The sequence below is a fragment of the Streptomyces sp. WAC00040 genome (assembly GCF_056835925.1).
Genome location: NZ_JAKQZE010000001.1, coordinates 168,065 through 223,674, shown reverse-complemented (window position 1 = coordinate 223,674; position 55,610 = coordinate 168,065). Strand labels below are relative to the sequence as shown.

Here is a 55,610-nt window from a genome sequence, read left to right as displayed (position 1 = left end):
TCGCCCACGACGTCGATGTCGCTCTGCGCAGCGAGCAGGGCGGCGAAGCCGGCGCGCACCATGGCCTGGTCGTCGACGATGATCACGCGAATGGTCAACTGGCGTCCTCGGTCCGCTGGGTATGCGTGCTGTTCCGGGTCCTGCCCGCGTTCGCGGCGGAAGTCCCGGTGGTGTCGTCGGCGGTCAGGGGCAGACGTGCCGCGACACGGAAACCGCCGTCCGGCAGCGGACCGGTGTCGAGACTGCCGCCGGTCAACCGTACGCGCTCCCGCATCCCGACGAGCCCGTGCCCCGTCCCCGTCGTCTCCAGGGGCGAAGTGGGCGTCGGCGCGGGGCCGTTGACGACCAGCACGGTCAGGTCGGACCCGTCGGACGTCACCGACACCCGCGTCGGCGCGCCGGGCGCGTGCCGTACGACGTTGGCCAGCGCCTCCTGCACGATCCGGTACCCCGACAGGTCCACGGCCTGCGGTACGGAGCCGAGGTCCGCGGCGAGCGCCAACTCGGCCGGCACCCCGGCCCGTACCGTCGCCTCCACCAACTGCTGCACCCTGTCCAGACCGGGCTGCGGGGCCCGTTCGCCCTGCGCGTCCTCGCTGCGCAGCACGGACAGCAGCCGCCGCATCTCGGTCAGCGACTCGCGCGCGCTCGCCGCGATGGACGTGAACTCCTCCCGCGCGGCGTCGGGAAGGGACTCGATCCGGTACGGCGCCGAGTCCGCCTGAACGGTGATCACCGACATGTGGTGCGCCACGACGTCGTGCAGTTCACGGGCGATACGGGCGCGTTCCTCCAGCAGCGTGCGCCGGGCCCGCTCCGCCTCGCTGATGGTCTCCTGCACGATCAGTCTGCGCTGGGCGTCACCCCGTTCGCGCAGCGCGCCGGTGACGACGAGGACCACGCCGCTGAGCACGAACAGCAGCACATGCACGCCGTCGCTGAGTTCCTGCGAGACCAGTTCGAGCGCGAAGCCCGCCGCGCCGGTCGCGAGCCACACGGCAAGGAGCGTGCGGCGCGGTTCGCGCAACCCCAGGAAGGCCATCAGCAGCAGATGGCCGACGACGGCCATCGGGGTCCACGGCCAGGTCCGCCCGCCGGTGCCGTCCGCGCCGAGCAGCGCCAGCGCGCCGACCACGTCTGCGGCGAGGACGATCCACCACGCCTGCAACGGGCGGGTCACGGCGAGCAGCAGCGGCGCGGTCTGCGCGGTGGCGAGCGCGCCGGCGACGGCGCCGCCGAGCCTGTAGTCCTGGGTCAGCACGGTGGTGGTGACGGGCAGCAGCGTGGCGACGAAGGCGAGGGTGACGCCGTACGGGAGCAGCCGGAGCCAGCGGCTCCCGGCGCTCCCGAGGAGGGGAGCGGTGGAGGCGGACGGCGTACCGAGATCGGCGGCGAGCCGTCGCCCGGCACGCCGCGCGACGGCGCCGGCCCGGGCGCGGATACGTGTGCCGGCGCTGGGGCGGGTGGTTTCCGGCATGACGGGGTCAGCGTAGGCGGGGCGGGGTGGCCGGGGCGCCGTACTCCGGTCGCGGGCGCGGGTCATACCGTGGTCCGATTCCCGTGAAGCCCGGTCACAGCTCCGCCAGGAGCTCCGCCTTCTTGCGGCTGAATTCCTCGTCCGTCACGAGCCCCGCCAGATGGAGGTCACCGAGGTGACGTATGCGGTCCGCGATGTCCGCCGGGTCACGGCGGGCGGCGGGGACGGTCAGGGCCGGGGTCTGGTTCTGGCGGCGGACGGATTCGAGGACCGCCGCGGCGAACGGCAGCGACTCGTGCACCGGCCCGTAGCCGAGCCCGAAGACGACTGCCGCCGGGTCCTGGTCCGCCGGCCCCGCGTCCTGCGTGCCGTCCGCGCCGCGGCGCAGCAGCCGCAGGTAGCCGTCGAAGACCTCCGGTGAGCGCCATTCGACGCCGCACAGTTCGGAGACGGTGAAACTCTGGTCGCCGGCCTTCCACTTCGCGGAAGAAGCCCCCGTCCAGAACCACCGGAACGCCACGTGCGAGCCGTCGAAGGACGCCTTCCCGTCGTAGGCCTTGAAGCCGAGCGGAGCCTCGGGCGCGGAGACGAGGTACTGCTCCGCGGGTCGGCCGGCGTCGGGGCCGAGGACGGCGCGCAGTTCGTCGGCGTAGTACTCGGCCAGCGTCTCCCGCTCGGCCGGCAGCACCAGGCGGTAGGGGTCGCACACGTCCTTGAGCTGCCCGGCGGCCGCCTCCATCAGCGGATCCGCGCCCGGTCTGGGCACAGCGTGCAGCACCACCGTGCCGCGCTTGCCCGGGGTGAGCGTCACCGATGCCAACGCCTCGTGCGGGATGCGGCGTTCGCGCAGCGAGGAGAGGAGCTTCGGTGTGCGGATCCCCCGTTCGAAGCGGATGAGCACGGAGTCGGTCTCGAACTCCCAGGTGGCTTGAATTCCGGCCAGCACATCACCCATGTGCCTCATCGTATGCGGCTCACGCCTGCACGTCTTCCCTCGGCGGCCATCCCTTTTGGGCGGGCTCTACGCGCGTCAGCCCGCTCAGGCACCGGAAATACCACTGCGGCATGTGTCGGTGCCCGATGCGCAGCTCAGGTCGGCGTAGGCGCCGACACCAAGGCCGGCGAAATTGCGGACACTCTCGGTTCCAGGCTCGAAATAGCCGGTATGGCCGATGGCGCCCTCCGCGGAGAGCACCCGGGCCCCGAACTCAGGGAGGACCGGGTCCTCACCGTGGCCGAGCCCGCCGACCTCCAGGTGCGGTACGCCCTCGATCCAGTCGTCGGCGTCGCGCATCGCCCAGATCCGGGCCTTCGTGTGCAGGCCCGCGACGTTCTCCGCCCGCATGCCGGGGCTGCCGGCGACGGCCACGTCGCCGACCCGGGCGGGCAGTTGCCGTGCGGCGACCCCGCAGACCACGGAGCCGTAGCTGTGGCAGAACAGTGAGATGGGGGAGTGTCCCGGAAGCGCTTCGGTGAGCGCGACGAGCCGGACGGCGCCGTTCTCGGCGAGCCGTCCGATGGCCGACTCCATGCCGACCCCGACCGGGCTCGTGTAGTCGCCCCATGCGATGACGGCCGTACGCATGCCGGGTGCGGCCGCCCGCTGGGCGGCGTACAGGGACCGGGCCATGCCGACCGGCGCACTGTACTTGCGGGCGGTCCGCTGGAAGGTGAGCAGGTTGGTGTCGACACCGGGCACGACCACCGAGATGCGCTGGGCCCTGTCCAGGTCCCCGAAGACCTCGGCCACCCGTCCGGCGCCGGACGGGTCGAAGGAGAGGATCTGCCGGTCGGGGTTCATCAGCGCCTGGAACCGGTGCATCCGCCGTACGGCCTGCTGGTGTCCGGCGGCCGTGAGCCCGGGATCGCCCACCCGCTTGAGCTCGCGGGCGAGGGAGTCCGACAGGGCCCTGCGGTTGGCCAGGTACCGGAGGGTGACCGGCGCCCCGTTCAGATTGCCCACGATGCGGGGGTAGTCCTTGGCGAGTTGCCTGCTCCGCTCGCCGCCGAGCGACATGAAGAAGGCGGCGAACCGCTGCGGCCCGCTGTCCAGACCGGGCAGTTCACGGGCGCCTATACGTTCCTTGCTCCAGCCCGCCAGTTCGGCCTCGAGTGCGTCACGGGCGCCCGGCTGGTGCCGGACAGCGGTCCAGCCGGTGGTCGCCAGCATCACGAACACCACCGCGAGGGCGAGCAGGGTCCGCCACGCGGTCAGGGAGGGGGAGGCATCGAAGGAAGTCACTGCGGGACACCCTAGGAGAAGGGTGCGGGCCTGCGCGAAGAGCGTGAGGTACATCACGTGTCGGAAGGGGGATTGATGGGGAGGAGCGTGACGTTCCGTGTGGCGCGGCGCTCCGTCGGGCGCATTTCCCCTGCGCACGGCGGTCGTTGGGCACGAGGAGGCGCCCTGCGCCTCAAGGGCCGGACAGCTGGTGCCGCTCGCCGGTGCGCCAGTTCTCGGCGAGTGCGGGGCCGAAGTGGTCGAGGAACGTTTCCGTGAGCGAACGGATCGCCTCGACGCTGGGATCCGCGCCCTGCCCCCACAGTCGCCCTGTGGCCCGCATCACGCCGCTGAACGCGGCCACGGCCACCCGGGGTCTGGGGTCGGCGTTCACATCGAGCCCCTCCCGTTCGGCGATGAGTCCGGCCAGCGCCTCCTCCGTCTCGGCGGAGCGGCGCATGTGCGCGGCGAGCAACGCCGGGGTCGACTCGATCATCTGGAAGCTGCGCATGTACAGATCGAGCGGAACGATCTCCTCGACCGCTTCCCCGAGGGCGTCCCAGGAGGCGAACACGGCGTTGCGCAGGGCCTCGAAGGGCCCTTCCTCCGCGGGGCGTCCGCGCAGCGCCACGGCGTAGTGGGCCTCCAGGATCTCCTGGACGGCGAAGGCGACCTCTTCCTTGGACGCGAAGTAGCGGAAGAAGGTGCGCTGGGACACCTCGACGGCCTCCGCGATCTCGTCGACGGTCGTCCGCTCGTATCCCTGGGTGGTGAACAGCTCGAGGGCGACACGTACCAGTGCGTCTCGGGTGCGCTGTTTCTTGCGGGCGCGCAGCCCGGTCGGCTCGGCCGTGGTCACTTCATGGTCCTCATTTCGCTGCTTCCACCTGCGTCCATTGTCCGCTGAGTCACGTGACAGCTACCGACTAGTGAACTTGTTTGTCAACTGTCAGTCGCTGTCATTAGTCTCATCGCATGACTAGTCAGACCACCGTCGAAAAGGCGCCGAGGGATCCCCAGGACTCCGCTCCGGCACCGGTCAAGGGGCTTCGCGGCCACCCCTGGCTGACCCTGTTCTCCGTGGCCATCGGCGTGATGATGGTCGCGCTGGACGGCACGATCGTCGCGATTGCCAATCCCGCGATCCAGAAGGACCTCGGCGCTTCGCTCGCCGACGTCCAATGGATCACCAACGGCTATCTCCTCGCACTTGCCGTGGCACTGATCACAGCGGGCAAGCTCGGAGACCGCTTCGGCCACCGGCAGACCTTCCTCATAGGCATCGCAGGCTTCGCCGCCGCCTCGGCGGCCATCGGCCTGTCCGACTCCATCCTCCTCGTCATCGCCTTCCGGGTGCTGCAGGGCCTCTTCGGCGCCCTGCTGATGCCGGCGGCGCTAGGGCTGCTGCGCGCCACGTTCCCCGCCGAGAAGCTGAACATGGCGATCGGCATCTGGGGCATGGTCATCGGCGCCTCGACGGCCGGCGGTCCGATCGTCGGCGGCCTGCTCGTCGAGCACGTCAGCTGGCAGTCGGTGTTCTTCATCAACGTGCCCGTCGGCATCGTCGCCGTGGTCCTCGGCCTGGTCATCCTGAAGGACCACCGCGCGGAGAACGCCCCGAAGTCGTTCGACATCCTCGGCATCCTGCTGCTGTCGGGTGCGATGTTCAGCCTCATCTGGCCGCTGATCAAGGCCGGTGAGTGGGGATGGGGCTCCGCCGCCACCCTCGGCTGGCTGGTCGGCGCCGTGGTGCTGTTCGGCCTGTTCGCCTTCTGGGAGAGCAAGGTCGACGAGCCGCTCGTGCCGCTGGCCATGTTCCGGTCCGTCCCGCTCAGCGCCGGCGTGGTGCTGATGGTGCTGATGGCGTTCGCCTTCATGGGCGGCCTCTTCTTCGTGACGTTCTTCCTCCAGGGCGTCCAGGAGATGAGCCCGGTCGACAGCGGCCTGCGGCTGCTGCCGCTCACAGGAATGATGATCGTCTCCTCGCCGCTGGCGGGGGCGCTGATCACCAAGTTCGGCCCGCGTGTGCCGCTGGTCGGCGGCATGGTCTGCACCGCCGCCGCCATGTTCGGCATGACCACCCTCTCCGAGGGGACGGGCACGTTCGCGATGTCCCTGTGGTTCGCGCTCCTCGGCCTCGGCCTCGCGCCGGTGATGGTCGGTGCCACCGAGGTCATCGTCGGCAACGCACCGATGGAGCTCTCCGGCGTCGCCGGCGGTCTCCAGCAGGCGGCCATGCAGGTCGGCGGCGCGCTCGGCACGGCCGTCCTCGGCGCCGTGATGTCCGCCAAGGTCAGCGCCGAGTTCGCGGCGAACTGGGAGGACGCGGGCATCCCCGCCCCGGCGGACCCGCGGCTGGAGCAGGCCGCCGAGTTCGGCACCGTCCCCGGCGAACTGGCCCAGGCCCCCGGGATGACGCCGGACCTCGTCACCAAGATCGGTGACGTCATCCACGACACGTTCATGTCAGGCATGGGCCTGGCGTTCACGGTCGCCGGCGTCGTCGCGGTCGTCGCGGCCCTGGTGGCCGTGCTCACCAAGCGTGGCGAGAACGCGGAGGCGGGTGCGGGCGCCGCCCACATCTGACGTCAACCGCGTACATCGACAGCCCCGCCGGGCACCCCCGGCGGGGCTGTCGCCTATCCGGATGATTTCCCCCGCGGCCCCTTCCGCGCCCACGTCACCGCAGGTCAGGGTCGGCCCACTGATTCGTCCGACCACACGGGGGTTCCTCATGCCAAAGACCGTCACCGCCGCCGCCCTGGCCGCCGCCGCACTCCTGCCGCTGCTGCTCCAGCCGCCGCAGACCGCGTCCGCCGCACCACCGCGTCTCGGCGCGTGCGCGGCCGGCGAGCTGTGCCTGTGGGCCGAGAACGACTTCCGCGGCGCTCGCAGCACCCATGAGCTCGCCGGCACCGACATCGAGAGCTGCGTACCGCTGCCGCCGGGTACGTCCGCCAAGGCCCTCGCAAACCTGACCGGCCGGCCCGTCACTGCGTACCAGTCCGAGGAGTGCGCGGAGACCGGCGAGTTCGAGACCTACCCCGGCGGCGGCACCTGGCTCCCCAGGTCGCCGTACCGGGTCAGGGCGTTCAAGATCTGGGAGAACTAGGCCCGGGCACCTCGGGCGCGCCGGAGTCCGGGGCGCCCGAGAGCCGCGCCACCTCGGCCCGCAGACCTCGGACCTCCGCGGTCAGCGCCTCCAGCAGCGCCGTCTGCCGCCGCTCCTCGGCGTCGTCCCGCTCGAAGCGGGAGATGAACCAGGCGGCGATGTTGGCCGTCACCACACCGAGCAGGGCGATACCGGAGATCATCAGCCCGACCGCCAGCAGCCGCCCGAGGCCCGTCGTCGGCGAGTGGTCGCCGTAGCCGACGGTGGTCATCGTCGTGAACGACCACCAGACCGCGTCGCCCAGCGTCTTGATGTTGCCGCCGGGCGCGTCCCGCTCGACCTGGAGCACCGCCAGGGAGCCGAACATCATCAGCCCCACGACCGCGCCGCCGACGTACGTGGTGAGCGTGATCTGCGGGGCCATCCTGGCCCGCCGGCCCACCAGCAGCAGCGTGGAGACCAGCCGCAACAGCCGCAGCGGCTGCACCAGGGGCAGCAGCACCGCCAGCAGGTCCAGCGGATGGCTGCGCAGGAACAGCCACTTGCCCCGCGCCAGCGCCAGCCGCACGAGGTAGTCCACCGCGAACGTGCCCCACACCACCCACTCGGCCACCTGACAGGACCGGTGGACCCAGGCCGGGGCTCCGGGGGCGACGATCGGGACCGTGTAGGCGACCGCGAAGACGAGGGCGAGCGCCAGCAGGGGCGTCTGCGTGCGCTTTTCCCAGCGGATCTGGGCGGTCTGCTGCTTCATGAGACGAATCGTAAGGACACGCCAGGGGCGGCGGACCACCGGTCCGCCGCCCTGACGTGCTGATCTTCGCTACGCGTCGCCGCCCGCGGCGCCCGGGTCGGCCGCCGCCACGTCCAGCAGTTGGTAGCGGTCCACCGCCTGCTTGAGCGCGCCGCGGTCGACCTTGCCCTCGCGGGCCAGCTCGGTCAGCACCGCCAGCACGATCGACTGCGCGTCGATGTGGAAGAAGCGGCGGGCCGCGCCACGGGTGTCCGCGAAGCCGAAACCGTCCGCGCCGAGCGACTGGTACGTGCCCGGCACCCAGCGGGAGATCTGGTCGGGGACCGAGCGCATCCAGTCGGAGACCGCGACGAACGGGCCCTCCGAGCCGGACAGCTTCCGCGTCACGTACGGCACGCGCTGCTCCTCCTCGGGGTGCAGCAGGTTGTGCCGCTCCACGTCGACCGCCTCACGGCGCAGCTCGTTCCAGGAGGTCGCCGACCACACGTCGGCGCGTACGTTCCACTCCTCCGCGAGGATCCGCTGGGCCTCGAGCGCCCAAGGGACGGCCACACCGGAGGCCATGATCTGGGCCGGGATGGCGCCCTGCTCGCCCTGCTTGAAGCGGTGGATGCCCTTCAGGATGCCTTCGACGTCCACATCGGCCGGCTCCGCGGGGTGCTGGATCGGCTCGTTGTAGACGGTGAGGTAGTAGAAGACATCCTCGTTCTCCTCGGGGGTCCCGCCGTACATCCTGCGCAGACCGTCCTGGACGATGTGCGCCATCTCGAAGCCGAACGCCGGGTCGTAGGCGACGCAGGCCGGGTTGGTCGAGGCGAGCAGCTGCGAGTGGCCGTCCGCGTGCTGGAGTCCCTCGCCCGTCAGCGTCGTACGGCCTGCGGTGGCGCCCAGGACGAAGCCGCGCGCCAGCTGGTCGGCCATCTGCCAGAACTGGTCACCGGTGCGCTGGAAGCCGAACATCGAGTAGAAGACGTACACCGGGATCAGCGGCTCGCCATGGGTCGCGTACGCGGAACCCGCGGCGATCAGGGACGCGGTGCAGCCGGCCTCCGAGATGCCGTCGTGCAGCATCTGCCCGGTCGGCGACTCCTTGTACGCGAGCAGCAGCTCGCGGTCCACGGCCTCGTACTGCTGACCGAGCGGGTTGTAGATCTTCGCACTCGGGAAGAACGAGTCCATACCGAAAGTGCGGTACTCGTCGGGCGCGATCAGCACGAACCGCTTGCCGATCTCCTTGTCCCGCATGAGGTCCTTCAGCAGTCGGACGAACGCCATGGTGGTGGCGATCGACTGCTGACCGGAGCCCTTCTTCACAGCCGCGTACGTCTCGTCCTCGGGCAGCCGGAGGGGCTTCGCCCGTACGACCCGGGTCGGCACATAGCCACCGCAGGCCTTGCGGTGGTCGTGCATGTACTGGATCTCCTCCGAGTCGCGACCCGGGTGGTAGTACGGCGGGGGCCCGCTCTCGAGCTGCTGGTCCGTGATCGGGAGGTGCAGCCGGTCACGGAAGCGCTTCAGGTCGTCGACCGTCAGCTTCTTCATCTGGTGCGTGGCGTTGCGGCCCTCGAAGTTGGGTCCCAGCGTCCAGCCCTTGATGGTCTGCGCCAGGATCACCGTCGGCTGGCCCTTGTGGGCCTTGGCCGCCGTGTAGGCGGCGAAGACCTTGCGGTGGTCGTGACCGCCGCGGCCGAGGTGCAGGATCTGCTCGTCGGTCATGTTCTCGACCATGGCGCGCAGCCGCTGGTCGCCGCCGAAGAAGTGCTCGCGGATGTAGGCGCCCGTCTCGGTCGCGTACGTCTGGAACTGGCCGTCCGGCGTGGTGTTCAGCTTGTTGACGAGGATGCCGTCGCGGTCCTGGGCGAGCAGCGGGTCCCAGGAGCGGTCCCAGACCAGCTTGATGACGTTCCAGCCGGCGCCGCGGAACTGCGACTCCAGCTCCTGGATGATCTTGCCGTTGCCGCGGACCGGGCCGTCGAGGCGCTGGAGGTTGCAGTTGACCACGAAGGTCAGGTTGTCCAGGCCCTCACGGGCGGCGATGGACAGCTGACCGAGCGACTCCGGCTCGTCCATCTCGCCGTCGCCGAGGAACGCCCACACGTGCGAGTCGGAGGTGTCCGCGATGCCGCGGGCCTCCATGTAGCGGTTCATGCGCGCCTGGTAGATGGCGCCGAGGGGGCCGAGGCCCATGGAGACCGTGGGGAACTCCCAGAAGTCCGGCATCAGCCGCGGGTGCGGATAGCTGGACAGCCCGTAGGGCTCCTTGGACTTCTCCTGCCGGAAGGCGTCCAGCTGCTGCTCGCTGAGCCGGTCCAGCAGGAAGGCGCGGGCGTAGATGCCCGGGGACGCGTGCCCCTGGAAGAAGATCTGGTCGCCGCCCTTGCCGTCGTCCTTGCCCCGGAAGAAGTGGTTGAAGCCCACGTCGTACAGGGAGGCGGAGGAGGCGAAGGTGGCGATGTGGCCGCCGACGCCGATACCGGGGCGCTGCGCGCGGGAGACCATCACCGCGGCGTTCCACCGGGTCGCGTTGAGGATCTTGCGCTCGATCTCCTCGTTGCCGGGGAAGAACGGCTCGTCCTTGGTCGCGATGGTGTTGACGTAGTCCGTGCTGCGCATCTCGGGCACGGCGACGCGCTTCTCGCGCGCCCGCTCGATCAGGCGGAGCATCAGATAGCGGGCCCGCTCACGGCCCCGCTCGTCGACGGCGGCGTCGAGGGAGTCCAGCCACTCCTGGGTCTCTTCAGGATCGAAGTCCGGGACCTGGCTGGGAAGGCCGCCAATGATGATCGGGTTGCGATCTGATCCGGAAGCCACGCTGTTCCTTCGCTGTTCGGAGGTACTGGGTCGGCAAAGCTGTCGCACCGCCTCCCATCGTGTACCGCGGAAAGCCTCGCGTCATCTCTACCGGGAGGTAACCCGCGATCCTGGCGACATCCGGCCCCGGAGCGGCGGGCGGGCCGGATCATACCTTTACGCCCGACCCGTCCATGCCTTTCGTTCGGTCGTTCGGTTCCTATTGAGATGTGAAAGGGTAGGAATGCCGCGTACGCGGCCGAAGGGTGTGGTCACGATCGTGGCGGGGACCCGTCGCTTGCCTGGAGTTGCGCCGAGACGGCCGCAAACGTCACCGTTTCGGCGGTCTGGACGGCCGGGTACTTGCGCGATCCGCCCCGCCCGTGTGGACTACGGCCAATGCTGCGCGTACGCGCGTGGCCGAAGCATTTGTCGAAAACGATCAGGAGGCAAGCCGTGAGCGCGACCGCGGACCACGCGGAGGAGCGGACCAACCCGGCAGCAAGGCTGGGGTTCGAGCCCGGACAAGTGGTCCAGGAGATCGGCTACGACGACGACGTCGAGCAGGAGCTCCGTGAGGGCATCGAGGCCGCTACCGGCCAGGAACTCGTCGACGAGGACTACGACGACGTCGCTGACGTCGTCGTGCTGTGGTTCCGCGACGAGGACGGGGACCTCACCGACGCACTGGTGGACGCCATCGGTCTGATCGACGAGGGCGGGGTCGTCTGGCTGATGACCCCCAAGACCGGCCGTGACGGCTATGTCGAGCCCAGCGACATCAACGAGGCCGCACAGACGGCGGGTCTCTCCCAGACGAAGAGCATCAACGCCGGTAAGGACTGGAGTGGCAGCCGGCTGGTCACCCCCAAGGGGGCGAAGTCGGGGAAGCGCTGAGCCGCCGAGCGGCGAAGGACAGACAACAGGCCCCCACCGGCACCGCCGGTGGGGGCCTTCTGCGTAGGCTGGCCCCCTACCGGACGGGCACACAGAAGGGAAGCGTTCTCCATGGCGATCGAGGTCGGCGACAAGGCACCGGAGTTCGAGCTCAAGGACAACCACGGCCGCACCGTCGCGCTCTCGGACTTCCGGGGCGAGAAGAACGTCGTACTGCTCTTCTATCCCTTCGCCTTCACCGGCGTGTGCACCGGCGAGCTGTGCGCCCTGCGCGACGAGCTGCCGAAGTTCGTCAACGAGGACACCCAGCTGCTGGCCGTCTCCAGCGACTCCATCCACACCCTGCGCGTCTTCGGCGAGCAGGAGGGCCTCGAGTACCCGCTGCTCTCCGACTTCTGGCCGCACGGCGAGGTCTCCCGCGCCTACGGCGTCTTCGACGAGGAGAAGGGCTGCGCGGTGCGCGGCACCTTCATCATCGACAAGGAGGGCGTGGTGCGCTGGACGGTCGTCAACGGCCTGCCGGACGCCCGCGACCTGAACGACTACGTCACGGCGCTGGGCGCCCTCTGAGCCGCGGCGTTCGCCGCACGTGCGTCGTCCCGGTCCCGTCCGGGCACGTTCGCGCGAACCGGTGCGCGAAAGCCTGTTTTGCGCGGGAACCGGTCACTAGGATCCTTTCGTTGATCCGATAGCCATGCACGACGGGGGCGCTGCCCCTGAAACAACAATGGAGGGACTCGTGGGAGTCAGCCTCAGCAAGGGCGGCAACGTCTCGCTGACCAAGGCCGCGCCGAACCTGACCGCGGTCACCGTGGGCCTGGGCTGGGATGTCCGGACCACCACCGGCACCGACTTCGACCTCGACGCCAGCGCCCTGCTGACCAACGCCGAGGGCAAGGTCACCAACGACGGCAACTTCGTCTTCTTCAACAACCTCAAGAGCTCCGACGGCTCCGTCGAGCACACCGGTGACAACCTCACCGGTGAGGGCGAGGGCGACGACGAGCAGATCAAGGTCAACCTGGCCTCGGTCCCCGCCGACGTCGACAAGATCGTCTTCCCGGTCTCGATCTACGAGGCCGAGAGCCGCCAGCAGTCCTTCGGCCAGGTGCGCAACGCGTTCATCCGCGTCGTCAACCAGGCCGACAACAACGAGCTCGCGCGCTACGACCTGAGCGAGGACGCCTCGACCGAGACCGCGATGGTCTTCGGCGAGCTGTACCGCAACGGTCCCGAGTGGAAGTTCCGTGCCATCGGCCAGGGTTACGCCTCGGGTCTGCGCGGCATCGCGCAGGACTTCGGTGTGAACGTCTGAGTCAGGCACAGCAGTCTCCACGTCCGGCGCCGCACACAGTGCGGCGCCGGACGCGCCTGGGGCCGAACAGGCCCCGCAGCAAAGCCATCCAGGGGAGGACTCACCAACATGGGCGTCACGCTCGCCAAGGGAGGCAATGTCTCCCTCTCCAAGGCCGCACCCAATCTCACCCAGGTGCTCGTAGGGCTCGGCTGGGACGCGCGCTCCACCACCGGCGCACCCTTCGACCTCGACGCCAGCGCGCTGCTCTGCCAGAGCGGACGGGTCCTCGGCGACGAGTGGTTCGTCTTCTACAACCAGCTCAAGAGCCCGGACGGCTCCGTCGAGCACACCGGTGACAACCTCACCGGTGAGGGAGACGGCGACGACGAGTCCCTCCTGGTGGACCTCGCCAAGGTGCCGGCCAACGTGGACAAGATCATCTTCCCGGTCTCCATCCATGACGCCGACAACCGCGGCCAGACCTTCGGCCAGGTCAGCAATGCCTTCATCCGGGTCGTCAACCAGGCCGACGGGCAGGAGCTGGCCCGCTACGACCTCAGTGAGGACGCCTCCACCGAGACCGCGATGATCTTCGGTGAGCTCTACCGTTACGGCGGCGAGTGGAAGTTCCGGGCCGTGGGCCAGGGGTACGCGTCGGGGCTGCGGGGCATCGCTCTAGACTTCGGGGTCAACGTTTCGTAAAGCCGCGTGCGGCGCGGGGGAGAACCTCCCCCAGGCTTCACCCGGGGGACAATTACACGATTGGGTAGCCAGTGGTTCTGAAAACCTTCGGCTGGTCGTTCGCCGTCACGGCGCTCGGCCTCGCATTCGCCGCCTGGCAGTGGGGCTGGGAGGCGTTCGGGATCGTACTGATCCTGTCGATCCTCGAGATCTCGCTGTCGTTCGACAACGCGGTTGTCAACGCCGGAATCCTCAAGAAGATGAACGCCTTCTGGCAGAAGATCTTCCTGACGATCGGCATTCTGATCGCGGTCTTCGGCATGCGGCTGGTCTTCCCCGTCGTGATCGTCGCCATCAGTGCCAAGGTCGGGCCGATCGAAGCGGTCCAGCTGGCCATGGACGAGCCCGAACGGTACGAGGACCTGGTCACCGACGCACACCCGGCGATCGCCGCGTTCGGTGGCATGTTCCTGCTGATGATCTTCCTCGACTTCATCTTCGAGGAGCGCGAGCACAAGTGGCTGGCCTGGCTCGAGCGGCCGCTGGCCAAGCTCGGCAAGGTCGACATGCTGTCGGTCTGCATCGCGCTGATCGTCCTGCTGGTCACCGCCATCACCTTCGCCACCAATGCGCACACCAGCACCGGTCACGCCGACAAGTCGGCCACCGTGCTCCTCTCCGGCGTCGCCGGTCTGATCACGTACCTCGTCGTCGGCGGTCTCTCCGGCTACTTCGAGGACAAGCTCGAGGAAGAGGAGGAACGCGAGCACGAGGAGGAGGAGAAGGCCAAGCGGGAGGGCAAGCAGGTCTCCGCGGTCGGCCTCGCAGGCAAGGCGGCGTTCTTCCTCTTCCTGTACCTCGAGGTCCTCGACGCGTCGTTCTCCTTCGACGGCGTGATCGGCGCGTTCGCCATCACCAACCACATCTTCTGGATGGCGCTCGGCCTCGGTATCGGCGCGATGTACGTCCGGTCCCTCACGGTCTACCTGGTCCGCCAGGGCACCCTCGACGACTACGTCTACCTGGAGCACGGCGCCCACTACGCGATCGGCGCGCTGGCGGTCATCCTGCTCATCACCATCCAGCACGAGATCAGCGAGATCATCACCGGCCTCATCGGCGTGGTGCTGATCGCGGCCTCCTTCTGGTCCTCGCTGCGCCGGAACAAGGCGCTGGAGAACGCCGAGGGAAAGACCGGCGGTCCGGAGGAGAAGGCTGAGGTCTCCTCCGGGGTGTGACGCCCACACCAGTGAGGAACGCTTCCTTGCGGGGCGGCCGGGTGCTCCCGGCCGCCCCGTCGCGTTATCCGCGGAACACCGGACGACCAGTGACGACTAGGGGTGGGGCATGGCCATCTGGGACAACCTGTGGCGGGGCAGGGCTGCGCAGTTCGACTCGGGCAGCGCCGCCTCCAACTCCATCGAGCTGACCAGGCGGAATCCGTCCGTATCGCTCAGCAAGCAGGGCGCGGCGAGCGGCAACCTGCGCGTCAACCTCTCCTGGCGGATGCGTTCCTCCGACATCGAGGGCCGCTCCCGGCAGAGCGGCAGATTGCTGCGCAACCCCCTGAAGCTCTTCCAGCCGGACGTCGTCCAGGCGCACACCCAAGGTGTGGTCAACGTCGACCTGGACCTGGGCTGCCTGTACGAACTGGCCGACGGCAGCAAGGGCGTGGTCCAGCCGCTCGGCAGCTTCTTCGGCGACCTGAACGGCCCGCCGTTCGTGAAGCTCAGCGGCGACGACCGGTTCGGGGCGCCCTCGGGAGAGACGATCTTCGTCAATCTCGACCACAGGGAATCGATCAAGCGGCTGCTGTTCTTCGTCTACATCTACGACCAGACCCCGGCCTTCGACCGCACACACGCCCACGTCACGCTGTATCCGAGCAACGGCCCGCGCGTCGAGATAGAACTCGACGAGCGCGCCCCGCAGGCGCGTTCCTGCGCGGTGTTCTCCGTGGAGAACACGAAGGGCGACCTGACCGTGCGCCGCGAGGTGAAGTTCGTCTACGGCTTCCAGGCGGAACTGGACCGCCTGTACGGCTGGGGCCTCCAATGGGGCCGCGGCTACAAGTCCCAGTCCCGCGCGTAGCCCTCACCGGGCGGGGCTGACTCTCGCTCTGTGGGCCTCGCGAAAGTCATTCTCGGCCTCGGCGGCGATCGAGGCGCGGGGTCCGGCGCGGAGCCCCGCAACCGGGCCGCGGTGCGGGGTCGGTCGGCCGGGCGGGCTCGCTGTCCGCGCAGGACCTGCCCTCGCCGGGCGGGCTTGCTGTCCGCAATGGACCTGCCCTCGCCGGGCGGGCCTCGCCCTCGGCAGGCGAGCCCGGTTTTGCGTGGGGGTTGGGCAACTCGGCCGGCCCTCGGAGGGGTGCGTCCCTGGGACGACGGCACTTTTCGGCCTCGGCGGCGATCGAGGCGCGGGGTCCGGGGCGGAGCCCCGCAACCGGGCCCGGCCGCGAGGGCTCGGGGCGGACCCGGGCTACGCGCGTGGGAACTGCGGCGGCCCCGCCAACGGGGCTACGGGCGCTGGAACTGCGGCCCCATCGGCGGCAGCCGGAAGCTCGGGTCGGGGGCGTACGCCGCCGCCGCGGCCGGCTGCGGATAGCCGTATGCGGGCTGCGGCGGCGCCGGCACGTACGCGGGCGCGGGCTGCGTCGCGTCCGACGGCGGACAGCCGTACGACGGCTCGGCCTGGGCAGCAGGCGTAGAAGGCTCAGCAGGTGCCACAGGCGTCTCCGGGGCCTCCCCCTCCTCCACTGAGATCCCGAACGCCGTCGCGAGCCCCACCAGCCCCGTCGGGTAGCCCTGCGCCACCGCGCGGAACTTCCAGCCGTCGCCGCGCCGGTACAGCTCACCGCAGATGATCGCCGTCTCCTCGCCGGTCTCCGGCTTCACGTCGAAGACGGCCAGCGGCTCCCCGCCGGTCGGCGCGGCGGCGTCGTGGAGAAGTATCCGCAGGTCACGTACGTGCTCGAAGGTGCCGCCGTCCGACGACGCCGCGATCACCACTTGGTCCACCGACGGGTCCAGCGCGGCCAGGTCGGCCTCGACCGTGTCGGTCAGGTGGTCGCCGACGTGCTTCTTCGGCAGCCGCCGCACCAGCCCGGACGGATGCCGTGGCTGGTTGTAGAAGACGAAGTCCTCGTCGGAGCGCACGCGGCCGTCACCGCCGAGCAGCAGGGCCGAAGCGTCGACGTCGGGGACTGCCGTTCCCGGCGTCCAGCGCAGCACGGCCCGTACGGCCGTGGCATCAAGAGGGACGTTCGAGCCCTTCAGCATCGCGTGCGTCATACCGGTCATCCTGCCTGGCCGAGGGGCCCCGGGACAACGCGGGGCCCAGTTCCCGCACGCGCCGCACCCGCCGTGGCCACGTGCCCGGCAGGGGCGAGAAGCGGACGAGTTACCCGGAGTTCATGCACTTGGGGAACTCTGGACACCTGTGCTTACGTACTATTACCGGCCACATGTTGTCAGGCCCGAAGCGGCAGTACGGGGGATCTCTTATGCGTCATTTCGGGCACATCCCGCCCGCGGAGAGGGCGCGGCTGTTCCACCAGGAGCCGTGCGACTTCGACCGGGACTCGCCGACCCGGACGCTGGCGGCAGCGTTGGGCGCGACTCTCTACAGCCCGGCCACGCGGCCGAAGCTGGCCGACGACGTGCTCAAGCAGGCCGCGCGCGGGGTCGTCTCCATGGTGCTGTGCCTGGAGGATTCCATCGGCGACGCCGACGTCGTCGACGGCGAGGCGAACCTCGTCCGACAGTTCGCCGACCTCGACGCGCGGGGCGTCGAAGTGCCGCTGCTGTTCATCCGGGTGCGCACCCCCGACCAGATCCCGGACCTCGTAAGACGCCTGGGGCCGTCTGGACGGCTGCTGTCCGGATTCGTGCTGCCGAAGTTCACCGACGAACGCGGCGCCCCGTTCCTCGAGGCCCTCGTCACCGCCGAGACCGCCGGCGGTCGGCGGCTCTTCGCGATGCCCGTCCTGGAATCGCCCGAGCTGCTGCACCTGGAGACCAGGACCGAGGCGCTCACCGGCATCGCGCGCACCGTCGACAAGTACCGCGACCGGGTGCTCGCCCTGCGGCTCGGCGTCACCGACTTCTGCTCCGCGTACGGGCTGCGCCGCTCGCCGGACATGACCGCCTACGACGTGCGGATCGTGACGTCCGTGATCGCCGACGTGGTCAACGTGCTCGGCCGCTCCGACGGCACGGGCTTCACCATCACCGGGCCGGTCTGGGAGTACTTCAGGTCCCAGGAGCGCATGTTCAAGCCGCAGCTGCGCCGCAGCCCCTTCCTCGAAGGGCGGGCGGAGGAGCTGCGCAACGCGCTCATCGAGCACGACCTCGACGGGCTGCTCCGCGAGATCGAGCTGGACCGGGCCAACGGCCTGATGGGCAAGACCTGCATCCATCCCTCCCACGTCCTGCCCGTGCACGCGCTGTCCGTGGTCAGCCACGAGGAGTTCAGCGACGCGCAGGACATCCTGCGCCCGGAGCGCGGCGGCGGCGGGGTGCTGCGCTCGGCGTACACGAACAAGATGAACGAGGTGAAGCCGCACCGCGCCTGGGCCGAGCGGACCCGCCTGCGCGCCGAGGTCTTCGGTGTCGCCAAGGAGGACATCGGCTTCGTGGAACTGCTCGCGGCCGGGCTCACCGACTGATGACGCCGAAGGGAGTGATGACGACGAGGGGCGAAGAGAACGTGGTGTGGTCGGGAAGCTGGGTCGCGGAGCGGCTGGGAGTCTCCCTCGTCGGCGACGAGGGACTCCAGGAGCTGCTGGGCCTCGCCCTGCGCCGCAACCCGAAGCGGGCGCACCTGCTCGTGTCGAACGTGCTGGGCAAGCATGTGCCCCAGCAGCCGCTGGTGGTCTGGCGCGCGGGCCACGACCTCGGCGTGCGGGTCCGCGACCTGCTCGGCACGGACGAGTGTCGGCGCGCGGTCGTCCTCGGATACGCGGAGACCGCGACCGGGCTTGGCCACGCCGTCGCGGACGGCATCGGCCTCGCGCCCTATCTGCACTCCACACGCCGCCCCGTCGAGGGCGTGGCGACCGCGGGCGGCTTCGAGGAGTCCCACTCGCACGCCACCTCCCACCTGCTGCTGCCCGAGGACCCGGGGTTGCTGGGCCGGCCGGGCCCGCTGGTCCTCGTCGACGACGAGTTCTCCACGGGCAACACCGTCCTCAACACCATCCGCGACCTGCACGCCCGCTACCCGCGTGAGCGGTACGTGGTCGTGGCCCTGGTCGACATGCGTTCCGCGTCCGACCTGGGCCGGCTGGACGCCTTCGCCGAGGAGATCGGCGCCCGCGTCGACCTGGTGGCCATGGCCTCCGGCACGGTCCGCCTTCCGGACGGCGTCCTGGAGAAGGGCCAGGCCCTGGTCGCGGCGCACGAACGGGCACCGGCGGACGCCCCTGCCACGCCCCAGGCGGCGGGCGCCGACGCGGCCCGGCACACGCGGGTCGAGCTCGAGTGGCCCGCCGGCGTCCCCGACGGCGGCCGGCACGGCTTCACGCCCGAGCACCGCACCGCGCTGGAGGCCGCCCTGCCAGGCATGGCGGCCCGGATAGCGGACGCCCTCGGCACCGTGCCTGCCGCCCGGGACACGGGCGGAACCCGCCGGGTCCTGGTCCTCGGCAACGAGGAGCTCATGTACGCGCCGCTGCGGCTGGCCGTGGCCCTCCAGCAGAACGGCCGTGCCGGGACGGCCCCGGAGACCGTGGCGCGGACCGCTTCGGCGCAGGCGGCCCGTACCGAGGTGTACTACTCCACCACCACCCGCTCGCCCGTCCTCGCCGTCGACGACCCCGGCTACGCGATACGCACACGGCTCGTCTTCCCCGCCCACGACGACCCCGCCGACGGCCCCGGCGAGCGCTACGCGTACAACGTGGCCGGTGCCGGCTTCGACGCCGTGGTCGCCGTCGTCGACTCGACGGCCGACACCGACCGGCTGCACGCCCCCGACGGCCTGCTGGCCCAGCTCGCCGCCCACACCGGGCACGTCGTGCTCGCCGTCGTCCCCAGCTACGTACCGGGAGTCCCCGGCCACGTACCGGACCATCACGCGCCCGAAGGACCTGAAAGGCCCTCCATGCTGCCCCAGCCGCTCCGCGGACCCGCCTTCTCCTCCTACGCGCCGGAGGAGGTCGGCTGGCTGCTCCAGGATCTCTCGGAGGTGGAGCTCGAGGCACCCACGGAGGAGCGCGAGGAAGCCATCCAGAGCGGCGGCGCGCACTACGCCGAGTCGCTGCCCGTCGAGTACCAGCCCGACGAGCAGTACCAGCGACTGTTCGAGACAGCGCTCACCGCCTCCGCCGCACGCATCGCCCGCGCCGTCGGAACCGTCACCGACACCGTCCTCGCAGAGCGGACGCCGCGCCCCGTGCTCGTCTCGCTGGCCCGCGCCGGCACACCCGTCGGCGTGCTGATGCGCCGCTGGGCCCAGCATCGGCACGGCCTGGACGTGCCGCACTACGCCGTGTCCATCGTGCGCGGCCGCGGCATAGACGCCAACGCTCTGCGCTGGCTCGCCGAGCACCACGACCCTGCCGACGTCGTCTTCGTCGACGGCTGGACCGGCAAGGGAGCGATCACCCGTGAACTGGCCGAGGCCCTGCGGGACTTCCCCGGCTTCGACCCCGAGATCGCGGTCCTGGCCGACCCCGGCGGCTGCGTGCGCACCTACGGCACCCGCGAGGACTTCCTCATCCCCTCCGCCTGCCTGAACTCCACGGTCTCCGGCCTGATATCGCGCACGGTCCTGCGGGCCGACCTGGTCGGTCCCGACGACTTCCACGGTGCGAAGTTCTACCGCGAACTGGCCGGTTCCGACGTCTCCGGCCACTTCCTCGACACCGTCGCCGCCCGCTTCGACGAGGTCATGTCCGCCGTCGACGCCGACGTGAAGGAACTCCTTTCCGCGGACCGCACCCCCACCTGGGAGGGCTGGGGAGCCGTGGAGCGGATCAGCGAGGAGTACGGCATCCACGACGTCAACCTCGTCAAGCCGGGCGTCGGTGAGACCACCCGCGTCCTGCTGCGCCGCGTCCCCTGGAAGATCATCGCGAGCCGCGGCGCCGGCGCCGACCTCGACCACGTACGGCTGCTGGCGGAGCAGCGCGGCGTACCGGTCGAGGAGGTCGACGAACTTCCCTACAGCTGCGTCGGGTTGATCCACCCCAAATACACCCGCGGCGCCACGGGCGCCGACGGCAGGGCGGTGGCGAAGTGACCGTCCTCGTCGCCAGCGACCTCGACCGCACCCTCATCTACTCCAACGCGGCGCTCGGCCTCGGCATGCCCGACGCGGTCGCACCCCGGCTGCTCTGCGTCGAGGTGCACGAGCACAAGCCCCTGTCGTACATGACGGAGCGGGCGGCGGGGCTGCTCACCAAGCTCGCGCAGGACACCGTCTTCGTCCCGACGACGACCCGCACCCGCAAGCAGTACCAGCGCATCAGCCTGCCCGGCCTGCCGCCCAAGTACGCGATCTGCGCCAACGGCGGGCATCTGCTGGTCGACGGCATCAGCGACCGCGACTGGCGCGAGGCGGTCGCCGCCCGGCTCGCCGCGGAGTGCGCGCCCCTCGACGAGATCCGGGCCCATCTGAACAGGACCGCCGACCCGGCCTGGCTGCGCAAGGAACGCGTCGCGGAGGACCTGTTCGCGTATCTCGTCGTCGAGCGGCAACTGCTGCCGGACGAGTGGGTCAGGGAACTCGGCGTGTGGGCGGAGGCCCGCGGCTGGACCGTCTCCCTCCAGGGCCGCAAGATCTACGCCGTCCCCAAGCCGCTCACCAAGAGCGCCGCCGTGCGCGAGGTCGCCCGCCGAACCGGGGCCGGGCTGACGCTCGCCGCGGGTGACTCCCTCCTCGATGCCGACCTGCTGCTCGCCGCCGACCTGGCCTGGCGGCCCGGGCACGGTGAACTCGCCGAGGCCGGCTGGGGGGCAGAACACGTCGTCGCGCTGCCGCAGATGGGCGTCGCGGCGGGCGAGGAGATCCTGCGGCTGCTGCGGCAGGAGGCACGCCGGTTCCGCCGCGAACGGCAGGGCATCGACTCGGTCGTCATCCCGCCTCCGGTGGGAGGCGTGGGCTCCGCGCCGGCGTGATCCCCCGCGGGGCGGGGGCGTCGGATCGGCCGGGGCGCGACCCGCTCCCCGGTCGGCGGTGTCGGATGGACGCCGTCGTGGTCCCGCGCCCGCGGGGCGGGCGGCTCAGCCCCGGCGTGATCCCGCGCCTGGTCGAAGCAGCCGCACGGCCGCGAACAGCAGGACGGCCACCAGGGCGGCAGCGAGCACCGCCTTCGAGTAGACGGAGACGTAACCGGTCACGTCCTCCCACCTCTCGCCGAGCGTGTGACCGGCGAGGACGAAGACCGTGTTCCAGATCGCGCTGCCGAGCGCCGTGAGCGTCAGGAACAGCGGCAGCGACATCCGCTCCACCCCGGCCGGCACGGAGATGAGAGAGCGGAAGATCGGGACCATCCGCCCGAGGAACACCGCCTTCGCCCCGTGCCGGGCGAACCACGCCTCCGTACGCTCGATGTCCGCGACCTTCAGCAGCGGCAGCCGGGCCGCGACAGCCACCGTACGGTCCCGCCCCAGCAGCGCCCCGATCCCGTACAGCGCCAGAGCGCCGGTCACGGACCCGGCCGTCGTCGTCAGCAGTACGGCGACGAGCCCCATCTGCCCGCTGCTCGCGGCGAAACCCGCCAGCGGCAGGATCACCTCGCTGGGCAGTGGAGGGAACAGGTTCTCCAGGGCGATGGCGATCCCCGCCCCCGGTGCGCCGAGGGTTTCCATGAGGCTGTTGATCCAGCCCGGTGCGCTGCTTTCGATGCCGCTGCTCATGCCCCGAACGCTAGGCAGGCGAAGCTGAAGAGACGCTGAAGGCGACCGCACACCTTCCTGCGGTTTTCCGCAGTGTGCCCGGCCGCCCCACCGGTTAGCGTGACGGATCATGAAGGCACTGGCGGTGCAGGGCACCCGGTACGCGAGGGCCACGAGGTGCTGGCCGCCGTCGGTGACGCCACCGCGCTGCTGGTGGCAGTTCACGCGTCACCGCCGGACGTCGTGATCGCCGACGTACGCATGCCACCCACCCACACCGACGAAGGGCTGCGCGCCGCCTTGGAGATCCGGCGGAGCAGACCGCAGGTCGGGGTGCTGGTGCTGTCCCAGTACGTCGAGAAGCGGTACGCGACCGAACTCCTCACCGCCGACGACGGGGGAGTGGGCTATCTGCTGAAGGATCGCGTCGTCCAGGTCGACGAGTTCCTCGACGCGCTGGACAGGGTCGGCCGGGGACAGGCGGCGTTCGACCCGGAGGTCGTACGGCAACTCCTGGCGCGCAGCACCCGCAGCGACCCCCTGTCACGGCTGACCGCACGGGAACGGGACGTCCTGGCCGAGATGGCGGAGGGCCACACCAACGCCGCCATCGCCGGCCGCCTCCACGTCTCGCAGAGCGCGGTCGAGAAACACATCAACGCGATCTTCGAGAAACTGGAACTGACGGGGACGACCGGCTACTTCCGGCGGGTGCTGGCGGTACTGCGCTACCTCGGGTCGTGAGACGCCCCCGCCACCGGGTCATGGCCCGCGTGGGGCGTGACGCAGGGGCGGGCGTGACTGCGCTGCCGTCGGGGCGTCGTCGTTGTCGCCCTGCCGTCGCTGGTCGGGCGGGGGCGCGGGTCGCGTCGGGGCGGCGGCGCTCGGCCGGGTCAGCCGCAGCAGCCGCCTCCGCAACAGCCACCGCCGCCGCTCGGTGCGGGTGCGGCGGACTTCGTGCCGCCTACGGCGACCGCGGAGAGCAGCTTCACGGTGTCGTCGTGGCCCTCGGGGCAGTCGGCGGGGGCGGAGGACTCGACCATGGGGCGGTTCACTTCGAACGTGTCGCCGCAGGTCCGGCAGCGGAATTCATAACGAGGCATGCCCGTAAGGCTAGCGGCGTGCGAGCGGCCTACGGGAGAACAGGCGGCGACCGATCGTCGGGCGGTCGTCCGGTGCGGTGCCGGCGGCGGGCGGCCGGGGCGCCAAGGGCTGCATGGCCGCGAGCTCCGCCCGGCGGCGGCTCGCGCGCTGCTCACGCTCGGCCTGGTCCGGGTGGCGGGCCCGCCAGTACGGATTGTCGTGCGGCAACCTCCCGCTGACCCGCCCGTACATGCCGAAGAACATCAGCAGAATGCCGACCACGAAGCTGAACAGCACGTTCTGGATGCGGAACGCGAGGGGGTTGAAACTCCGGTCGAGCAGGGCGAGGTTCACGAAGCCGCTGAGGATGAACAGGATGCCGAGGACCATGTTCACCGTCGAGGCGAAGTTGCCGCCGATCACCATGCCGACGAAGAGCAGCAGCCCGACGGCGATCGACAGGACGCTCAGCGCGCCGTTGGTGTTCAGGCCGGCTACGGTGTCGCCGCGTGTGTCGAAGAAGCCGATCCGGTCGATGAGCCCGAGGATCCCGAACGCGACCAGGACCAGGCCCATCAGACCCGCCCCCACCCGGTAGAAGCGGCTGAGGCGATGATCGACAGGCAGATGCTCGTCCAGTGCGATGCGGCGCCTGCCCCGGCCCACGCTCCTCGAGCGCAGTACGTGTGCGGCCATCCCGGCCTCCTCCTTGGTACGTACCCGGACACCGACTCCACCAGGATCCGCTTCGGGATGAACAGGGACAAGCTGTGCGGATCGGCGGGCGGGCGGCGCCGCGCGGGGGTTACCGTGCGGGGCGGTTTGCGGTGCCGGCGTTGCCGCACCCGGGCGGGTATCGCGGAGGCAGGCATGCGGCGCGGGGTGGGCGGGCGCCGGCAGGGCTGACGAGCGCCACTGTGCACCCGCAGGCCGACCGCCCTCCCGCCGCTCGTCTCTCGCTCCCGCGGCCTGTCTCCTTCCCCGACCCCTCCCGCGGTCGCGGCCGGTCACGCGGCTCCGGCGCCGCGCTCCTCCCGGATCTGGTCGACCACGCGCGCCACGGTGCGCCGTACCGCTCCCGTCTCGGTCAGGAAGTGCCAGTAGTCGGGGTGTCTGCCCTCGAGCCCGGCGACGGCGCGCTCCAGCCGGGCGACGGAATCGTCCAGCGGGCGTGCGTGGCGCGGGTCGGGGGTGCTGCGGCCCGTCATCGCGAGGCGCTGGGCGTCACGGATCGCGAAACGGGTCCGCTCGATCTCCTCCTGCGGGTCCTTGGCCACGGCGTTGAGACGCCGGAGCCGGTCACCGGCCGCCGAGACGGCCTCGTCCGTCGAATTCAAAAGCGCCCGTACGGTGCCGAGCAGGGCCGTGGCATCCGGCCAGCGCTGCTCCTCTCGCGCCTTGCCGGCCTCCCTCAGTTTCTCCTCGGCCTGGCGCACGGCGGCGGCCGCCTGCTCGGGCACGGGCTGGAGGTCCTGCCAGCAGGCCACGGTGAACCGGCGGCGCAGTTCACTGAGCACGGGCTCGACCTGGGCGGAGCGGGTGGTGAGCGCCTGGGCTCGGGTGCGCAGCGACACCAGACGTTTGTCGATCTCGGCCGCGCGCTCGGGAAGCCGCTCCGCCTCGGTCCGTACGGCCTCGGCGTCGCGCAGCACACGGTCGGCGCGCTGCAGTGTCTCGGGGACGCCGTGCCGCCCGGCGCCTTCGTTGAGCTTCGTCAGCTCAGGGGCCAGGCGGGCGAGGCGCGCCGCGAGATCATCCGCCCTCAATCCGGAGCCGCGTACCGCATCGAGAGCATTGCTCGCAGAAAGGAGCGCCTGTCGCGCCCGCTCGACTGCGGGAGCCAGCCGGGCAAGCTGCGTCTCCGCCTTGTCGAGCAAGGGCCCGAGGCCCTGCTCGAACCGGTCGAGATCCCCCTTGACCCGCACCAGCTCGTCCTTGGCGCGGGTCAGCTGCGTACGCGCCTGCGCGGCCACGGACACTTCCAGGTCGTCCCGGTCCAGATCGTGCGCGTCCACGGCCGTGATGTACGCGTGGCTCACCTCGTCGATGCGCCGCCCGAGCGCGGCGAACCCCTCCACGGCGCGGCGCGCCTCCGGCGAACTGTCCACCGCCGTGATCGTCTCGATGGAGATCCGCAGATCCCGCTGCGCCGTGTCCAGCTCGTAGAACGCCGCTGCCGCGGCGTCCTTGGCGGCCTGCGCGTCCGCGCGCTGGCTCTCTCCCCGGCCGCCGAACCAGCGCCGGGTCCCCCCGCTCCCCGCGAAGGCGACGGGCAGCACGGCCGCGACGGCGGCGAGCAGCGGAAGCGGGACGAGCACCAGCGCCAGAACGCCCCGGACCTCACCCCGCACACCCCTGACGGCGGTCGCTCGTGCCTTGTCGTGCGGCCGTGCGTCTCTCGCCGTCACATCCCTCTCCCGTGCTGTGTCCGCCCTGCCCGGTCCCGGTCCGCTTAATTCTCCCACCAGGTAAGGACGAACACACGGGCCCGTCAGTTCGCGCTGCGCACCACGACTTCGCCGTTGTCGCTGCGGGCCTTGACGATGTGGGTGCTGCCGTCGTCGGTCGGCACGGCCACGTCGACGTCCCCGTTGTCGCTCTTGGCGTCCACCGCGTACGGTGCGCCGGCGCCCGGCAGCCTGATCTCGACCCGCCCGTTGTCGCTGTGGGTCTCTACCCGGTCGGGCACCCCGGCCAGCTCGAGCCGCACGGACCCGTTGTCCGACCGGGCCACAACGCTCTTCCCGGTCACCCGCTCCGCGACGACGCTGCCGTTCTCACTGTCCAGCTCGAGCGCACCGCTGGAGTCGGTGACCTTCACGCTCCCGTTGTCCGAACGGAGCTTCAACGCCGTGTCGAACCCGCTCGCCGTCACGCTCCCGTTGTCGTCGTCCACGGTCACGGAGGTGCCGCGCGGCACCTTCACGGTGTGGCGGGCCACGCAGTCGCTGGCGATGGCGTCGCACTTCACCGTGAGAGTGAGTGTCCCGTCCACCATCTTCCAGGTGGCGTCGGGCCCGTTCCCGAGGAACACCCACCCGTCGACCTGACGGGTCACCTCCACCTCGTCGACGTCGGCCGGTACGAGCTCGATGTCGGTGTTGTCGGAAGCGATGGTCAGTGCCGTCCCGGTGAGCGCGAACGACTTCTCCTCGACGGGCGCCTCACTGGCGTCCGCACCCCCGCACCCGGAGAGCACGACCGCGAGCAGCGCGCCCCCGGAGGCGACGGTGCCGCCGCGGACGACGCGGCGATGATGACGACGGAGTCCGATTGTCATGGCGATCTTGCCCCCCAGGTAGCTGCGCGTTCAGCTGCGCGGATAGCTCCGCGTAACGTTCCTTCACCCTACGAGCGCGACGGGGCCGCGATCGATCCGGCCGCCCACCGTCTCCCTGGTGGGGCTGTCCCCCGTACCCTCGGCCGGCGGCGTGGGGGCGAGCCGACCTGGGGCGATCGGGGCCCGACGGCGGTTTGGAGCTGCAGGGCATGCGCCATGTAGGCTGTGGCCTCATCCACGGGTGCGTAGCTCAGGGGTAGAGCGCTGCTCTTACAAAGCAGATGTCGGCGGTTCGAAACCGTCCGCGCCCACTCGCGTGAAGCACGACGAAGGCCCAGGTCACCGGTACCGAACCGGGAGCCTGGGCCTTGTTCGTTCCCTGCCCCCGGAAGCGGGGGAGGGGCGCCGTGCCAGTTACGTGCCAGATGCTTCGCCGGGCTCGGCCGGCCGGACCTTCCTGATCTGCGCGTCGACGTGCGCGGCGATGGCATGATCACGGCCGTTTACCAGGTGCTGATAGATCAGCGCGGCCCGCACAGAGGAGTGGCCCATCCGCTGCATCAGCTCGCGGGTCGTCGCGCCGCCGGTCGCGGCGAGGGTGTTCCCGGTGTGGCGCAGATCGTGGAAGTGCACGTCTCCGAGGCCGGTCGTCTCCAGGGCCCGCAGCCACAGGCGGCGGAAGTTGTTCCGGCGAAGCTGGCCGCCCCGTGCCCCGGTGAAGACCAGCCCGGTGCGGCCCGGCTCGGCGTACGCGTCGAGATGAGCGGCCAGGTCCGCCGTCATCGAGGCCGGGAAGGCGACGGTGCGCACACCGGCCGCGCTCTTGGGTGTCTTGAGCAAGATGCCGTCCGTGCGGGTCTCCGCCAGCGCACGCCGCACGGCGACGGTTCGCCGTTCGAGGTCGATGTCATGACGCTGGAGCGCGGCCAGCTCCCCGAAGCGGAGACCGGTGAAGGCCGCCAGCAGGATGAACACTCGGAACCGGGAGGGCACGGCGTCGGCGAGCTGGAAGACCTCGGAGACCTCGAGGAAGGGACGCTCGGCTGTCTTGGCTGCCCCGGCGCCCTTGATGCGGCAGGGGTTGCGCTGGATCACCTCGTCGTCCACCGCGGTGTTCATGATGGCTCGGAGGATCTGATACGCCTTGGCGACCGTCGGCTCCCCGACACCGGACTCCAGAAGGCCGGCACGCCAGCGGCGGATCTGAGGTGTCGTGATCTCACTCAGGACTACGTCCGCGAAGGTCGGCAGGATGTGGAGGCGCAGCGCACTGCCGTTGCGTTCGCGGGTGGTCGCCGCGTAGTTGCGCTCCTTGAACCAAGCGTCGGCGTACACCCCGAACAGAACCTTGTCGTCCGGGTTCTTCCATCGGCCGTCGAGGATCTCCGCTTCCTTGGGGACGAGCCACCGGTCGGCATCGGTCTGCGACGGGAAAGTCTCGGGCGCTGACCGCATCAGACCATCCGGCCCCTGATACCGAGCCTGGAACCGGCCCGACGGCAGCTTGCGCACCGCACCGAAACGGCGCCGTTTCCCCTTGGTGTTCGCCATCAGGCCACCGCCCCGAACCGGGCACGAGTGACAATTGGCTGGACCGTGTTGCTCGAGATGGACTCGACCAACGCGCTTTCAGGGATGCGGACATGCCGTCCCACCTTGACGAAGACGATGCGGCGTTCTGCGATGAGCCGCCGAGGAAACCGCTCAGTCGTACCCAGGACTTCGGCAGCTTGGGCCACGGTCATAAGACGGTCATTCACAGCATGCTCCCTTCCAGGGCTTCGCGGGCGGTTTCGCGGTTGAGTTGGATGTCGCGGGCGATCGAGGCGGCGAGGGCGGACTCACCGGGGGTGTGGCCGTGTCCGGCGTACTCCCAGGAGGCGAGGACCAGGACGGTGTCCGGGTCGCCGAGAACGTCTTGGTCCTGGGCGGCGTGGTAGTCGGCGCGGACCTGGCGCAGCGCGCCGAGGGTGGTGGAGTAGCGGCGGGATTTGGTGGAGAAGTGGCCGCGGAAGCCGAGCAGGTGAGCCCAGGCGCCGAGCTTGCGGTCGGGGTAGAGGGGGGCGAGGTCGAGGCATGCCTCGATGAGGCGGCGGGGGTGGTCGGGCACGTCCAGGAGGTCGAGGACTTCCCGGTTCCCGATGCGTCGGTCGAGGCTGCCGGTCGACTCGGCTGCCTTGGTGGCGTACTTGGCCACGTAGGAGGCGACCGCCTGTTCGGTGATGTCGGAGCCGTCACCGAACGCCTTGACCGGGCGGATGTCGAGCTGGGTGCCCCAGCGGAAAGGCCGGCAGGGCTGGTCCCCCGCGGCCGGGACCGTGATCGAGGTGTAGGAGTGGGCGACCGCCGCGCGGATGGAGTCCTCGAGCAGCTGCACACTGGCCCAGGACGGCGGAGCGGTGTCGGGGCCGTCCGGTCCGTCGAGGCGGATCACAGCGTGGAAATGGATCGCGCCGCGCTTCTGGAACTCGGCCACCTTGCCGTAGGAGACCCGTAGTACGTCTTTCAGTTCGCGTTGGGTGAGTCCGGCTCGGGCGGCGATCTCTCGGCGGAGCCGGGTGGTGAAGCGCTGCCAGAGCTGCCCGGCATGGCAATGCTTCCGGCGGGGGATCGGCCGGCACCGGGATGGAGGGGGCGCCGTTCCCGACTGCGGGCCCCTAGTGGCGTGCCCGGGGAGCTCCCATCCCGTCCACCGTCGACCCAGGCAAAGCCGAGCAGACGCGGTCCATGGCGTCCAGGTCGTTCGTACAGTGGCGCGCTCCACCTGGACGCCATGAACCACGCCCGCTCCACGGTGTGTGGGTCGACGGCGGACGGGATGGGAGCTGGGGAGAGTGGTGGGTGAGGAAGTGGGCGGCTAATTAGTCGCGCTTGGGCCAGATCGGGCCCTGGTCGGTCCAGATGACGCCCTTGTTGCGGCACAAGCAGAAGGGGTGGCCGATCGGGTCGGTGTAGACCTGCCAGCCGTAGCCGTTGGGGCCGATGAATTCCTGCCTTAGCGTCGCGCCGAGGTCGAGGACGCGGCGCTGCTCGGACTCGATCTCGTCCACTTCGAAGTCGAGGTGGAACTGCTTGGGGTGCTCGCTGTCGGGCCACTGCGGAGCGCGGTAGTCGTCCACCCGGATGAATGCCAGCTCGATCTCGCCGAACTGGATGCCAGCCCAGTTCTCGGAGCTGCCTTCCTTGATCGGACGGCCCGTCACCTGGGAGTAGAAAGCCGCCAGACTCATCGTGTCCGGGCAGTCGATGATGAAATCGGTGAGTCGCAGCATCCCGCGATCTTGGCACAAGCTCACACCCGACTTCGAGACAGGCCCTGTGTTGGGTTTGTCAAGGGCGCCCCTCATCGCTGACATCAACGGCCGACATCAACAGGGGCGAACGGCAGCGGTCAGCGTCGAACACCGACGGACGATCCATCGAGGCCCAGAGCGAGTTGGCCGACGTCCATGACCCCACGTGATCGACCTGATAAGGATGACGTACGACCGCAAAGTCTGTGTCCAGCGCGGGCATCGTCCGAACCCATGGACGGTGCCCGCTGGCCTGGCTCGCCTATTGAGGCACGCCAGCCTCAGCCGCCTGAGTCAATCTCGCTGTGGCCGAATACACGATCAGCACCGCCAGTGGTGACGCCTGGCCTGTCTTGCCGCGCGATGACTTCCTATCCATCCTGCAACCCGGTCGTTCGAGTGTCACGCCATCCAGGGTGATGGCGATCACTCCTTCCGCACGGGCGACGCCACGGTATCGGCATCCTGGGAGCTGGCGGGCACCTGGTACGTGGACGTGGACGGCGCACCAGCCCTTGATGCGGCGGATGCGATCGTCGCGGAGATGGCTCAGCAACTCGGCGAGGCGACCGGCAAGACGGCGACCTACTAGCGGATCACCGACTAGGCGGGGGCTTCTCCGTGTCCAATCCTCTGGCACCCAACGATCGCATCACCGATCGCGAGGCTCTGTGCGCCTTCCTGACGCGCCTACGAGCCGAGTACGACGAGAGGTACGACGAGAGTGGCGCCGAGTGGGAGAACCGGACGCTAGACGCCTTCCTAGAGGCTCTGGAAGCCTGGGTCTCGTCCGCGCCGGGCTGGTATGCCAACCACGGGCAGGCTCTACCTGCCGAGGGCGACTGGACGTTCTTCGCCCGTGCTCTCAGCGCCGCACGACACTATGAGTGATCACGTGCCCCCGACGTGCCCGATGAGGGGGCAAGCGACGGGGAACAACGGGAAACGTCGGCGAGCACGCCGAGAAGGCACAGGTCAACGTCCCGCCAGGTCAGTGCCCACCTACATACGCGATCTTCCAAACTGGTGCCTTCGCTGTGTACCAGGAACTTGACGGCCAGAGCTTCGGCGTACGGCGCCTACAGGGAAGAGGCCCAGATGACAACGCCCACGGGAGTGAGACCGCATATGAGGCCGAGCAACAGGCATGCATAGGCCAATGCCTTGAACGCCTTGTGTCTCTGGGCTCGACATGCGGCAAAGCAGGCGAAGCTGATGATGGCGAGGCACGGCAGGATGATGAAGAAGAACCCCAGCGCTGCCATGATCCCCCCGAGCGTGCGGCCGCCGTACAGCAGGAAAGTACAGCAACCATCGCGACCGCAGCCGACCGCTGGGTCAGACTCTCGACAGCATCAGCAAGGGGGGCTCATGGCTAGGCTCGTCGAGGCATCCCGCAGTATCTATCTTGTTGTGATCGTCGCATGCGTCGCTGTGGTACTCGGGATCACGGCCGCAGCTGTCTACTTCGTATCGTCCGGCGCAACGGGTGACACCCTGCTCAAGCTGTTCGGTCAACGCTTCGAGTCCGCCAACGTAGGTATCGCAGCCATTTTCGTTGGCGGCGTGGTCCTGGTCATGGAGATCAGGAGATGCCCACTCACTTGCTGAGCCCACGAGTACCGCCCTCCCTGATGAGCGCCGAACACGCCGAGCAGTAACACGTGAACCGTGCGTCCTGACTGCGGTGCACGCAAGATGGCATGGGCGCATGGCGGGTGCATGAAGCACTCAGAAGATCCGTCTGCTGGGACCGGCGTGGCGTCGGTTCCGTATGGCAGACGTGCCAGATCCGTGCCAGATCGAGCGGTCAGCCGCGGTCAACTCGGGTGCGTAGTGGCGGGAAGCGCGTCGCTGGGCTCGGCGGCTTCCCAAGCCTGTCGACCAGCCGAGACTGGTCCACCACCCGCGCCAGGCTTACAGCAGCCTTCGCTGTGCCCGCCGGCAGTGACGCGTACCGTAAGCGAATGCGCAACGAGAGACATGACGAGCCGCTGTCGGCGGAGGAGCTCGAGCTCTTCCTCCAGTACCTGCACCGGTTCGCGAGGCATGACCTCGACCTCTGCGCCCTTGTGGAAGTGGGCGATCCGGAGTACCCCGCTTACGTGTCGATCCGGAGGGATCCGGAGCCAGGGGTAGAGGCGTCTGCCTACCGGCGACCGTGACGGACCTGGACGAACGGACTGACATCTACAGCTGACATCAACGGCCGCGGACCGCAGTAGTCCTGCAAGTCTTCCCCCAGAGCAGGGAGCGCTGGAAGGGCCAGCGGCAACAGACATCGGGGCGAACTTACAAAGCAGATGTCGGCGGTTCGAAACCGTCCGCGCCCACCGAGGATAAATGCCAGGTGAGAGCCGGTATTTGGCCCCTCAGACGTGATCGTCTGGGGGTCTTCTCGTGGCCAGAGTCCGCTAAGAGTCCACATCCCCACGGGAAGTTGACTCAGTCGTCACCCCTGAGGGATGGATTACGTGACCAGACCACGTAAAGTGCTGGCAGTGAGAGGGGCAGGCGTGTCTCCCTACACGCGTCTGAGACGTGCCTCTCGTGACCTGCGGTAGTTGAGCTGGTACTTGCCGCCGGACGACATGGGCAATATCTACGAAGCGGCTTACTTCTGGAAGAATGTTGAGTGTGTCCGTCGGTACGTCAGCCCACTTGAGTTCACGCATGGGGGTCGGCGTGTGACGCTTTGAGGGGCATCAACCGATGTCAAGATCACAACGACTTCTTCTGTTGTTCTCCCTTTACCGCTATTTGTAACCTTAACGCGGAGTCAGCTCGTGAACTCTTGGGCATTCGCGTTCCCCGGAATTCGCGGTTCCGAAACCACGCTGGCGAAATTTCCGGATGTCGGCATCATGAGGCTGGGTCCCTTAAACCACGCAATAATGTCCCCGCCGAAGAGTGCGACACCAACGGCCAGGAATGTGGCCACCGCTGTAGCGACGTCAGCAGTAGTGCTGGCATCCACGGCAAGGTAAGAGTGCATCGATACTCCCGGATAGCGACGCTAATCTGCCAAGCGGCAAGTCGGCTTGAGCCTGATAACCGTCTAGCGACGTTGCCTCTCAGAGCAGTCCGAACGTGAGCGGTTGCCCGAAAGCGGGTGGCCCAATGGCTCTGGGGCAAGCAGGCGGGCTATTAGCTCCCGCGGTGGGTCCTTCGCTGGAAGGCTCGGCGGGTGGCGCGGTTCGGTCGGGGCATCGTTGGGCGCGTCGTCGGTGACGACGGTCTCGACGACACCACGTGGGCGGAGTGGCGCGGCGGCCGCGCCCACCAATGGGACGCGGCCTGACCGATCCTTCTCCGCATGAAAGCTCACGGACGGCCTATAAGGAACCTCGCGCGGACGTACGCGCCGTCGATCAGCTGGCGTTCACGCAAATCGCCTGGGCCTCGTATGTGACGGGAACGACGGATGCGTTCTGGACACCGGCTTGCCACCCAGTGCGGTCTGCGGATGCCCCGGACTGGCTGACGGTGACGCCAAAAACGAAGGGCTCCCAGACAACGCCTCCTCCGGTTACCACCTTCCCCGGATCACACTCCACCAGAGTGACGCAAGTGGCTCCGGGATTGCACGTGGTTTCCGCTGTATTCACGTCGTACCCGGAAACGCCGACCGGTCCCTGTGCACCGGTGCTGCCCTGGAAGCCCTGCGCGCCTTGGGCCCCGGTGTCACCCTGCGGGCCCGCTGCACCTTGGGAGCCCTGGGGACCCTGGACGCCCGGAGCCCCGGGGACTCCCTGGGGGCCCTGGGGACCGCGGGGGCCCCTGCCCTTGTCCTTGTCGCGGTCAGTACTCGTGGCACCGTTCGGGCCTGGCAGCCCCACGCTGTGTTCGGTGCCAGACCTGTGGATCGCGTCGGCGATGGCCTGCGTGCTCGTAACCACGTTGAGCGCCACAGCAAGCGTGCCTGCTGAAACCATCGTGGCGGACTTCACGCGGGAACTTCGGATCGTTTTACGGCTCACCAGAGCACCTTCCTCACGAGACTTCGGGTGGTCACGCCGCAAACGCGCAGACGCGGCAAAGCGCGCTTGATTGCAGGCGTGTCGGATTGTCCGTATCCACGAACAGAGCCATCTTTCACGCCACATGATCGAATGATCGCGACCTGGCGCATGTCATTGCGAAGACCACCCGAGCAGTCGCAAAACGCTCCGTCGTCCGGGTGGGCGACGGAGCGTCTGACCAGCGTCGGTTACTCGCTGCTGCCGTGGTAGACGAGGGCGTACGCCTCGGCCAGGTTCTTCAACAGTGCTATGCGGTTGCTCGGGTGTTCCTGGGGGTCGATCGCCTTTACCTCTGCGGTGATCGCATCGAGGAGCGCATCCCGGGCTTCCTGGCGCTTCGCCGACTGGTTGTCCTGCGAGCTGCTCATTGTGCTCCTTGGTCGTACTGATGGTGGTGTGCAGGTGTTGGGTGGTGCAGGCATCACGCGGCCGGCAGCATTTCGTCTCCCGAGCCGAACTTGCTGGCCAGCCAGTCCATGCCTCGGTGGGTCAGGAAGGTCTGCTCGACCATCTTGAAGTTCGCGGGTACGAACTTGACCTCGGCCCCGCCTGAATGTGGACCTCGCACGGGACGCCCGGGTTCTGCACCTGAAGGAACCGGATGTCCTCGTCCCGCAGGCGCTCCATGAATCTCGTGCTCCCCAGACCGCCCGTGATCCGGCTGAACACCTTGGCTGCCACGTCGAGTTCGATAAGGCCCTCGTCGTTGCAGAACGCCTCCCACTTGTTCGCCTTGGGCTTGGCGACGGCGAGCTCCTTCTTCGTGGACACGAGCTCACGTGCGGCCTCCACGTACTTTTCGGCAAGGGCGAGGATGCCCTCGGGGCTGGAGACATCGGCCGCCTGCTGCTGCGCCAGCTCGGCCTCGCGGGTCTTAACCGCGAAGTACGTCTTGGCTGCGGCAATCTCCGGCTTGGCCGCGTCGCCCGCGAGGGCAACCTGGTAGGCGGCGAAGCGCGTGAGCCGGAAGTCGTTGACCTCCTGGCGTCCCCAGCGGCCCCCCGAGATCACTTCACGGGCGCCCGTAAAGTGATCGTGCGGGGTGAGCCGCTGTTGGAGACCCCCAGCTGCGCCTTGTTGATGACCTTCTCGAACTCCTGCCACTTGCTGTACCCGCAGAGCACCTGCATGTCTCGTGCGGACCAGCGCTCCTGGCCGTTGTGGTCCAGAAGCATGAATCTGTCGAGCGGGCTGCCCCCGTATGGCCGGCCCGGCTCCGGCGCAACTGCTCGGCCCCGGCGGACCGCTCTACCCGACGGATATACCGTGCCAGGTGGAGGTGGCGGCCCAGGAGCAGCCAGAGCCAGGGCCGGGCAGGTTGACGATCCGGGTCATGCTGCGGGGCGAGAGGGTCGTCTGGTCCGGCCTGATGTACCCCGGCCCCGACGGCAGGCCCATCGAGGAAGTTCGCTTCAGCCTGGCGCAGTACCTGGGCGAGGTCGAGCGGGCATACGCGGCGTTGAGAGACCGGACCTGATCGCCGACGAACTGTTCCTTAGCTCATATCGGCGGGGCCGCCCGCCGCGAGAGGGCAAACGAACAACTGCAGGGTAGGCACCGGATCTTGGTGGTCGCGAGAAAGATGTGCCTGCGACCTCACAGAGCGCGTGTCCGCCGGCGCCCGAGGGCGGCGCTTGGGTTGTGCATCGCGAGATCCCGTCGGGCCGCGATGTGGAGCACGTTGAGCGCTTCGATGACGAGACTGCTCAACTCGCGCTGCTGCGCGCTCATTTCAGGGCCGGGGTGACGCGCCCACTCCAGAAGGTTCCACGTTCTCTCGTTGACCGCTCTGGCGGCATCGGCGGCGGCATCGTCGCTCAGCAGAATGAGGCCTTCGAAGAGCACGGAGCGCCTGGCTTCTGCCGCCTCCATCTCGGCGAGTGCTTCGGTGTTGTCGTCGCCTCGTTCGCAGGCCTCCACAGCCCTGTCGAGCGGTCCGAACTTCCTCCTTCACGCACGATATGTACTGGATGTAGGCATCCAGCTTGCGTTCGTCCCAGCGCGTGGCGAGGGTCTGCCGGAACTTTGTCCGTTCGGCCCAGTGCGTGGCGACGAAGGACAGGAGGGCACCCGAGAGGACGCCCACCAGCGTGATGATCTGGCTCGTCATGCCGACCAAGTCAACTTCCCCGGCCCGTACTTCCTCCGGGCGGAATGTCTGCAGTCTCCTGGGGAAGGCCACGCTCAAGGAGCCGATCTCACTCTGCAGAGTCCGAGCCGGTGAGGGGCGTCACGGCTTCGGAACTGCGTAACGCAGGTGGGTCACGGACCCCGCGACGGGCTGCCCGTGGGGGATCAGCTCGGCCTGCTCCCCGGCGAACAGCGGTGTGCCCTCTCCCATCAGCAGAGGGACGAGGTGGATGCGCACCTCGTCCAGCAGGCCCGCCCTGAGCAGCTGCCGGGCGACGGTGGCACCCAGCACGAGGACGTCCTTGTCACCCGCGGCTTCCTTGGCGCGCCGGGCCGCGGCGTGCAGCCCGTCGAAGGCGAACGTTCCGCCGTTGTCGCCGAGGAGGTCTTCCCTGGTCCGGTGGGTGACCACGAAGCCGGGGATACCGCGCCACGGCGTGCCGCCCCACGGGCGGAGGCCGAGGTCGAAAGTGCGTCGTCCGATGATGGTGGCCCCCACCGACGCGTCCAATTCCTGGCGGATGCGGATGTCGACCCCGCCGTCAGGTCCCTTCCCGGCCATCCACTCGTGCAGCTGCTCGCCGCCGTCGCCCATGGGTTCCTCCTCCCGGACGTGCGGTCCGGCCGTGAACCCGTCCAGGGACATAGACACGTCCAGTACGACCTTGCTCATGGCGAATCTCCTTCGCTCCGTCGGCGCTGCCGTCCGGCGCCGGTGCTCATTTGCGCTGCCGGCTCCGGCCGGGGGTCCCGGGGGGCGGCGACGCGCATCGCCGGCACCGGTCCCACGTCCTCAACGGCTTCCCGGCCGGAGCCGGCCGTCCCCTCCGACGCGCCAATGTCACTCCGACGATCCGATGACGGTAACGAGACGTCGAAAACCGGCCATCGAAACCATCGGACCTTGTGGATCAGACGAAACACGTGGGCCGAGGGCTTGCGGCAGCCCGGCTCCGGAGCGGGCTCCGGGCGAAAGGCGAGCCGATTGCTGGATTGACGTACCAGTGATGAGCGAAACCCGCTTTTTCCGCTAGCATGTTCGAGCTCATAACGATCATGTCGGAATATCACAAATCGGTTGAAAAATTGATATCCACATCAACGCGAGGGTCTTCGCGGCGAGGCGGTAGCCCTCGGTTCGATGCGTGGCGTCAGCCACGCGTCCTGCTGTGGGTCGCGGTGAGTGCGGTGGGCCTCGGTTTCCTCATCGCACTGGAGATCGCCGCGCGTCGGTACGGCGAGCGAGGGCCGATCACCGACCAGGCGCGCGAAGTGATATTCGCCCCCAGGTCGGGGACGGTGCTGTACGTCAGCATGGCATTGATGATGGTGGTGCTGACCTGGCGGCAGCGGTTCATCGCGCTCGGCGCCGCGATCGGCATCGACGCCGTCTTCTGGGTTGTGCGGTGGGCTGTCGACGCCAAGATGATGGTCGGCAACGGCGCGTTGTGGGTGACGTTGGCCTGTGCCGTCATCGCCGTCACGCGCCGTACCGGCCGTGACCGCGCCCTGCTGCTGAAAGGCGTCGGACTGGCCCTGCTGCTGGTGGCCGGCCGCAAGACCGGCTACACCTGGCTGCTGATCACGTCGGAGACGCGCCCGACCGTGCTCGACCAGTACGTGGCGACCGCCGATCGCGCGTTGGGCGATCCGTCCTGGGTGGTCGGCCGGATCGTCGAGGCCACCGGCCCGGTCGGCGCCCATGTCCTCGACTGGGTCTACATTCAGCTCGCGGTGGCCGCGGTCGTCGTCGCGCTGTACCAGCTGCGCAACGTCGCGGCCGAGCGCCGCTTCCCGGGCCATCATCTGGTGCGCACGTTTCTGGCCATCGGCCTGCTCGGGCCGGGCATCTACATGATCTTCCCGGTGGTCGGACCGATCTTCGTCTACGGTGCCGACGGGGGACAGTGGGCGGTGGCCGATCTGTGGCCGCACACGCCGCCGCCGGTCGGTGACCCGCAGCCGATGCTCTTCGACGGAACTCCTCCGCGCAATTGCATGCCCAGTCTGCACACGGCGTGGGCCACCGCGATCTTCATCCACTCCCTCAAGGGCCCATGGGCCCTGCGCTGCCTGGGAGCGTTCTGGCTGATCGCCACGCTCGGCGCGACGCTCGGCTTCGGCTACCACTACGGCGCGGACATCATCGCCGGTGTGGTCTTCACGCTCACGATCGAGACGGCTCTGCGCGCGCTCGACCGCGGCTGGGACCGGCCGGGTGTCCAGATGGTCGCCTACGGCACCGCGGTCTTCGCCGCGCTCTTGGTGTCGTACCGCTATCTGTCGGTGCAGATGGCCGAGCAACCGTGGGTGTTCGGGCCGCTGATGATGCTGGCGACGAGCTCGGTGGTCTACGGCTACGTACGGACCACCAGAGTGTGGGAGCGGAAGACCGCGTCGGTGCGCCTGCCGTCGCCGCGACGCGGACCGAAGCCGGAACTGGTCGAGCCGGGTGCGGCCGCTGCGGTCGCCGCCGCCGACCGGGCCGGCCAGAGCTGAGGATCGACGACACGGCGGATGCCGACGGTGCCGAACCGTCCAACGCCCGCCGGCGCGCGAAGGCCCCTCGCCGATCATGGCGAGGGCCTTCGCCGTCTGCCCGGAGTGCAGGCGCTGCTCCCTGCACGTGGCTGCGTAGTTCGTCCGCCGCTGCGGCGGCAGGCGTTCGGCGTCGTCCGGTAGCCAGGGAAGTGCCACGCCGGACACGGTGCGCCGGCCGGTCGGCGGGCGGGTGATGTGAGGCGCCACGCAGGTCACGGCCATAGGCTGGAAGGAGACCTCAAGGACGGAGGGCAGCATGGACCGCGATGCGATGCTCCGCCTTTTCGAGGCTCACCGTGAGGCCGAAGCGGCCCGGGACTATGACGCCATCCTCGCCACGTTCGCCGAAGACTGTTTCCTCGAGACGGTGCCGCTCGGGTTGCGGAGTGACGGCAGAGAAGCGGCCCGAGCCGCTTACATGGGGTACTTCACCGCATTCCCGGATCTCAGCCCCGACGACCAGGGCATCGCCTTCGGGGACGATGTTCTCGTGGTCTGGGGCACGTTGCGCGGGACGAGCGGTGGCGCCTGGCTGGGCGTACCTCCGAGCGGTGGGTCTTTCGCCGTGCAGTTCGCCAACGTCGTCCCGTTCAAGGGCGGTCTCATGGCCGGCGAGACGATCTATTTCGACCTTGCGACGCTTACCGAACAGGCCGGGTTGAACACCGAGCAGATTCGGATGGCTGCCAAGGCCCGCGCTGCGGGCGGCCCGCAGCACCAGTGAGCAGCAGAGTCGCCCCTGGAGTGGACCTCGGGCCGTGGCCGGTCCACCCGCCACGGCCCGAGGCATCCGCCTGCGGCGCCCGCTGCCTCTGCGAGCGCATCCGCAGTGGGCCGGCTGCGCCCGCCGCGCATGGTGAGAGGAGGCCCGGGAGACGCCACGTTTCCGGGGCGCACCGGCCGTGAAGGCGGTGGAGGCGACCGGCGTTGCCCCGTGCGTCAGGAAGTCGCGTCGCCGAGGACGGCGAACCGGGAGCGGTTCTCGGCGCCGTCCGGGGTATGCCAGCTCGCGGTGACGTGGGCCCTCGCGTCCGGTGTGGGAGCGACGGGGTCCAGGCGGCGGGTCACGTGGAGGACCAGGCCGGGGGACACCGCAAGGTGTGTCCCGTGCTCGTCGTCGGTGACCGGCGCCGGCGTGACCATGGGCGGGAGCGGGGCTCCGGCGAGGTGCGCGGTGACCGAGGGGTCGGGTGTGTCGCTCACGCTCTGCGCCTGCGGCTCGGCGTTGCCCTCGACGAGAGCGAGCAACTGCTCGACGAGGACCGGGTCATGAGTCCCGTCGTACACCCAGCGCGTGCCGAGAACGCCGTGCTCGGACGTGCCGATGAGAGCGGCCGCGGCGGCTCCCTCGAGCGGCGCACCGCGGTAGCTGAGAGGTACGTGGTACGAGCGCTGCCGGTCGCCGGAGGTGTCGGTGACCACCATGAACTCGATGCCCACCTCCCCCTTGGGGTCGTCGAGGCGGAATCCGCCGGCGTTGGACAGTTCAGGCCCGCTCGCCGTGCCCTCGTACCAGGGCCGCGTGGGCAGCCAGGCGGCGAGGAGTTCCAGCTTGCCGGGGGTCATGGTGGTGCGGTGGATGACAGCCATGTTGCCTGAACGATCAATTGAGGGCGGCGGATTCCCGATTCCGCCGAACGCCTTATCCGGAGTGGGACTTCCGTGACGGCCACATGCCGTCGTCCGTGAACTGCGAGGCCCAGTAGTACGGGTTGACGTCCCGGAGCGTACGGGCGCGCCATCCCGTCGTCGAGCCGGCGTCCGGGACCGCGACCTGGACCTGGGGGCCCCACATGGCGAGGCGTTCCAGGCAGATGCCGCACGGAGACAGGATCAGTACCTGGTCCCGCTCCGGGTCCCGGTAGACGCAGACCGACGCCGTGACCCGCCGGTTCAGCGTGTACGCCTGGCAGATCGCGCCGGTCTCGTGGCAGAGGGAAACCCCGCCGTTCAGGTTGTCGAGGCCGACGCTGGTGATTACCCCGCCGTCGTCCAGCCGGAGCGCGGCGGCCCCGCCCGGCTCGTCGGCGGGCCACCGGCGGTTCAGCTGCGCGAGCGCCGCGTCCACGAGCCCCTGATCCTGCCATGCCCGTACCGCGCATCCTGGCATGCCGGGCCGGGGCGGGAGGTGGTGAAGATCATGAAGCGATCCCGGGGGCGTACGGGATCGCGCTCCTGGACGCGCACAGGCGTGTGATCGGATGGAGTGCATGACGAGGACGACACTGCATCTTTTCTGCTCCGCCGCGCCTCCCGTGTTCGACGTCGCTCAGGTGATCGAGCAGGCGCAGGCCGGCGGGTGGGACGTATGTCTCGGCCTGACGCCCGACGCCGCGCGCTGGCTGGAGCCCAGCCTCGACGGGCTGGCGGTGCTCACCGGCCACCCCGTCCGTTTCGCCTACGACCGGCCCGGAGAGCCGGAGATCTGGCCGTCGGCCGACGCGGTCCTGTTCGCGCCGGTGACGTTCAACAGTCTCAACGCGTGGGCCCTGGGCCTCACTTCGTCGTTCGTGGTGGGAGCCGCTGCGGAAGCGATCGGCAGGGGAGTCCCGACGGTGGCGGTGCCCTGCGTGAATGCCGCGTTCGCCAGGCACCCGCAGTTCGAAAGATCTGTGGAGACGCTGCGCTCGGCCGGCGTATCGGTCCTGTACGGCTACGGCGAGGACGGCCTCGCCCCGCACGAGCCGGGCCAGGCACGGGGCCAGGGGCAGGGGCAGGAGGGGGCGGGCACGTACCCGTGGGGAGCGGCCCTGGACGTGGTGGGCGCGCAGGTCGCCGCCGGGCGGTCGTAACAGGCCCGGGGCAGGCGGCCGCCGGTCCCGTCGACGGCGGCCCGCTCGCGCCACGCCCTCAGGCGGCCCGGGCGGCGGGGCGGCCGGTGCCCGGGTGGGCCGCCGACGACATGGTTGAGCGCGTTCAAAAACTCTGCCACGATGTATCCGGCCGGCCGTGGACACCCGGCGCTGGACGAAAGGACTTCGTAGGATGACGAGTTCGCTTCTCCGGCCGCGTGGCCGTGTCCGTGCGCGTATGGCCCGCACGGGAATCTCCGAGGGCAGCACGGCGCCGACGCGGATCCTCGACTGGCGGCACCCCGGTGTTGCCGCGCTCGTCCGCGGCCTCGGCACGACGACCGCGTCGGCTCCGGAGAACGCCGCCGCGGACCAGGTGCAGGCCCTGCGGAGGGCTCATCGGTGGATAGCCGAAGCCGTACGGCCGGTGTACTCGGTGCAGGACGAGCGGCCGGTGTCGGAAGTCCTGCGCCGAGGCCGGGGTTCCTGCAGCCAGCGACTGGCCGTCCTGGAATCCGTCGCGCGGGCGTCCGGGGTCGCCACACGGGTGCGCGGACTCGTGGTCGACGGAACGTTCTGGTATCCGCGCTTTCCCCGGCTGCACCAGATCGTCCCCGACCAGGTCCTCCTCGCATGGCCGGAATTCCGGATCGACGGCCTCTCGCCGGACGGGCACCCTGCGGCGCCATGGCTGACGGTCTCGGAACTCTTCGGGGGACTCGGCGAGTTGAGTGGCGCTCCGGGCGGCGGCTTCACCAACGCCGGCGCGGAGACGCTCTTCGAGGCGCTGTCCCGGACGGCGATCGACTGGGACGGGTCGACGGCCTGCCCGTCCACCGGCGCGCCCTGCGACCTCTCGGCCCACGTCCTCGCGGACCTCGGGCACTTCGACTCGCGCGACGAACTCTTCGCCCGGCACGGCCAGACGCTCTGCGGAATGGCCAGACTGCTGGCCGAGCCCGTCCTCGGCCGACGCGCGGCCGGGGCATAGCGGTACCGCGGCCCGTACAGGCGATGCAGCGGCAGGCCTCGTCGCATGCAGAGCGGGCCACGCCCAGGAACGGCAGCAGGACGGTGCGACGGTACGTGGCCGCGCGTGAGCGGTGCGGCGGTGCTGACGGGCCGGGTTGAGGGTACGGGGGCCCGGCGTAGCCTGAGAGCGGGGGCTTGAGGAGGTGCACGATGGCCACGCCCACTGTCTCCGCGCGGGAGATCCCCCGGACCTCCGCCGCGCGGGCACGCGAGGTGAACGAGGCGGAAATACGTGCCTCGCTCGCGACGATGCGCGCGCTCGGCGACGAACCCCAGGCATGGTCCCGGCCCACGGCCTGCGCGGGCTGGACGGTCCGCGACATGGTCGCCCACGAGGTCGGGCAGTACGAGGAGTTGCCCAAGCCGTGGCTCATGATCAGTCGAAGGCGGCGCGGCCGGCAGGAACACCCCGGTCTCGGCCCGCTCGACGGTCACAACGCCCGCCAGGTCGAGGAACGCAGCGACGTGCCGGGTCCGGCACTGGCCGCCGAATTCGCCCGCATCGCCCCCAGGGGCGTCCGCTCCCTGCGCCGTATGCCCGGCCCGATCCGGAAGCGGATGCGGGTCAGCATGATCTTTCCCGAGGGGAAGGCGCTCCCCGAGGACTCGATGGACTACCTGAACAGTGTCCTGATCACCCGCGACACGTGGATGCACCGCGTGGACATCAGCGACGCCACAGGCGTCGAGCTGGTCCTCGACGACCATGACCGCGAGATCGTGAACCAGATCGTGCTGGACCTGGCGCTCGGCTGGACCGGGCCGCCGTGCCTGCTGGAACTGTCGGGCCCGGCCGGCGGCCGTCATCGGCTGGGCAGCGGCCCGCCCGACGTCGTCCTGCGGGCGGACGCGATCGCCTTCGCCCGCCACGTGTCGGGGCGGCCCGCGCGCGGCGAGCTGGTGTACGAGGGGGACAAGGACGCCGCTGCGGCCCTCGACGCGGCCCGGGTCCTCTTCTGAGCTCCTTCCGAGCGTCCCCCTGCCGGGCCGCCGGCGGGCCGCGGCTAGTGGACGAAGCTGTAGCTCAGCCAGGGACCCGCGCCCGGTGCCGCGACGTCGGACGTCAGCGACGGGATGTAGATCGACTCGCCGCCGGAGCAGTCGTCCGTCGGGTAGACGATGGCGTCGGTCTCCGTCTCGTTCTCGACCGCGACTGCGCCCGGGGGCTCGAAGTGGTGGCAGCCGACGACCTTGGGGCTGGTGACCGTCGTGTGGTGTTCGTGGCCGGTCTCGTACGTGAGCGTGCCCACGGCGGTGCGGTCGAGGCCGGAGCAGCCCGCGGCGGTGAGGGCGAGGAGCACGGTCCCGGCAGCGACGGCGGCATGCCGGTAAGGGGTCACGGACACGAGCGCTCCTCGTCCGGTCGGAGAAGGTCCTGGCGAAGGCCACCTTGCCGCCTCCCCGGGCCGGAGGCATCCGGGGAGCGGCCGGCCGGGGTACGGCCCCTTGCTGGGCGGCGCCCGGCGCGGTCGCCGGAAGCCGGCCGGGACGGTCAGGGCCGGAGTTCGCTGAGACGTGCGAGGGCGTCGCGGGCCAAGGCGCGCTCGTCCGCGCCGAGCTCGAGCCCGGCGGCCTGTGCCAGCATGCGCTCAGCCGTCTCCTCGTCGCCGAGCCGGTGCGCGACGTCCGCGCGCAGCACCAGCAGGCGCAGCAGTTGCGGGGGATCGGGCTGCTCGCCGTCGAGTCGCAGGGCGTGGTCGATGATCTTCGCTGCGCCCGGCAGGTCCTGCTTGGAATCGACGAAGAGGTCGGCTGTGCGCAGCGCCCGCGCGAACCTCCCGTCGGGGACCGGCTGTCGGTGGCCGCCGTCCGGTTCCGCGCCCTCCTTCCCGGCGTCGTTCCCCTTCCCGTGCGCGTCGTGGTCCCGGCTCTGCTCCTGGACGCCGGCTTCCCTGATCTCCTGGCCGACGCGGATGCTGTTGCCGCCGGGATCGGTCATCAGGAACTGCCGCATCCCGTAGGACATGTCCTTCAGCGGCCCTATCCGCGGCAGTCCGCGGCCGGGGATCTTCCCGTAGGCGGCCTTGAGGCCGCCGCGGAAGGCGGCGTAGAGGCCGTCGACGTCGTCCGTGACGATGTAGCAGCCGGAGTAGGACTCCTCGGGGTTGTACCCCTTCATGGCGAAGAACTGCAGCTGGACCGGGCCGCGTTCCACGACCGCGTACGGGTAAGGGCTTTTCTGGAAGAAGGTCGTCCCGAAGCCCAGCGCTGAGTAGAAGTCGACCACCGGCCGGATCGCGTGGCAGGGGAGCAGAGGGATGGTCTTCGCGGTCATGCGGCGAGAGTAGTCAAAATTGACTAGCGGCGCCACGTGATGGAGCGGAATGCCCGCCGTGCCGCCCGGAAAACCCGCTCCGGCGTCCGCCGTTCTGCCGTCCTCAGCGCCTTCGGCGGCATCGTCCGGCGACGTGCGCGCGCGGCGCGGGGCAGGGCTCGACCGTCTGGCCGACAGCCCCCAGGGCACCCGCCCAGAGGCTTTCCGAAGACCGCTCGCACCGGCTCTGAGCTGGGCTTCCGTGCTGTTCGGCCGTAGCGTTCGACCATCGTTGAAAGGGGGTCCCGATGGACCGGGGCATACGTACGGTCGACGACGTCATGAAGCTCCTGGACGGACTGTTCGCACCGGAGGCCGACCGCTGGACCGAGGGTGCGGCCGACTGGTGGGACGGCTTCTACAGCGACCGTTCCAAGTCCGTGCCGTTCTTCGTGGCGAAGCCCGACGAGAACCTGGTCTCGTACCTCGACAGGGGACTGATCACCCCGGGCCGGGCCCTCGATCTGGGCTGCGGCCCAGGCCGCAACGCCCTGCATCTCGCCGCACTGGGCTTCCAGGTGGACGCCGTCGACCTCTCGCCGGTGGCGATCTCCTGGGCCGAGGAACGTGCACGCGAGGCCGGCGCCGGGAGCGCGGTCCGGTTCCACCGCGGTGACGCCTTCGCTCTCGACCCGGTCGAATTCGGCGGCCCGTACGACCTGATCTACGACTCGGGCTGCTTCCACCATCTGCCGCCCCACCGGCGCGTCAGCTACCGCCGGCTCCTCGACCGGGTCCTCGCCCCCGGCGGTCGTTTCGCCCTCACCTGCTTCGCGTCGGGCGCGATGGGATCCGAACTGCCCGACGCGGACTTCTACGGCCAGTCCCGGCTGCACGGCGGCCTCGCCTACACGCCCGAGTCGCTGCGGTGGATCTTCTCCGACCTGGAGGAGGTCGAGCTGCGTCGTATGCGCGACGAACCGGACGGGTCCCCTTGCTTCGGCGAGGCCTTCCTCTGGTCGGCGCTGTTCCGCCGGCCCTCCTGAGGAAGGCCGTCCCGGGGCAGCCCTTCCCTGAACGGCCGTCCGCCCAAGGGCGGTAGCAGCGCCGCCGTCCCCGGGAGTCGGGGACGGCGGCGTCGTTCCCGCTCCACTCCGCTACGGCTTGCGGCCCACCGCGCCGTACGCGTCCACGGCCGTCGTGTCGGCCGCGTCGTCGGACTCCGGGCGCCACTGCGTCACCTGGACGACTCCGGGCTCCGCCACCTCCAGGCCGTCGAAGAACGCGGCGATCTCGTCGACGCTCCGCACGTAATACGGCACCGCGCCACTCGCGTTGTACGCCTCGGACGCCGCGATCATGCCCGGGCTGGTGGCGGTGCTGTCGCTGATCACGAGGTAACTGCCCGACGGGAGACCCGCCATCAGCCGGTTCACCACGTCCCGCGCCCGGTCGTGGTCGGCGACGTGGCCGAGCGTGTTGAGGATCATCAACGCGACCGGCTGGGACATGTCCAGCGTGCCCCCGGCGGCCTTGAGGATCTCCTCGGGGGCGTACAGATCGGCGTCCAGATAAGCCGTTCTGCCCTCGGGCGTGCTCGTGAGCAGGGCCCGGGCGTGCGCCAGCACGAGCGGGTCGCTGTCGACGTACACGATCCGCGAGTCGGGGGCGACGCGCTGCGCGACCTCGTGGGTGTTGTCGGCGGTGGGCAGGCCGGTGCCGATGTCGAGGAACTGGCGGATGCCCTGCTCGCCCGCGAGATGCCGGACCGCGCGTCCCAGGAACTGGCGGCTCGTGCGAGCCACGTCGACGAGGCCCGGAAAAATGCTCTTGATGTGGTCGCCGGTTTCGCGGTCGATCTCGTAATGGTCCTTGCCGCCGACGAAGTAGTTCCAGAAACGGGCGGAATGGGGCTTGCTCGTGTCGATCCGGGCGCGTATGTCTGCGGCGGCGGCGAGCTGGGGGTCGTGTTCTGACACGAGTGGGCCTCCTGGGCGCGAAACGATTCCTCGACCAGGTCCCAACCTAGACCAATCGGCCGAGGGACGGCTCGTTGCCCGGGAGCCCGCCTCGCGTTCAACTCGCCGCGAGAGCAAGGCATTTACGGGCGGGAGCGGAACGGACGGCCGGGTCGGCGCTCACGGCCGTCCCGTACCCGTCCGCCTGTCCGCCGGGTCCGCCCGGTCCCCGACGCCCTTGCGCGGCGGCGGAGTCGTCTCATCCGAGGGTGGCGAGAAGTTCGTTGCACGCCTGCTCACAGGTCCGGCACGCCTCGGCGCAGAGCCGGCAGTGCTCGTGCATGTCGGCGTGCTTCGCGCACTCGTCCGCGCAGGCCTTGCAGGCGACCGCGCACGCCTGCACGATCGCTCGGGTGATGTTCGCGTCGTAGCCGGTGTGGCGCGACAGGACGGCCGCGGTGGCGGTGCAGATGTCGGCGCAGTCCATGTCGGTGCGGATGCACTTCGTCAGGTCGCCGACCATGCCCTCGGAGAGGCAGGCGTCGGCGCAGGCCGTACACGCCTGTGCGCAGGCGGCGCACGCCTCGATGCAGCGGCTCATGGCGTCCGGGTCGACGCCGCCGAGGTCGGCGGGATAGGTGTTCAGCATGTCCTTGGCGGACGTGGTCATGGCCATCGTCATCTCCTCATCGTGTGCGGCGGCGGCGCCAGGGCGGCGCGCGCAGGACGGGTAGCACGCCGCGGGCCTCCCAAACGGGAGCGGCGCCGGGCCGCGGGCAGGCAGATCGAGCAGCGGACCCCGGCTCAGGTCGCGGCCCCCGCCCTGAGGAGGTCGTTCGCCTCCTCCGCGGTCAGCTCGGCGCCGTAGAGGCGGGCCCCCGGCTGATGAGTGCGGCCGCCCCGCCCGATGTCGCCGGCGTCGACGGGGGCGAAGCCGATGTCCCGGATCAGACCGGCGACCACGCCCTTGGCCTCCGTATCGGTCCCGGAGATGGGAATCGCCAACCGGCCGGGGTCCCCCTTGGGCCGGCCGCGGTCACGGAGGTTCTCCCAGTGGATCGCGTTGAACGCCTTCACCACATTGGCGTTCGTATGGGCGCGGATCTTCTCGCTGGAGGTCGTGCGGTCGTCGTCGAGCTCGGCGTCGTGGCCGTCGCGCTGCGCGTAGTAGTTGCAGGTGTCGATCACCACCTTGTCCTTGAGCGCGTCCTTCGGCAGCTCCTTGTACCGGCCGTACGGAATGCTGACCACGACGACCTGCCCGAACGTCGCGGCCTGCTCGACCGTGACCGCCCGCAGGGTGCCGCCGATCTCGTCGACGAGCCCGGCGAGCGTCTCAGGGTTCCTGGAGTTGCTGATGACCACGTCATGGCCGATGCGTACGAAATGACGGGCCAGGGTCGAGCCGACGCGGCCGGCGCCGATGATGCCGATCTTCATGGGAATCTCCTCAGGGTCTCCTCGTCACGAACTTCCGCCGCGCGCGGCGTCGGGGCGGGGGCGCCGGGGGCGGTCGGGCACACGTGGCCCCGCGGAGACTCGACGTGGTCTTCCCGTCCATGTCCTGGTCCATCGGCGGCCGGGTGCCCCTGCCGCCGGTCGTGAAACGGCCAGGGGCCGGGGCCTTTGGGGCCTTTGGGTGCGCCGTGGAACGCCGGGGGCGTTGCCGTGGGCGGCCGTTACCGTCGCCCGCATGACAGTCACCTTCGACCTGACCCTCGACTGCGCCGACGCGCAGCTCCTCGCCGCGTTCTGGAAGACGGCCCTCGGGTACATCGACGAGCCGCCGCCCGCCCCGTACAGGACGCGGGAGGAGTGGCTCGCCCAGTTCGACCTGCCGGAGGACGACTCGGCGGACGACAGGGCATGGCTGTGCGCCCCGGACGGCACCGGCCCGCGCCTGTCGATCCTCGAGGTGCCGGAGCCGAAGACGGCGAAGAACCGCCTCCACCTCGACGTCCGCGTGCCGGGCCACGGCACTCCGGAGGAGCGCTGGGCCCGCGTCCGGGCGACGTCCCAGCGGCTGGTCGAGGCGGGCGGCAGTGTCATCGAGACGTTCGACGGGCACCACATCGTGATGGCGGACCCGGAGGGCAACGAATTCTGCGTCGCCGCGGCGTCCGCGTAGGAGGTCGACCGCGGCCGGGGTGACGCCGGGAAGTGAGCCGTCACGGTACGCGCATGCCCCGGGCAGGAGCGGCCGGGTCGGGGCGGGCGGCTGTGCCGGGGGGCGGGATGGTTCGAGTTGCGGGGGGCGGTGGGCGGCGGATCGTGGAGGTGGGGTCGGCGGTTGCTGGGGCATCGGCGGGCAACGGAAGGAGTCGGGCATGGCGGACCGGCACGGACCGTGGGAGCCTGCGTCGGCCGGGGGCGCGCGTGGGTGCGTGGTGCTCACCCGGGCCCTGGTCGCCCTGATCGTCATGGTCGGCGTGGTCATGGCCGCAGGCGGCGCCGGTCACGCGCCGTCCGCTGTCGCGGCCGGCCGGAGCGTGGCGCAGCCGACGCCGTCCGCTCCGCCGCCGATCGAGCTCAGCGGCACGGAGGCCCAGGTGACGAAGGCCTTCGCGCTGACCGGTGGTCTGGCCGTCCTGCGGGCCGAGTGCCCGTCCTGCAAGGGGAACTTCATCGTCGAGCTGCTCGACGACAAGCAACAGGTCAGGGATGTCGTCGCCGACCGGGTCGGCCCTTACAGCGGGTCCAGGGCCGCCGGGGTGCAGGCCGGCGACCACGCTCTCCTGGTCGACGCGGACGCTCCGTGGAGAGTCGAGATCACGCAGCCCCCCGACCGGCCTGCGGCGGAACTGCCCCAGAGTTCCACGGGGACCGGGGATCACGTCGTGGGACCCTTCGCGGCGGACAAGAACGTCGCGGTGCGGGCGAGCCACAGAGCGGGGAACGACTTCGCCGTCACGGTGCTGGACGCGAAGGGCAGGGCGCAGGACCTCGTCTTCAACGAGACAGGGGACTTCGACGGCTCCGCCGTCGCCCAGATGGCCGGCGCCGGGCCGTACTACGTCAATGTGACCGCCGACGGCGACTGGACCCTGGAGCTGTCCGAGCCGTAGACGTGCAGGCCGGCCGCGGGCGCCCGACGCACCCGCCGACCGGCCGCCGGCCGTCAGGCGTCGTCGTCCTCCAGGTTGCCTTCGGTCTCCAGGAAGACCTGGCGGAGCTGTTCCAGCACCGCAGGGTCCGGCTTGGCCCACATGCCGCGGGACTCCGCCTCGAGGAGCCGTTCGGCGATGCCGTGGAGGGCCCACGGGTTGGCCTGCTGGAGGAAGGCGCGGTTCTCGGGGTCGAGGACGTACGTCTGCGTGAGCTTGTCGTACATCCAGTCCGCCACGACACCCGTCGTCGCGTCGTAGCCGAAGAGGTAGTCGACCGTGGCGGCCAGTTCGAAGGCGCCCTTGTAGCCGTGGCGGCGCATCGCCTCGATCCAGCGGGGGTTGACGACACGGGCGCGGAAGACGCGGGACGTCTCCTCGACGAGGGTGCGGGTTCGGATCGTCTCCGGCCGGGTGGAGTCGCCGATGTACGCCTCGGGGGCCGTGCCGCGCAGGGCGCGGACCGTGGCGACCATGCCGCCGTGGTACTGGAAGTAGTCGTCGGAGTCGGCGATGTCGTGCTCGCGCGTGTCCGTGTTCTTCGCGGCGACGGTGATGCGCTTGTAGGCGGTCTCCATCTCGGCGCGGGCCGGGCGGCCCTCCAGGCCGCGGCCGTAGGCGTAGCCGCCCCACACCGTGTACACCTCGGCGAGGTCGGCGTCCGTGCGCCAGTCGCGGGAGTCGATCAGCTGGAGCAGGCCGGCGCCGTACGTGCCGGGCCGGGAGCCGAAGATCCGGGTCGTGGCACGGCGTTCGTCGCCGTGCTCGGCCAGGTCGGCGCGCGCGTGGGCGCGGATGTAGTTGGACCCGTCCGGCTCGTCCAGGGAGGCGGCGAGGCGGACGGCGTCGTCCAGCAGGCCGATGGTGTGCGGGAACGCGTCGCGGAAGAAACCGGAGATGCGCAGGGTGACGTCGATCCTGGGGCGGCCCAGTTCTGCCGGCGGGACCGGCTCGAGGCCGGTGACACGGCGGGACGCGTCGTCCCACACGGGCCGGATGCCGAGCAGCGCCAGCGCCTCGGCCACGTCGTCGCCGGCGGTGCGCATGGCGCTGGTGCCCCAGAGGGACAGGCCGACGGAGGCCGGGTACTCGCCGTTGTCGGTGCGGTAACGCTCGATCAGCGAGTCCGCGAGCGCCTGGCCGGTCTCCCACGCCAGACGCGACGGCACGGCCTTCGGGTCGACGGAGTAGAAGTTGCGGCCGGTCGGCAGCACGTTGACCAGCCCGCGCAGCGGCGACCCGGACGGCCCGGCGGGAACGAAACCGCCGGCCAGCGCGTGGACGGCGTGGTCGAGCTCGTCGGTCGTACGGGCCAGGCGCGGTACGACCTCGAGGGCGGCGAAACGCAGGATCGCCTCGACGTCCTCGCCGAGGTCCGCCGGCACCGCGGCCGGGTCCCAGCCGGCGGCCTCCATCGCCTCGACGAGGGCACGGGCGGTGGCCTCCGCCTCGTCGGCGGTGGTACGCGTCGCCGCGGACTCGTCCAGCCCGAGGGCCTCGCGCAGACCGGGCAGGGACTGCGAGCCGCCCCAGATCTGGCGGGCACGGAGGATGGACAGGACCAGGTTCACCCGCTCGGGGCCGGTCGGGGCGCCGCCCAGCACATGCAGGCCGTCGCGGATCTGCGCGTCCTTGACCTCGCACAGCCAGCCGTCGACGTGCAGCAGGAAGTCGTCGAAGCCGTCGTCGTCCGGGCGGTCGTCCAGGCCCAGGTCGTGGTCGAGCCGCGCGGCCTGGATCAGGGTCCAGATCTGGGCGCGGATCGCGGGCAGCTTGGACGGATCCATGGACGAGATCTGCGCGTACTCGTCCAGCAGTTGCTCCAGGCGCGCGATGTCGCCGTACGACTCGGCCCGCGCCATCGGCGGGACCAGGTGGTCGACCAGCGTCGCGTGCGCGCGGCGCTTGGCCTGCGTGCCCTCGCCGGGGTCGTTCACGAGGAACGGGTAGACGAGCGGCAGGTCGCCGAGGGCGGCGTCGGGGCCGCACGCCGCGGACAGGCCCGCGTTCTTGCCCGGCAGCCACTCCAGGTTGCCGTGCTTGCCCAGGTGGATCATCGCGTCGGCGCCGAAGCCTCCGTCGTCCGTGGACGCCGCGATCCAGCGGTAGGCCGCCAAGTAGTGGTGCGAGGGTGGCAGATCGGGGTCGTGGTAGATCGCGATCGGGTTCTCGCCGAAGCCGCGCGGCGGCTGGATGAGGATCAGCAGGTTCCCGCGGCGCAGCGCGGCGAGCACGATGTCGCCCTCGGGATTGCGGGACCGGTCGAGGAACATCTCACCGGGCGGCGGACCCCAGTGCTCCTCCACGGAGGAGCGCAGCTCGGCGGGCAGCGCCTGGTACCAGCGCTTGTAGTCCGCCGCCGGGATGCGCACGGGGTTGCGGGCGAGCTGCTCCTCGGTCAGCCACTCCTGGTCGTGCCCGCCGGCCTCGATGAGCGCGTAGATCAGCTCGTCGCCGTCGCCGGACTCGAGGCCGGGCACCGCCTCGTCACCGAAGTCGTAACCCTCCTCGCGCAGCCGGCGCAGCAGGGAGACGGCGGAGGCGGGGGTGTCCAGGCCGACCGCGTTGCCGATACGGGAGTGCTTGGTCGGGTACGCGGACAGCACCAGCGCGAGGCGCTTGTCGGCGTTCGGGATGTGGCGCAGGCGGGCGTGGCGGACGGCGATGCCGGCGACCCGGGCGGCGCGCTCCTCGTCGGCGACGTACGAAGGCAGCCCGTCCTCGTCGATCTCCTTGAAGGAGAACGGGACGGTGATGAGCCGCCCGTCGAACTCGGGTACGGCGACCTGGCCGGCCGCGTCCAGCGGGGACAGGCCCTCGTCGCTCTCCTCCCACGCGGCGCGGGACCCTGTCAGGCACAGCGCCTGAAGGATCGGCACGTCGAGCGCGGCGAGGGCGCCCGCGTCCCAGGACTCGTCGTCGCCGCCCGCGGACGCGTCCGCGGGGCGGGTGCCGCCGGCCGCGAGGACCGTGGTCACCAGGGCGTCGGCGGCGGCCAGTTGCTCGAGCAGTTCCGGTTCCGGGGCCCGCAAGGAGGCCACGTACAGCGGCAGCGCGCGGCCGCCCGCGTCCTCGATCGCGCCGCACAGGACGTCCACGAAGGCGGTGTTGCCGCTCATGTGGTGGGCCCGGTAGTAGAGCACCGCGATCAGCGGGCCGCCGGTGACCTCGCGGCGCGGGGTCCGGGCGAGGCGGCCCCAGGTCGGGGCGGCGGCCGGGGGCTCGAAGCCGTGACCGGTCAGCAGCACGGTGTCCGACAGGAACCGGGCCAGCTGCTCCAGGTTGGCAGGGCCGCCGTGCGCCAGGTAGGCGTGGGCCTCCGCCGCGATGCCGATCGGGACGGTGGACGCCTCCATCAGCTGGGCGTCGGGCGCCTGTTCACCGGTCAGGACCACGACGGGCCGCTCCTGGGCCAGGAGCAGGTCGATGCCGTCCTGCCAGGCACGCAGGCCGCCGAGGAGACGTACGACGACGAGGTCCGTGCCTTCCAGCAGGGCGGGCAGCTCCTCGAGCGCGAGGCGCGACGGGTTCGCGAAGCGGTACGGGACCGGGCCGGCCGCCGCCCGTGCGCTCAGCAGGTCGGTGTCGGACGTCGACAGGAGCAGGATGCTCGGGTGCGCGGGGCGTCCTTCGGACGAATGCAGCATGCGGCGTCTGGCCTTCCTCGGGGTTTCCGCGCCCCGGGCGGTGGAAGACGGCGGGAGTTCCTGGCTCACCCGGCCGCGTGCGCGTGTGCTGCGCTGCTGCCGGGCTCACAGTGGCGGGACCGCGCCGGAATCTCACCGGGCTTCCTCCCCTGACGCCGTCTTCGGCGGTGGTGGGCCGTTTGGCCCGCCGAGCAGCATAGTAGGGGCCCTCCCGTCCCCGGTAGGGCGCTCGGAGCAGGCACCTTGTGTGATGGTCGGTATGCTCGCCGCCATGCCTCCGGCCCCCTCGAACCGCCCGAACAGGGACGAAGCTCTCGTAACTCCCGTCCGGGACCGCGGTGATGCCTGCCCCGGCGCGCTGCGTCTGCACACCGCGGACGACGGCGCGCTGGCGCGCGTCCGCGTCCCGGCGGGCGCCGTGAGCGCCGCCCAGGCGTACGCGCTCGCCGACGCGGCGGAGCGGCTCGGCGACGGCGCGCTGGACATCACCTCACGCGGGAACCTCCAGCTGCGGGGCCTCGGACCGGGCTGCGGCGGGGAGTTGGCGGAGCTGCTGGACACGGCCGGGCTGCTGCCCGCGCCCGGTCACGAACGCGTCCGCAACATCGTGGCGTCCCCGCTTTCCGGGCTCGACGGGCGCGGGCACCTGGACGTCCAGCCGCTGGTACGGGACCTGGACGCGCTGCTGTGCGCGAGCGAGCGTGCGCCGGAGCTGTCGGGGCGCTTCCTGTTCGCGCTGGACGACGGCCGGGGGGACATGGCGGAGCTCGCCGCCGATGTGATGTTGCTCGCAGAACCGGGCGGCGCGGAGGTGCGCATGACGGTCGGCGCGGCGTCGGCGCGGGTCCGCGCAGAGGACGGCCCTCGCGCGATGCTGTTTGCCGCGGAGGCGTTCCTCGACGCGGCGTCCGCGGCGGGCACCAGGGCATGGCGGGTGCGGGAACTACCGGGCGGCGGCTCCGAGTTGGCGGACGCGGCGGTGTGGCGGGGTTGCCTTTCCGGTCCGGTCGCTTCCGTGGACCCGGTCGGCTCCGACGCCCTCGAGTGCGCGACGGCCTCCCGGCGAGGGCTCCGCCCCCCGCCCCCCGCGCCTCGAACACCGGTGGGGCCGGAGGTACCGGGGCCCCGGCCCGGGCCCGTGGCGGGCGGCGGGCGGGGCGTCGGCGGGGTGAGTGTCGGTGTGCCGTTCGGACGGCTGTCCGTGGGTGCCTGGCGGGCGCTCGCCCGGGTCGCCCAGGCGCACGGCACCGGCGAGTTGCGCGTCACTCCGTGGCGTGGGGTCGTCGTGCCGGGCGCCGGGCCCGAGCAGTTGGCCGTGCTGGCCGACGCCGGGCTCGTCACCGGTCCCGACTCGCCCTGGCTCGGCGTCGGCGCCTGCACCGGGCGGCCCGGCTGCGCCAAGTCGCTCGCGGACGTGCGGGCCGACGCCACCGCCCACCTGGCCGCCGGCGCGGGCGGGCTGCCCGTGTACTGGTCGGGCTGCGAGCGCCGCTGCGGTCACCCCCGCGGCACCTGGGTCGACGTGGTCGCGACCGGCGACGGACGCTACGACCTGGCCGTACGCGGCACCGGCACCGACGAACTCCCCGGCCGTCAGGCCCTTCCAGAACTCGCCGACGCCCTCGCGGCGGCGCGCACCATCACCACCCCGACGAAGTGAGCGAGAGCACCGTGTTCGAGTACGAGAAGGACGGCGCGGAGATCTACCGCCAGTCCTTTGCCACGATCCGCGCCGAGGCGGACCTCGCCGGGCTGCCGGCCGAGGTCTCGCAGGTCGCGGTCCGCATGATCCATGCCTGCGGGATGGTCGATCTCGTCACCGACCTCGTCCACAGCCCCGACGTCGTCGTGCGTGCCCGCGAGGCCCTGCGGGCCGGCGCGCCGATCCTGTGCGACGCGCAGATGGTCGCCAGCGGCGTGACCCGTAAGCGGCTGCCCGCCGACAACGACGTGGTCTGCACGCTGTCCGACCCGTCGGTGCCGGAACTGGCCGCGAAGCTCGGCACCACCCGCTCCGCCGCCGCCCTCGAGCTGTGGCGCGACCGTCTCGAGGGGTCCGTCGTCGCCGTCGGCAACGCGCCCACGGCGCTGTTCCGGCTGCTGGAGATGATCGAGGAGGGCGCGCCGCGGCCGGCGGCCGTCATCGGTGTGCCGGTCGGTTTCATCGGCGCCGCGGAGTCCAAGGAGGCGCTCGCCGCGCACCCGCTGGGCCTCGAGCACCTGGTGGTGCGCGGCCGCCGCGGTGGCAGCGCGATGGCGGCCGCCGCAGTCAACGCGATCGCGAGCGAGGCGGAGTAGTGGGCGACAACCGGAACAGCGACCAGCAGAACGGCGAGCGCCTGCACGGCGAGAGCCCCAGCGCCGAGCGCCGGAACGGCGAGAGCCGGAGCACCGGCCGGCTGTAC

At 70.3% G+C, this 55,610-nt stretch carries 55 protein-coding genes, 1 tRNA gene, 1 pseudogene and 1 riboswitch (2 of these 58 running past the window's edge); of the genes and pseudogenes, 28 read left to right on the top strand and 29 right to left on the bottom strand.

What is annotated here, in order from left to right; genetic code table 11:
* From MDN94_RS01090 to MDN94_RS01070, 5 genes are all read right to left on the bottom strand, one after another.
* A protein-coding gene (locus tag MDN94_RS01090; RefSeq protein WP_482724137.1) for a response regulator crosses the window boundary here: on the bottom strand, nt 1-98 show its start. Its footprint begins 586 nt before the window's first position; the window shows 98 of its 684 coding nt (coding positions 1-98); it begins with the start codon at nt 96-98; its stop codon lies off the left edge, out of view.
* The gene (locus tag MDN94_RS01085; protein WP_482724136.1) at nt 95-1,477 is read right to left on the bottom strand and encodes a sensor histidine kinase; all 1,383 of its coding nucleotides are present in this window, start codon (nt 1,475-1,477) and stop codon (nt 95-97) included. Before MDN94_RS01085 ends, MDN94_RS01090 begins: the two co-directional genes overlap by 4 nt.
* A 94-nt stretch (nt 1,478-1,571) precedes the next feature.
* Nucleotides 1,572-2,432, bottom strand: a complete 861-nt coding sequence (locus tag MDN94_RS01080; RefSeq protein WP_482724135.1) for a DUF4429 domain-containing protein — start codon at nt 2,430-2,432, stop codon at nt 1,572-1,574.
* Between the two features lie 84 nt (nt 2,433-2,516).
* Complete coding sequence (locus MDN94_RS01075) at nt 2,517-3,719, bottom strand: alpha/beta hydrolase (protein ID WP_482724134.1); 1,203 nt, start codon at nt 3,717-3,719, stop codon at nt 2,517-2,519.
* Nucleotides 3,720-3,891: 172 nt separating this feature from the next.
* Nucleotides 3,892-4,557 carry a TetR family transcriptional regulator gene (locus MDN94_RS01070; protein WP_482724133.1) on the bottom strand — a complete coding sequence of 222 codons (666 nt, stop codon included), beginning with the start codon at nt 4,555-4,557 and terminating at the stop codon, nt 3,892-3,894.
* A 116-nt stretch (nt 4,558-4,673) separates the two neighbouring features.
* On the opposite strand from MDN94_RS01070, the gene MDN94_RS01065 reads away from it, so the two are divergent.
* Nucleotides 4,674-6,284, top strand: a complete 1,611-nt coding sequence (locus tag MDN94_RS01065; protein ID WP_482724132.1) for an MFS transporter — start codon at nt 4,674-4,676, stop codon at nt 6,282-6,284.
* A gap of 148 nt (nt 6,285-6,432) precedes the next feature.
* The gene (locus MDN94_RS01060) at nt 6,433-6,810 is read left to right on the top strand and encodes a peptidase inhibitor family I36 protein (RefSeq protein WP_482724131.1); all 378 of its coding nucleotides are present in this window, start codon (nt 6,433-6,435) and stop codon (nt 6,808-6,810) included.
* On the opposite strand, the gene MDN94_RS01055 is transcribed toward MDN94_RS01060, so the two are convergent.
* Together MDN94_RS01055 and aceE are read right to left on the bottom strand one after the other, a co-directional pair.
* A complete protein-coding gene (locus MDN94_RS01055; protein ID WP_482724130.1) occupies nt 6,791-7,564 on the bottom strand; it encodes an ion channel in 774 nt (257 codons plus the stop codon). The two genes, MDN94_RS01060 and MDN94_RS01055, sit on opposite strands and share 20 nt — an antisense overlap.
* Before the next feature lie 69 nt (nt 7,565-7,633).
* Nucleotides 7,634-10,375 (bottom strand): pyruvate dehydrogenase (acetyl-transferring), homodimeric type, encoded by a 2,742-nt coding sequence (aceE, locus tag MDN94_RS01050; RefSeq protein WP_482724129.1) that lies wholly within the window; start codon nt 10,373-10,375, stop codon nt 7,634-7,636.
* A gap of 435 nt (nt 10,376-10,810) precedes the next feature.
* On the opposite strand from aceE, the gene MDN94_RS01045 reads away from it, so the two are divergent.
* The 6 genes from MDN94_RS01045 (at nt 10,811) to MDN94_RS01020 (ending at nt 15,320) form a co-directional block, all read left to right on the top strand.
* On the top strand, nt 10,811-11,251 hold the full coding sequence (locus MDN94_RS01045) for a DUF3052 domain-containing protein (protein WP_037774769.1): 441 nt from the start codon (nt 10,811-10,813) through the stop codon (nt 11,249-11,251).
* Nucleotides 11,252-11,362: 111 nt separating this feature from the next.
* Nucleotides 11,363-11,821, top strand: a complete 459-nt coding sequence (locus MDN94_RS01040; RefSeq protein ID WP_482724128.1) for a peroxiredoxin — start codon at nt 11,363-11,365, stop codon at nt 11,819-11,821.
* A 169-nt stretch (nt 11,822-11,990) separates the two neighbouring features.
* Nucleotides 11,991-12,566: a TerD family protein gene (locus tag MDN94_RS01035; protein WP_482724127.1), complete on the top strand. Its 576-nt coding sequence runs from the start codon at nt 11,991-11,993 to the stop codon at nt 12,564-12,566.
* 108 nt (nt 12,567-12,674) lie between these two features.
* Nucleotides 12,675-13,250 carry a TerD family protein gene (locus tag MDN94_RS01030; RefSeq protein WP_005318154.1) on the top strand — a complete coding sequence of 192 codons (576 nt, stop codon included), beginning with the start codon at nt 12,675-12,677 and terminating at the stop codon, nt 13,248-13,250.
* A gap of 71 nt (nt 13,251-13,321) precedes the next feature.
* Complete coding sequence (locus MDN94_RS01025) at nt 13,322-14,467, top strand: DUF475 domain-containing protein (RefSeq protein ID WP_482724126.1); 1,146 nt, start codon at nt 13,322-13,324, stop codon at nt 14,465-14,467.
* Between the two features lie 109 nt (nt 14,468-14,576).
* Complete coding sequence (locus tag MDN94_RS01020) at nt 14,577-15,320, top strand: TerD family protein (RefSeq protein WP_482724125.1); 744 nt, start codon at nt 14,577-14,579, stop codon at nt 15,318-15,320.
* Between the two features lie 425 nt (nt 15,321-15,745).
* Here MDN94_RS01020 and MDN94_RS01015 read toward each other — a convergent pair whose 3' ends face one another.
* On the bottom strand, nt 15,746-16,519 hold the full coding sequence (locus tag MDN94_RS01015) for a TerD family protein (protein ID WP_482724124.1): 774 nt from the start codon (nt 16,517-16,519) through the stop codon (nt 15,746-15,748).
* Nucleotides 16,520-16,731: 212 nt separating this feature from the next.
* On the opposite strand from MDN94_RS01015, the gene MDN94_RS01010 reads away from it, so the two are divergent.
* The 3 genes from MDN94_RS01010 to MDN94_RS01000 are packed head-to-tail and all read left to right on the top strand — an operon-like array spanning nt 16,732 to nt 21,349.
* Complete coding sequence (locus MDN94_RS01010; RefSeq protein WP_482724123.1) at nt 16,732-17,895, top strand: HpcH/HpaI aldolase/citrate lyase family protein; 1,164 nt, start codon at nt 16,732-16,734, stop codon at nt 17,893-17,895.
* A 17-nt stretch (nt 17,896-17,912) separates the two neighbouring features.
* Nucleotides 17,913-20,471 carry a phosphoribosyltransferase gene (locus MDN94_RS01005; protein WP_482724122.1) on the top strand — a complete coding sequence of 853 codons (2,559 nt, stop codon included), beginning with the start codon at nt 17,913-17,915 and terminating at the stop codon, nt 20,469-20,471.
* Complete coding sequence (locus MDN94_RS01000; RefSeq protein WP_482724121.1) at nt 20,468-21,349, top strand: HAD family hydrolase; 882 nt, start codon at nt 20,468-20,470, stop codon at nt 21,347-21,349. Before MDN94_RS01005 ends, MDN94_RS01000 begins: the two co-directional genes overlap by 4 nt.
* Before the next feature lie 105 nt (nt 21,350-21,454).
* On the opposite strand, the gene MDN94_RS00995 is transcribed toward MDN94_RS01000, so the two are convergent.
* The gene (locus tag MDN94_RS00995; protein ID WP_482724120.1) at nt 21,455-22,090 is read right to left on the bottom strand and encodes a DedA family protein; all 636 of its coding nucleotides are present in this window, start codon (nt 22,088-22,090) and stop codon (nt 21,455-21,457) included.
* 99 nt (nt 22,091-22,189) lie between these two features.
* Between MDN94_RS00995 and MDN94_RS00990 the strand changes: the two genes are divergently transcribed.
* Nucleotides 22,190-22,813 carry a LuxR C-terminal-related transcriptional regulator gene (locus tag MDN94_RS00990; RefSeq protein ID WP_482724119.1) on the top strand — a complete coding sequence of 208 codons (624 nt, stop codon included), beginning with the start codon at nt 22,190-22,192 and terminating at the stop codon, nt 22,811-22,813.
* 149 nt (nt 22,814-22,962) lie between these two features.
* Here MDN94_RS00990 and MDN94_RS00985 read toward each other — a convergent pair whose 3' ends face one another.
* The 4 genes from MDN94_RS00985 to MDN94_RS00970 all read right to left on the bottom strand — a co-directional run bounded on the left by MDN94_RS00985 (nt 22,963) and on the right by MDN94_RS00970 (nt 26,432).
* Nucleotides 22,963-23,172 (bottom strand): FmdB family zinc ribbon protein, encoded by a 210-nt coding sequence (locus MDN94_RS00985; RefSeq protein WP_482724118.1) that lies wholly within the window; start codon nt 23,170-23,172, stop codon nt 22,963-22,965.
* A 10-nt stretch (nt 23,173-23,182) separates the two neighbouring features.
* Nucleotides 23,183-23,848 carry a DUF4383 domain-containing protein gene (locus tag MDN94_RS00980; protein ID WP_482724117.1) on the bottom strand — a complete coding sequence of 222 codons (666 nt, stop codon included), beginning with the start codon at nt 23,846-23,848 and terminating at the stop codon, nt 23,183-23,185.
* Nucleotides 23,849-24,159: 311 nt separating this feature from the next.
* Nucleotides 24,160-25,560 carry a hypothetical protein gene (locus tag MDN94_RS00975; protein ID WP_482724116.1) on the bottom strand — a complete coding sequence of 467 codons (1,401 nt, stop codon included), beginning with the start codon at nt 25,558-25,560 and terminating at the stop codon, nt 24,160-24,162.
* A gap of 83 nt (nt 25,561-25,643) precedes the next feature.
* A complete protein-coding gene (locus MDN94_RS00970; protein WP_482724115.1) occupies nt 25,644-26,432 on the bottom strand; it encodes a DUF4097 family beta strand repeat-containing protein in 789 nt (262 codons plus the stop codon).
* A 239-nt stretch (nt 26,433-26,671) separates the two neighbouring features.
* On the opposite strand from MDN94_RS00970, the gene MDN94_RS00965 reads away from it, so the two are divergent.
* A tRNA-Val gene (locus MDN94_RS00965) sits at nt 26,672-26,743 on the top strand.
* Between the two features lie 103 nt (nt 26,744-26,846).
* Here MDN94_RS00965 and MDN94_RS00960 read toward each other — a convergent pair.
* From MDN94_RS00960 to MDN94_RS00945, 4 genes and pseudogenes are all read right to left on the bottom strand, one after another.
* Entirely contained in the window at nt 26,847-27,983 is a 1,137-nt protein-coding gene (locus MDN94_RS00960; protein WP_482724114.1) for a tyrosine-type recombinase/integrase, read from the bottom strand.
* Complete coding sequence (locus tag MDN94_RS00955; protein ID WP_482724113.1) at nt 27,983-28,192, bottom strand: excisionase family DNA-binding protein; 210 nt, start codon at nt 28,190-28,192, stop codon at nt 27,983-27,985. Before MDN94_RS00955 ends, MDN94_RS00960 begins: the two co-directional genes overlap by 1 nt.
* Nucleotides 28,189-29,100 (bottom strand): annotated as a pseudogene (locus MDN94_RS00950) (replication initiator); the annotation flags it as partial. The gene MDN94_RS00955 and the pseudogene MDN94_RS00950, both read right to left, overlap by 4 nt.
* Nucleotides 29,101-29,293: 193 nt before the next feature.
* A complete protein-coding gene (locus tag MDN94_RS00945; RefSeq protein WP_482724112.1) occupies nt 29,294-29,704 on the bottom strand; it encodes a VOC family protein in 411 nt (136 codons plus the stop codon).
* Between the two features lie 642 nt (nt 29,705-30,346).
* On the opposite strand from MDN94_RS00945, the gene MDN94_RS00940 reads away from it, so the two are divergent.
* From MDN94_RS00940 to MDN94_RS00930, 3 genes are all read left to right on the top strand, one after another.
* On the top strand, nt 30,347-30,616 hold the full coding sequence (locus MDN94_RS00940; protein ID WP_482724111.1) for a DUF7660 family protein: 270 nt from the start codon (nt 30,347-30,349) through the stop codon (nt 30,614-30,616).
* A gap of 480 nt (nt 30,617-31,096) precedes the next feature.
* Complete coding sequence (locus MDN94_RS00935) at nt 31,097-31,336, top strand: hypothetical protein (protein ID WP_482724110.1); 240 nt, start codon at nt 31,097-31,099, stop codon at nt 31,334-31,336.
* 356 nt (nt 31,337-31,692) lie between these two features.
* Nucleotides 31,693-31,890 carry a hypothetical protein gene (locus tag MDN94_RS00930; protein ID WP_482724109.1) on the top strand — a complete coding sequence of 66 codons (198 nt, stop codon included), beginning with the start codon at nt 31,693-31,695 and terminating at the stop codon, nt 31,888-31,890.
* Nucleotides 31,891-33,935: 2,045 nt separating this feature from the next.
* On the opposite strand, the gene MDN94_RS00925 is transcribed toward MDN94_RS00930, so the two are convergent.
* Together MDN94_RS00925 and MDN94_RS00920 are read right to left on the bottom strand one after the other, a co-directional pair.
* Nucleotides 33,936-34,115, bottom strand: coding sequence for a hypothetical protein (locus MDN94_RS00925; RefSeq protein ID WP_482724108.1), 180 nt, complete (start codon nt 34,113-34,115; stop codon nt 33,936-33,938).
* Nucleotides 34,116-34,236: 121 nt separating this feature from the next.
* Nucleotides 34,237-34,758, bottom strand: a complete 522-nt coding sequence (locus MDN94_RS00920) for a phage antirepressor KilAC domain-containing protein (RefSeq protein ID WP_482724107.1) — start codon at nt 34,756-34,758, stop codon at nt 34,237-34,239.
* Between the two features lie 322 nt (nt 34,759-35,080).
* On the opposite strand from MDN94_RS00920, the gene MDN94_RS00915 reads away from it, so the two are divergent.
* Nucleotides 35,081-35,224, top strand: coding sequence for a hypothetical protein (locus MDN94_RS00915; protein ID WP_482724106.1), 144 nt, complete (start codon nt 35,081-35,083; stop codon nt 35,222-35,224).
* Nucleotides 35,225-35,343: 119 nt separating this feature from the next.
* Here the strand turns inward: MDN94_RS00915 and MDN94_RS00910 are convergent, their stop codons facing one another.
* Entirely contained in the window at nt 35,344-35,667 is a 324-nt protein-coding gene (locus MDN94_RS00910) for a hypothetical protein (protein WP_482724105.1), read from the bottom strand.
* 310 nt (nt 35,668-35,977) lie between these two features.
* Nucleotides 35,978-36,550: a dihydrofolate reductase family protein gene (locus MDN94_RS00905; protein ID WP_482724104.1), complete on the bottom strand. Its 573-nt coding sequence runs from the start codon at nt 36,548-36,550 to the stop codon at nt 35,978-35,980.
* A 413-nt stretch (nt 36,551-36,963) separates the two neighbouring features.
* Here MDN94_RS00905 and MDN94_RS00900 point away from each other — a divergent pair, with 413 nt between their 5' ends.
* Together MDN94_RS00900 and MDN94_RS00895 are read left to right on the top strand one after the other, a co-directional pair.
* Nucleotides 36,964-38,376 (top strand): phosphatase PAP2 family protein, encoded by a 1,413-nt coding sequence (locus tag MDN94_RS00900; protein WP_482724103.1) that lies wholly within the window; start codon nt 36,964-36,966, stop codon nt 38,374-38,376.
* Nucleotides 38,377-38,674: 298 nt separating this feature from the next.
* Nucleotides 38,675-39,142, top strand: coding sequence for an ester cyclase (locus MDN94_RS00895; protein WP_482724102.1), 468 nt, complete (start codon nt 38,675-38,677; stop codon nt 39,140-39,142).
* Between the two features lie 215 nt (nt 39,143-39,357).
* Here the strand turns inward: MDN94_RS00895 and MDN94_RS00890 are convergent, their stop codons facing one another.
* Entirely contained in the window at nt 39,358-40,008 is a 651-nt protein-coding gene (locus tag MDN94_RS00890; RefSeq protein ID WP_482724101.1) for a maltokinase N-terminal cap-like domain-containing protein, read from the bottom strand.
* A 52-nt stretch (nt 40,009-40,060) separates the two neighbouring features.
* Nucleotides 40,061-40,486, bottom strand: coding sequence for a cytidine deaminase (locus MDN94_RS00885; RefSeq protein WP_482724100.1), 426 nt, complete (start codon nt 40,484-40,486; stop codon nt 40,061-40,063).
* 142 nt (nt 40,487-40,628) lie between these two features.
* Between MDN94_RS00885 and MDN94_RS00880 the strand changes: the two genes are divergently transcribed.
* The 3 genes from MDN94_RS00880 to MDN94_RS00870 all read left to right on the top strand — a co-directional run bounded on the left by MDN94_RS00880 (nt 40,629) and on the right by MDN94_RS00870 (nt 43,202).
* The gene (locus MDN94_RS00880) at nt 40,629-41,210 is read left to right on the top strand and encodes a flavoprotein (RefSeq protein WP_482724099.1); all 582 of its coding nucleotides are present in this window, start codon (nt 40,629-40,631) and stop codon (nt 41,208-41,210) included.
* A 193-nt stretch (nt 41,211-41,403) separates the two neighbouring features.
* Nucleotides 41,404-42,201 (top strand): transglutaminase domain-containing protein, encoded by a 798-nt coding sequence (locus MDN94_RS00875; protein WP_482724098.1) that lies wholly within the window; start codon nt 41,404-41,406, stop codon nt 42,199-42,201.
* A 191-nt stretch (nt 42,202-42,392) separates the two neighbouring features.
* Nucleotides 42,393-43,202, top strand: coding sequence for a maleylpyruvate isomerase family mycothiol-dependent enzyme (locus MDN94_RS00870; RefSeq protein ID WP_482724097.1), 810 nt, complete (start codon nt 42,393-42,395; stop codon nt 43,200-43,202).
* Nucleotides 43,203-43,246: 44 nt separating this feature from the next.
* On the opposite strand, the gene MDN94_RS00865 is transcribed toward MDN94_RS00870, so the two are convergent.
* Together MDN94_RS00865 and MDN94_RS00860 are read right to left on the bottom strand one after the other, a co-directional pair.
* Nucleotides 43,247-43,588, bottom strand: coding sequence for a hypothetical protein (locus MDN94_RS00865; RefSeq protein WP_482724096.1), 342 nt, complete (start codon nt 43,586-43,588; stop codon nt 43,247-43,249).
* A gap of 146 nt (nt 43,589-43,734) precedes the next feature.
* Nucleotides 43,735-44,517 (bottom strand): VOC family protein, encoded by a 783-nt coding sequence (locus MDN94_RS00860; RefSeq protein WP_482724095.1) that lies wholly within the window; start codon nt 44,515-44,517, stop codon nt 43,735-43,737.
* A 287-nt stretch (nt 44,518-44,804) separates the two neighbouring features.
* On the opposite strand from MDN94_RS00860, the gene MDN94_RS00855 reads away from it, so the two are divergent.
* Complete coding sequence (locus MDN94_RS00855) at nt 44,805-45,542, top strand: class I SAM-dependent methyltransferase (protein WP_482724094.1); 738 nt, start codon at nt 44,805-44,807, stop codon at nt 45,540-45,542.
* A gap of 111 nt (nt 45,543-45,653) precedes the next feature.
* Here the strand turns inward: MDN94_RS00855 and MDN94_RS00850 are convergent, their stop codons facing one another.
* From MDN94_RS00850 to MDN94_RS00840, 3 genes are all read right to left on the bottom strand, one after another.
* A complete protein-coding gene (locus MDN94_RS00850; protein ID WP_482724093.1) occupies nt 45,654-46,475 on the bottom strand; it encodes an SAM-dependent methyltransferase in 822 nt (273 codons plus the stop codon).
* A 238-nt stretch (nt 46,476-46,713) separates the two neighbouring features.
* Nucleotides 46,714-47,124, bottom strand: a complete 411-nt coding sequence (locus tag MDN94_RS00845; protein ID WP_482726963.1) for a four-helix bundle copper-binding protein — start codon at nt 47,122-47,124, stop codon at nt 46,714-46,716.
* 134 nt (nt 47,125-47,258) lie between these two features.
* Nucleotides 47,259-47,894 carry an NADPH-dependent F420 reductase gene (locus MDN94_RS00840; RefSeq protein WP_482724092.1) on the bottom strand — a complete coding sequence of 212 codons (636 nt, stop codon included), beginning with the start codon at nt 47,892-47,894 and terminating at the stop codon, nt 47,259-47,261.
* A gap of 253 nt (nt 47,895-48,147) precedes the next feature.
* Here MDN94_RS00840 and MDN94_RS00835 point away from each other — a divergent pair, with 253 nt between their 5' ends.
* Together MDN94_RS00835 and MDN94_RS00830 are read left to right on the top strand one after the other, a co-directional pair.
* Nucleotides 48,148-48,582: a VOC family protein gene (locus tag MDN94_RS00835; protein WP_482724091.1), complete on the top strand. Its 435-nt coding sequence runs from the start codon at nt 48,148-48,150 to the stop codon at nt 48,580-48,582.
* A 199-nt stretch (nt 48,583-48,781) separates the two neighbouring features.
* On the top strand, nt 48,782-49,519 hold the full coding sequence (locus MDN94_RS00830) for a hypothetical protein (RefSeq protein ID WP_482724090.1): 738 nt from the start codon (nt 48,782-48,784) through the stop codon (nt 49,517-49,519).
* Nucleotides 49,520-49,572: 53 nt separating this feature from the next.
* Here MDN94_RS00830 and cobN read toward each other — a convergent pair whose 3' ends face one another.
* On the bottom strand, nt 49,573-53,205 hold the full coding sequence (cobN, locus tag MDN94_RS00825) for a cobaltochelatase subunit CobN (protein ID WP_482724089.1): 3,633 nt from the start codon (nt 53,203-53,205) through the stop codon (nt 49,573-49,575).
* A 54-nt stretch (nt 53,206-53,259) separates the two neighbouring features.
* Nucleotides 53,260-53,352, bottom strand: a riboswitch (cobalamin riboswitch).
* Nucleotides 53,353-53,476: 124 nt separating this feature from the next.
* Here cobN and cobG point away from each other — a divergent pair.
* The 3 genes in view from cobG to MDN94_RS00810 are tightly spaced (at most 41 nt apart) and all read left to right on the top strand, a layout consistent with a single transcriptional unit that may run on beyond the window.
* Nucleotides 53,477-54,865 (top strand): precorrin-3B synthase, encoded by a 1,389-nt coding sequence (gene cobG, locus MDN94_RS00820; protein WP_482724088.1) that lies wholly within the window; start codon nt 53,477-53,479, stop codon nt 54,863-54,865.
* Nucleotides 54,862-55,503 carry a precorrin-8X methylmutase gene (locus MDN94_RS00815; RefSeq protein ID WP_441262776.1) on the top strand — a complete coding sequence of 214 codons (642 nt, stop codon included), beginning with the start codon at nt 54,862-54,864 and terminating at the stop codon, nt 55,501-55,503. Before cobG ends, MDN94_RS00815 begins: the two co-directional genes overlap by 4 nt.
* Nucleotides 55,504-55,544: 41 nt before the next feature.
* Nucleotides 55,545-55,610, top strand: the 5' end (the start) of a protein-coding gene (locus MDN94_RS00810) for a precorrin-2 C(20)-methyltransferase (RefSeq protein WP_482726962.1). It continues 1,467 nt past the right edge of the window; the window shows 66 of its 1,533 coding nt (coding positions 1-66); the start codon lies at nt 55,545-55,547; its stop codon lies beyond the right edge, outside the window.

Coding starts and splice junctions, on each gene's coding strand:
- MDN94_RS01085 (WP_482724136.1), bottom strand. CDS start 1,477: ATGCCGGAAACCACCCGCCCCAGCGCCGGCACACGTATCCGCGCCCGG.
- MDN94_RS01080 (WP_482724135.1), bottom strand. CDS start 2,432: ATGGGTGATGTGCTGGCCGGAATTCAAGCCACCTGGGAGTTCGAGACC.
- MDN94_RS01065 (WP_482724132.1), top strand. CDS start 4,674: ATGACTAGTCAGACCACCGTCGAAAAGGCGCCGAGGGATCCCCAGGAC.
- MDN94_RS01060 (WP_482724131.1), top strand. CDS start 6,433: ATGCCAAAGACCGTCACCGCCGCCGCCCTGGCCGCCGCCGCACTCCTG.
- MDN94_RS01055 (WP_482724130.1), bottom strand. CDS start 7,564: ATGAAGCAGCAGACCGCCCAGATCCGCTGGGAAAAGCGCACGCAGACG.
- MDN94_RS01040 (WP_482724128.1), top strand. CDS start 11,363: ATGGCGATCGAGGTCGGCGACAAGGCACCGGAGTTCGAGCTCAAGGAC.
- MDN94_RS01030 (WP_005318154.1), top strand. CDS start 12,675: ATGGGCGTCACGCTCGCCAAGGGAGGCAATGTCTCCCTCTCCAAGGCC.
- MDN94_RS01020 (WP_482724125.1), top strand. CDS start 14,577: ATGGCCATCTGGGACAACCTGTGGCGGGGCAGGGCTGCGCAGTTCGAC.
- MDN94_RS01015 (WP_482724124.1), bottom strand. CDS start 16,519: ATGACGCACGCGATGCTGAAGGGCTCGAACGTCCCTCTTGATGCCACG.
- MDN94_RS01010 (WP_482724123.1), top strand. CDS start 16,732: ATGCGTCATTTCGGGCACATCCCGCCCGCGGAGAGGGCGCGGCTGTTC.
- MDN94_RS01005 (WP_482724122.1), top strand. CDS start 17,913: ATGACGACGAGGGGCGAAGAGAACGTGGTGTGGTCGGGAAGCTGGGTC.
- MDN94_RS00995 (WP_482724120.1), bottom strand. CDS start 22,090: ATGAGCAGCGGCATCGAAAGCAGCGCACCGGGCTGGATCAACAGCCTC.
- MDN94_RS00985 (WP_482724118.1), bottom strand. CDS start 23,172: ATGCCTCGTTATGAATTCCGCTGCCGGACCTGCGGCGACACGTTCGAA.
- MDN94_RS00980 (WP_482724117.1), bottom strand. CDS start 23,848: ATGGCCGCACACGTACTGCGCTCGAGGAGCGTGGGCCGGGGCAGGCGC.
- MDN94_RS00970 (WP_482724115.1), bottom strand. CDS start 26,432: ATGACAATCGGACTCCGTCGTCATCATCGCCGCGTCGTCCGCGGCGGC.
- MDN94_RS00960 (WP_482724114.1), bottom strand. CDS start 27,983: ATGGCGAACACCAAGGGGAAACGGCGCCGTTTCGGTGCGGTGCGCAAG.
- MDN94_RS00945 (WP_482724112.1), bottom strand. CDS start 29,704: ATGCTGCGACTCACCGATTTCATCATCGACTGCCCGGACACGATGAGT.
- MDN94_RS00935 (WP_482724110.1), top strand. CDS start 31,097: ATGGCTAGGCTCGTCGAGGCATCCCGCAGTATCTATCTTGTTGTGATC.
- MDN94_RS00930 (WP_482724109.1), top strand. CDS start 31,693: ATGCGCAACGAGAGACATGACGAGCCGCTGTCGGCGGAGGAGCTCGAG.
- MDN94_RS00925 (WP_482724108.1), bottom strand. CDS start 34,115: ATGAGCAGCTCGCAGGACAACCAGTCGGCGAAGCGCCAGGAAGCCCGG.
- MDN94_RS00915 (WP_482724106.1), top strand. CDS start 35,081: ATGCTGCGGGGCGAGAGGGTCGTCTGGTCCGGCCTGATGTACCCCGGC.
- MDN94_RS00905 (WP_482724104.1), bottom strand. CDS start 36,550: ATGAGCAAGGTCGTACTGGACGTGTCTATGTCCCTGGACGGGTTCACG.
- MDN94_RS00895 (WP_482724102.1), top strand. CDS start 38,675: ATGGACCGCGATGCGATGCTCCGCCTTTTCGAGGCTCACCGTGAGGCC.
- MDN94_RS00890 (WP_482724101.1), bottom strand. CDS start 40,008: ATGGCTGTCATCCACCGCACCACCATGACCCCCGGCAAGCTGGAACTC.
- MDN94_RS00880 (WP_482724099.1), top strand. CDS start 40,629: ATGACGAGGACGACACTGCATCTTTTCTGCTCCGCCGCGCCTCCCGTG.
- MDN94_RS00875 (WP_482724098.1), top strand. CDS start 41,404: ATGACGAGTTCGCTTCTCCGGCCGCGTGGCCGTGTCCGTGCGCGTATG.
- MDN94_RS00870 (WP_482724097.1), top strand. CDS start 42,393: ATGGCCACGCCCACTGTCTCCGCGCGGGAGATCCCCCGGACCTCCGCC.
- MDN94_RS00860 (WP_482724095.1), bottom strand. CDS start 44,517: ATGACCGCGAAGACCATCCCTCTGCTCCCCTGCCACGCGATCCGGCCG.
- MDN94_RS00855 (WP_482724094.1), top strand. CDS start 44,805: ATGGACCGGGGCATACGTACGGTCGACGACGTCATGAAGCTCCTGGAC.
- MDN94_RS00845 (WP_482726963.1), bottom strand. CDS start 47,124: ATGACCACGTCCGCCAAGGACATGCTGAACACCTATCCCGCCGACCTC.
- MDN94_RS00840 (WP_482724092.1), bottom strand. CDS start 47,894: ATGAAGATCGGCATCATCGGCGCCGGCCGCGTCGGCTCGACCCTGGCC.
- MDN94_RS00835 (WP_482724091.1), top strand. CDS start 48,148: ATGACAGTCACCTTCGACCTGACCCTCGACTGCGCCGACGCGCAGCTC.
- MDN94_RS00830 (WP_482724090.1), top strand. CDS start 48,782: ATGGCGGACCGGCACGGACCGTGGGAGCCTGCGTCGGCCGGGGGCGCG.
- cobN (WP_482724089.1), bottom strand. CDS start 53,205: ATGCTGCATTCGTCCGAAGGACGCCCCGCGCACCCGAGCATCCTGCTC.
- cobG (WP_482724088.1), top strand. CDS start 53,477: ATGCCTCCGGCCCCCTCGAACCGCCCGAACAGGGACGAAGCTCTCGTA.